This window comes from Chryseobacterium daeguense DSM 19388 (genome assembly GCF_000430825.1).
GTDB classification, from domain to species: Bacteria; Bacteroidota; Bacteroidia; order Flavobacteriales; family Weeksellaceae; genus Chryseobacterium; species Chryseobacterium daeguense.
In genome coordinates this window covers 57,672-115,342 of record NZ_AUMT01000012.1, presented here as the reverse complement: position 1 = coordinate 115,342, position 57,671 = coordinate 57,672, and the positions used below count along the sequence as shown (strand labels likewise).

The 57,671-nt window shown below is 35.3% G+C and carries 58 protein-coding genes, 1 tRNA gene and 2 pseudogenes (2 of these 61 cut by a window edge); 23 read left to right on the top strand and 38 right to left on the bottom strand.

Features of this window, described 5'->3' with window-relative positions:
• Window positions 1-1,962: the 5' portion of a SusC/RagA family TonB-linked outer membrane protein gene (locus H560_RS0114750; protein WP_027380756.1), read on the bottom strand. 861 nt of this gene lie to the left of the window's left edge; 1,962 of the gene's 2,823 nt are visible here — the first part of the coding sequence; the start codon lies at window positions 1,960-1,962; its stop codon lies beyond the left edge, outside the window.
• Between the two features lie 377 nt (window positions 1,963-2,339).
• Between H560_RS0114750 and H560_RS0114745 the strand changes: the two genes are divergently transcribed.
• On the top strand, window positions 2,340-3,017 hold the full coding sequence (locus H560_RS0114745) for a DUF4197 family protein (protein ID WP_027380755.1): 678 nt from the start codon (window positions 2,340-2,342) through the stop codon (window positions 3,015-3,017).
• A gap of 42 nt (window positions 3,018-3,059) precedes the next feature.
• A complete protein-coding gene (locus H560_RS0114740) occupies window positions 3,060-3,365 on the top strand; it encodes a DUF493 family protein (protein WP_027380754.1) in 306 nt (101 codons plus the stop codon).
• 59 nt (window positions 3,366-3,424) lie between these two features.
• Here the strand turns inward: H560_RS0114740 and H560_RS0114735 are convergent, their stop codons facing one another.
• The 17 genes and pseudogenes from H560_RS0114735 to H560_RS21720 all read right to left on the bottom strand — a co-directional run bounded on the left by H560_RS0114735 (window position 3,425) and on the right by H560_RS21720 (window position 21,415).
• Window positions 3,425-3,775 (bottom strand): ArsC/Spx/MgsR family protein, encoded by a 351-nt coding sequence (locus H560_RS0114735; RefSeq protein ID WP_027380753.1) that lies wholly within the window; start codon window positions 3,773-3,775, stop codon window positions 3,425-3,427.
• An 86-nt stretch (window positions 3,776-3,861) separates the two neighbouring features.
• Window positions 3,862-4,476 (bottom strand): deoxynucleoside kinase, encoded by a 615-nt coding sequence (locus tag H560_RS0114730; protein WP_027380752.1) that lies wholly within the window; start codon window positions 4,474-4,476, stop codon window positions 3,862-3,864.
• A gap of 33 nt (window positions 4,477-4,509) precedes the next feature.
• Window positions 4,510-5,487: a hypothetical protein gene (locus H560_RS0114725; protein ID WP_027380751.1), complete on the bottom strand. Its 978-nt coding sequence runs from the start codon at window positions 5,485-5,487 to the stop codon at window positions 4,510-4,512.
• A gap of 60 nt (window positions 5,488-5,547) precedes the next feature.
• A complete protein-coding gene (locus H560_RS0114720) occupies window positions 5,548-6,573 on the bottom strand; it encodes a glutaminyl-peptide cyclotransferase (protein ID WP_027380750.1) in 1,026 nt (341 codons plus the stop codon).
• 11 nt (window positions 6,574-6,584) lie between these two features.
• Window positions 6,585-7,607, bottom strand: a complete 1,023-nt coding sequence (locus H560_RS0114715) for a glutaminyl-peptide cyclotransferase (protein WP_027380749.1) — start codon at window positions 7,605-7,607, stop codon at window positions 6,585-6,587.
• Between the two features lie 162 nt (window positions 7,608-7,769).
• Window positions 7,770-8,195: an SRPBCC family protein gene (locus H560_RS0114710; RefSeq protein WP_027380748.1), complete on the bottom strand. Its 426-nt coding sequence runs from the start codon at window positions 8,193-8,195 to the stop codon at window positions 7,770-7,772.
• A gap of 243 nt (window positions 8,196-8,438) precedes the next feature.
• Complete coding sequence (locus tag H560_RS21730; RefSeq protein ID WP_228372487.1) at window positions 8,439-9,977, bottom strand: Na+/H+ antiporter; 1,539 nt, start codon at window positions 9,975-9,977, stop codon at window positions 8,439-8,441.
• Between the two features lie 40 nt (window positions 9,978-10,017).
• A complete protein-coding gene (locus tag H560_RS0114700; protein ID WP_027380747.1) occupies window positions 10,018-11,022 on the bottom strand; it encodes a bestrophin family protein in 1,005 nt (334 codons plus the stop codon).
• 103 nt (window positions 11,023-11,125) lie between these two features.
• Entirely contained in the window at window positions 11,126-11,800 is a 675-nt protein-coding gene (locus H560_RS0114695; RefSeq protein ID WP_027380746.1) for a DUF2490 domain-containing protein, read from the bottom strand.
• A gap of 200 nt (window positions 11,801-12,000) precedes the next feature.
• Window positions 12,001-12,450 (bottom strand): VOC family protein, encoded by a 450-nt coding sequence (locus tag H560_RS0114690; RefSeq protein WP_027380745.1) that lies wholly within the window; start codon window positions 12,448-12,450, stop codon window positions 12,001-12,003.
• 40 nt (window positions 12,451-12,490) lie between these two features.
• A complete protein-coding gene (locus H560_RS0114685; protein WP_027380744.1) occupies window positions 12,491-13,033 on the bottom strand; it encodes an SRPBCC family protein in 543 nt (180 codons plus the stop codon).
• Window positions 13,034-13,101: 68 nt separating this feature from the next.
• A complete protein-coding gene (locus H560_RS0114680) occupies window positions 13,102-13,473 on the bottom strand; it encodes a VOC family protein (RefSeq protein WP_027380743.1) in 372 nt (123 codons plus the stop codon).
• Complete coding sequence (locus tag H560_RS21725; protein ID WP_051289347.1) at window positions 13,470-13,874, bottom strand: hypothetical protein; 405 nt, start codon at window positions 13,872-13,874, stop codon at window positions 13,470-13,472. The genes H560_RS0114680 and H560_RS21725 overlap by 4 nt, the downstream gene beginning before the upstream one ends.
• A 2-nt stretch (window positions 13,875-13,876) precedes the next feature.
• Window positions 13,877-14,347 carry a hypothetical protein gene (locus tag H560_RS0114670; protein ID WP_027380742.1) on the bottom strand — a complete coding sequence of 157 codons (471 nt, stop codon included), beginning with the start codon at window positions 14,345-14,347 and terminating at the stop codon, window positions 13,877-13,879.
• 15 nt (window positions 14,348-14,362) lie between these two features.
• On the bottom strand, window positions 14,363-14,818 hold the full coding sequence (locus H560_RS0114665; RefSeq protein WP_027380741.1) for a DUF1569 domain-containing protein: 456 nt from the start codon (window positions 14,816-14,818) through the stop codon (window positions 14,363-14,365).
• A 166-nt stretch (window positions 14,819-14,984) separates the two neighbouring features.
• Window positions 14,985-15,473 (bottom strand): ecotin family protein, encoded by a 489-nt coding sequence (locus H560_RS0114660; protein WP_027380740.1) that lies wholly within the window; start codon window positions 15,471-15,473, stop codon window positions 14,985-14,987.
• A gap of 39 nt (window positions 15,474-15,512) precedes the next feature.
• A pseudogene (locus tag H560_RS21720) lies at window positions 15,513-21,415 on the bottom strand (alpha-2-macroglobulin family protein).
• A gap of 18 nt (window positions 21,416-21,433) precedes the next feature.
• Between H560_RS21720 and H560_RS0114650 the strand changes: the two are divergent.
• Genes H560_RS0114650 through H560_RS0114640 form a run of 3 tightly spaced genes read left to right on the top strand, consistent with a single transcriptional unit; the run spans window position 21,434 to window position 23,586 of the window.
• Window positions 21,434-22,189, top strand: coding sequence for a UbiA prenyltransferase family protein (locus tag H560_RS0114650; RefSeq protein ID WP_027380739.1), 756 nt, complete (start codon window positions 21,434-21,436; stop codon window positions 22,187-22,189).
• A 3-nt stretch (window positions 22,190-22,192) separates the two neighbouring features.
• Window positions 22,193-23,296 carry a DNA replication/repair protein RecF gene (gene recF, locus H560_RS0114645; protein WP_027380738.1) on the top strand — a complete coding sequence of 368 codons (1,104 nt, stop codon included), beginning with the start codon at window positions 22,193-22,195 and terminating at the stop codon, window positions 23,294-23,296.
• Window positions 23,293-23,586, top strand: a complete 294-nt coding sequence (locus H560_RS0114640; RefSeq protein ID WP_027380737.1) for a hypothetical protein — start codon at window positions 23,293-23,295, stop codon at window positions 23,584-23,586. The genes recF and H560_RS0114640 overlap by 4 nt, the downstream gene beginning before the upstream one ends.
• Here H560_RS0114640 and H560_RS0114635 read toward each other — a convergent pair.
• Genes H560_RS0114635 through H560_RS0114625 form a run of 3 tightly spaced genes read right to left on the bottom strand, consistent with a single transcriptional unit; the run spans window position 23,564 to window position 27,341 of the window.
• Window positions 23,564-25,594, bottom strand: coding sequence for a recombinase (locus tag H560_RS0114635; protein ID WP_027380736.1), 2,031 nt, complete (start codon window positions 25,592-25,594; stop codon window positions 23,564-23,566). The genes H560_RS0114640 and H560_RS0114635 overlap by 23 nt on opposite strands.
• Window positions 25,595-25,606: 12 nt before the next feature.
• Window positions 25,607-26,251: a monofunctional biosynthetic peptidoglycan transglycosylase gene (gene mtgA, locus H560_RS0114630; RefSeq protein WP_027380735.1), complete on the bottom strand. Its 645-nt coding sequence runs from the start codon at window positions 26,249-26,251 to the stop codon at window positions 25,607-25,609.
• Between the two features lie 43 nt (window positions 26,252-26,294).
• Complete coding sequence (locus H560_RS0114625) at window positions 26,295-27,341, bottom strand: ABC transporter substrate-binding protein (protein ID WP_051289346.1); 1,047 nt, start codon at window positions 27,339-27,341, stop codon at window positions 26,295-26,297.
• 47 nt (window positions 27,342-27,388) lie between these two features.
• On the opposite strand from H560_RS0114625, the gene H560_RS0114620 reads away from it, so the two are divergent.
• Window positions 27,389-27,462, top strand: a tRNA-Arg gene (locus H560_RS0114620).
• Here H560_RS0114620 and H560_RS22485 read toward each other — a convergent pair.
• Window positions 27,428-28,990, bottom strand: coding sequence for a recombinase family protein (locus H560_RS22485; RefSeq protein ID WP_081413986.1), 1,563 nt, complete (start codon window positions 28,988-28,990; stop codon window positions 27,428-27,430). The genes H560_RS0114620 and H560_RS22485 overlap by 35 nt on opposite strands.
• A gap of 101 nt (window positions 28,991-29,091) precedes the next feature.
• Window positions 29,092-29,307, bottom strand: coding sequence for a hypothetical protein (locus H560_RS21715; RefSeq protein ID WP_034752944.1), 216 nt, complete (start codon window positions 29,305-29,307; stop codon window positions 29,092-29,094).
• A gap of 158 nt (window positions 29,308-29,465) precedes the next feature.
• Between H560_RS21715 and H560_RS23795 the strand changes: the two are divergent.
• A pseudogene (locus H560_RS23795) lies at window positions 29,466-29,846 on the top strand (DUF1016 N-terminal domain-containing protein); the annotation flags it as partial.
• Here the strand turns inward: H560_RS23795 and H560_RS21710 are convergent.
• The 8 genes from H560_RS21710 to H560_RS0114570 all read right to left on the bottom strand — a co-directional run bounded on the left by H560_RS21710 (window position 29,797) and on the right by H560_RS0114570 (window position 38,034).
• Entirely contained in the window at window positions 29,797-30,900 is a 1,104-nt protein-coding gene (locus tag H560_RS21710; protein WP_051289345.1) for a ribonucleotide reductase N-terminal alpha domain-containing protein, read from the bottom strand. The pseudogene H560_RS23795 and the gene H560_RS21710 sit on opposite strands and share 50 nt — an antisense overlap.
• 41 nt (window positions 30,901-30,941) lie before the next feature.
• Window positions 30,942-32,309: an MBL fold metallo-hydrolase RNA specificity domain-containing protein gene (locus tag H560_RS21705; protein ID WP_034752942.1), complete on the bottom strand. Its 1,368-nt coding sequence runs from the start codon at window positions 32,307-32,309 to the stop codon at window positions 30,942-30,944.
• A gap of 105 nt (window positions 32,310-32,414) precedes the next feature.
• The gene (locus H560_RS0114595) at window positions 32,415-32,846 is read right to left on the bottom strand and encodes an Hsp20/alpha crystallin family protein (RefSeq protein ID WP_027380733.1); all 432 of its coding nucleotides are present in this window, start codon (window positions 32,844-32,846) and stop codon (window positions 32,415-32,417) included.
• A gap of 85 nt (window positions 32,847-32,931) precedes the next feature.
• The gene (locus tag H560_RS22480; protein WP_048503851.1) at window positions 32,932-33,288 is read right to left on the bottom strand and encodes a Rossmann-fold NAD(P)-binding domain-containing protein; all 357 of its coding nucleotides are present in this window, start codon (window positions 33,286-33,288) and stop codon (window positions 32,932-32,934) included.
• 79 nt (window positions 33,289-33,367) lie between these two features.
• Window positions 33,368-34,420 carry a response regulator gene (locus tag H560_RS0114585; RefSeq protein WP_027380732.1) on the bottom strand — a complete coding sequence of 351 codons (1,053 nt, stop codon included), beginning with the start codon at window positions 34,418-34,420 and terminating at the stop codon, window positions 33,368-33,370.
• A 5-nt stretch (window positions 34,421-34,425) separates the two neighbouring features.
• Window positions 34,426-35,634 carry a PAS domain-containing sensor histidine kinase gene (locus H560_RS0114580; RefSeq protein ID WP_034752940.1) on the bottom strand — a complete coding sequence of 403 codons (1,209 nt, stop codon included), beginning with the start codon at window positions 35,632-35,634 and terminating at the stop codon, window positions 34,426-34,428.
• 134 nt (window positions 35,635-35,768) lie between these two features.
• Window positions 35,769-36,644, bottom strand: coding sequence for a universal stress protein (locus H560_RS0114575; protein ID WP_027380730.1), 876 nt, complete (start codon window positions 36,642-36,644; stop codon window positions 35,769-35,771).
• Window positions 36,645-36,651: 7 nt separating this feature from the next.
• Window positions 36,652-38,034, bottom strand: coding sequence for a L,D-transpeptidase family protein (locus H560_RS0114570; protein WP_027380729.1), 1,383 nt, complete (start codon window positions 38,032-38,034; stop codon window positions 36,652-36,654).
• Between the two features lie 288 nt (window positions 38,035-38,322).
• Between H560_RS0114570 and H560_RS0114565 the strand changes: the two genes are divergently transcribed.
• The 4 genes from H560_RS0114565 (at window position 38,323) to H560_RS0114550 (ending at window position 41,016) form a co-directional block, all read left to right on the top strand.
• Window positions 38,323-38,952, top strand: coding sequence for a hypothetical protein (locus tag H560_RS0114565; protein WP_155845016.1), 630 nt, complete (start codon window positions 38,323-38,325; stop codon window positions 38,950-38,952).
• A 142-nt stretch (window positions 38,953-39,094) separates the two neighbouring features.
• On the top strand, window positions 39,095-39,583 hold the full coding sequence (locus tag H560_RS21695) for a BON domain-containing protein (RefSeq protein WP_081413984.1): 489 nt from the start codon (window positions 39,095-39,097) through the stop codon (window positions 39,581-39,583).
• Between the two features lie 158 nt (window positions 39,584-39,741).
• Window positions 39,742-40,503, top strand: a complete 762-nt coding sequence (locus H560_RS0114555) for an SDR family NAD(P)-dependent oxidoreductase (protein WP_027380727.1) — start codon at window positions 39,742-39,744, stop codon at window positions 40,501-40,503.
• Window positions 40,504-40,542: 39 nt separating this feature from the next.
• Window positions 40,543-41,016 (top strand): Dps family protein, encoded by a 474-nt coding sequence (locus H560_RS0114550; RefSeq protein WP_027380726.1) that lies wholly within the window; start codon window positions 40,543-40,545, stop codon window positions 41,014-41,016.
• Window positions 41,017-41,146: 130 nt separating this feature from the next.
• Here the strand turns inward: H560_RS0114550 and H560_RS0114545 are convergent, their stop codons facing one another.
• On the bottom strand, window positions 41,147-42,082 hold the full coding sequence (locus tag H560_RS0114545) for a 1-phosphofructokinase family hexose kinase (RefSeq protein WP_027380725.1): 936 nt from the start codon (window positions 42,080-42,082) through the stop codon (window positions 41,147-41,149).
• A 226-nt stretch (window positions 42,083-42,308) separates the two neighbouring features.
• Here H560_RS0114545 and H560_RS0114540 point away from each other — a divergent pair, with 226 nt between their 5' ends.
• The 4 genes from H560_RS0114540 (at window position 42,309) to H560_RS22475 (ending at window position 45,702) form a co-directional block, all read left to right on the top strand.
• Window positions 42,309-42,971: a BON domain-containing protein gene (locus H560_RS0114540; protein WP_027380724.1), complete on the top strand. Its 663-nt coding sequence runs from the start codon at window positions 42,309-42,311 to the stop codon at window positions 42,969-42,971.
• Window positions 42,972-43,088: 117 nt separating this feature from the next.
• Complete coding sequence (locus tag H560_RS0114535) at window positions 43,089-43,853, top strand: MlaE family ABC transporter permease (protein ID WP_027380723.1); 765 nt, start codon at window positions 43,089-43,091, stop codon at window positions 43,851-43,853.
• Complete coding sequence (locus H560_RS0114530) at window positions 43,853-44,632, top strand: ABC transporter ATP-binding protein (protein ID WP_027380722.1); 780 nt, start codon at window positions 43,853-43,855, stop codon at window positions 44,630-44,632. Before H560_RS0114535 ends, H560_RS0114530 begins: the two co-directional genes overlap by 1 nt.
• Before the next feature lie 11 nt (window positions 44,633-44,643).
• The gene (locus H560_RS22475) at window positions 44,644-45,702 is read left to right on the top strand and encodes an MlaD family protein (RefSeq protein ID WP_051289343.1); all 1,059 of its coding nucleotides are present in this window, start codon (window positions 44,644-44,646) and stop codon (window positions 45,700-45,702) included.
• An 83-nt stretch (window positions 45,703-45,785) separates the two neighbouring features.
• Here H560_RS22475 and H560_RS0114520 read toward each other — a convergent pair whose 3' ends face one another.
• On the bottom strand, window positions 45,786-46,343 hold the full coding sequence (locus tag H560_RS0114520; RefSeq protein ID WP_027380721.1) for an inorganic diphosphatase: 558 nt from the start codon (window positions 46,341-46,343) through the stop codon (window positions 45,786-45,788).
• A 77-nt stretch (window positions 46,344-46,420) separates the two neighbouring features.
• Complete coding sequence (locus H560_RS0114515) at window positions 46,421-48,931, bottom strand: cation-translocating P-type ATPase (RefSeq protein ID WP_027380720.1); 2,511 nt, start codon at window positions 48,929-48,931, stop codon at window positions 46,421-46,423.
• A 147-nt stretch (window positions 48,932-49,078) separates the two neighbouring features.
• On the opposite strand from H560_RS0114515, the gene H560_RS0114510 reads away from it, so the two are divergent.
• From H560_RS0114510 to H560_RS0114465, 8 genes are all read left to right on the top strand, one after another.
• The gene (locus H560_RS0114510; protein ID WP_027380719.1) at window positions 49,079-49,750 is read left to right on the top strand and encodes a BON domain-containing protein; all 672 of its coding nucleotides are present in this window, start codon (window positions 49,079-49,081) and stop codon (window positions 49,748-49,750) included.
• A gap of 151 nt (window positions 49,751-49,901) precedes the next feature.
• Entirely contained in the window at window positions 49,902-50,576 is a 675-nt protein-coding gene (locus tag H560_RS23130) for a DUF6629 family protein (protein ID WP_162143863.1), read from the top strand.
• 30 nt (window positions 50,577-50,606) lie between these two features.
• Entirely contained in the window at window positions 50,607-51,299 is a 693-nt protein-coding gene (locus tag H560_RS0114490) for a DUF1003 domain-containing protein (protein WP_027380716.1), read from the top strand.
• 63 nt (window positions 51,300-51,362) lie between these two features.
• On the top strand, window positions 51,363-51,752 hold the full coding sequence (locus tag H560_RS0114485; protein ID WP_027380715.1) for a hypothetical protein: 390 nt from the start codon (window positions 51,363-51,365) through the stop codon (window positions 51,750-51,752).
• A 69-nt stretch (window positions 51,753-51,821) separates the two neighbouring features.
• A complete protein-coding gene (locus H560_RS0114480) occupies window positions 51,822-52,265 on the top strand; it encodes a thioredoxin family protein (protein WP_027380714.1) in 444 nt (147 codons plus the stop codon).
• Window positions 52,266-52,275: 10 nt separating this feature from the next.
• Complete coding sequence (locus tag H560_RS0114475; protein ID WP_027380713.1) at window positions 52,276-53,202, top strand: FAD:protein FMN transferase; 927 nt, start codon at window positions 52,276-52,278, stop codon at window positions 53,200-53,202.
• A 43-nt stretch (window positions 53,203-53,245) separates the two neighbouring features.
• The gene (locus H560_RS0114470; RefSeq protein WP_027380712.1) at window positions 53,246-53,473 is read left to right on the top strand and encodes a DUF4266 domain-containing protein; all 228 of its coding nucleotides are present in this window, start codon (window positions 53,246-53,248) and stop codon (window positions 53,471-53,473) included.
• Window positions 53,474-53,509: 36 nt separating this feature from the next.
• A complete protein-coding gene (locus H560_RS0114465; RefSeq protein ID WP_027380711.1) occupies window positions 53,510-54,679 on the top strand; it encodes a DUF3570 domain-containing protein in 1,170 nt (389 codons plus the stop codon).
• 716 nt (window positions 54,680-55,395) lie between these two features.
• Here H560_RS0114465 and H560_RS0114460 read toward each other — a convergent pair.
• The 4 genes from H560_RS0114460 to H560_RS0114450 form a co-directional block, all read right to left on the bottom strand.
• On the bottom strand, window positions 55,396-56,616 hold the full coding sequence (locus tag H560_RS0114460; protein WP_027380710.1) for an aminotransferase class I/II-fold pyridoxal phosphate-dependent enzyme: 1,221 nt from the start codon (window positions 56,614-56,616) through the stop codon (window positions 55,396-55,398).
• 108 nt (window positions 56,617-56,724) lie between these two features.
• Complete coding sequence (locus H560_RS23405; protein ID WP_228372486.1) at window positions 56,725-57,087, bottom strand: hypothetical protein; 363 nt, start codon at window positions 57,085-57,087, stop codon at window positions 56,725-56,727.
• Window positions 57,066-57,320, bottom strand: a complete 255-nt coding sequence (locus tag H560_RS23400) for a DNA methyltransferase family protein (protein WP_228372485.1) — start codon at window positions 57,318-57,320, stop codon at window positions 57,066-57,068. The genes H560_RS23405 and H560_RS23400 overlap by 22 nt, the downstream gene beginning before the upstream one ends.
• On the bottom strand, window positions 57,317-57,671 hold the 3' portion of the coding sequence (locus tag H560_RS0114450) for a glycine cleavage system protein H (protein ID WP_027380709.1). The gene runs 14 nt beyond the window's last position; 355 of the gene's 369 nt are visible here — the last part of the coding sequence; its start codon lies beyond the right edge, outside the window; it ends in the stop codon at window positions 57,317-57,319. The genes H560_RS23400 and H560_RS0114450 overlap by 4 nt, the downstream gene beginning before the upstream one ends.

The window sequence follows — 57,671 nt, the reverse complement described above, 5'->3', positions numbered from 1 at the left end:
AGTTTCTACATAAACCAATAGATCTTTTGTTCTTTTGGTATAGTAATTTCCTTCAAAGCTTAACCTTCTATTCAAAGTCGACAATTCTAATCCTCCTTCGTAGGTATATACTTCTTCCCATTTCAGATTAGGATTTGCAACGTAAGCTAAAGTAGATGCAGGGTAAAAAATCTTAGGCACTCCTAAAATAGTGCCACTTCCCGCTACATAACCCGGATAATTGGGATATCGTACAGGCGCATATTCATTTCCTAATTTACCGGCAGATCCTTTAACTTTCAAATAATTAAAAATTTTCTGGTTGTCCATGAAATTTTCCTTAGAAATTTCCCAAGCACCACCAATAGCCCAGAAATTCTGATATTGATTTGGGTTGTCACTACTGAATGCGGAAGATCCATCTCTACGGAATGAAGCGTTTAACATATACTTCCCTGCGTAATTGTATAATACTCTTCCAAAATAAGAAACATTGGCCTTATCCCATGGATAAGTGACCGTTCTCTGCAATGTAGCAGGATCTGCAAAAGAATTGTTTACATACCAGAATCTTCTATCCCAAGGAATTGCCTGGCCTTTTGCTGATTGATTTACCCGTACTTCAAGCTCATTATTTCTTTCATCAATTGTTTCGAATCCTACCATTGCGGTTACATTATGACTTCCGAATTTATTATCATATGTAAGTAAATGATTCTGCTGAAGTCTTCTATAATCTGTATTTGATTCTCTTACGCTGGTAAGGTTTATACCTGAAAGTCTTGTTATCTGGCCAGTTTCCGGAACATAAACATCAAATACCGGGTAGTACTGTCTTTGTTTATTAAATTCAAAATTACCTAAAAATGTAGATCTGAACGTAAAGTTCTTTAAAAATCTTATTTCTCCATATACACTACCGATTAAATTATGTCTTTGGGAAATTAAAGTATTAGCCTTTCCTTGCGTTTCAACTAACAAATTCCCCAATTGGGCCGCACCCATTTCGTTAGGCAGCTGATTATAAATTCCAAGCTGCTCATTGTAAGGAGAAGCAATGGGTGCTGTGTTAATTGCTGCTGTATAAGATAAAGTTCTGGGAAGATTATATTGTAAGGCACTTAAGTTAACTCCTACTTTAATATTATCATTAATCTTAAATTCATCATTAATATTTAATGTAATTTTTCTTTGCTTTTCACTTTCTATTATACCTTCTTCATATAGATACCCTAATCCTAAATAAAATTTATTTTTTTCTGATCCTACATTAAAGCTGATATTATTGTTAGAAATCGGAGCGCCATTATTAGTAATAAGGTCTATCCAGTCTGTATTAGCATTAAATACATTATAATATTGATATGGCGCTATCCCCTGATTTTGTCTTTGCTCATCAAACAATGTTCTGAATTCTTGTCCATTCGTAAGTTCTGGCTTATTTCCTAAAAACTTTACCCCGTAAGAAGAATTAAAGTTGACCGTTGTTCCTGTTTTTCCTTTTTTTGTTGTAACTATGATAACTCCATTTGCACCCTTGTTACCGAATATAGCTAATGAAGAAGCATCTTTTAGTACTTCCATTGATTCGATATCATTTGGGTTCACAAAGTCCAGATTATCTGCAAATATTCCGTCTACAACATAAAGCGGCTTAGCATTATACCTACTAACTGTTCCCCTAATTCTCACATCGGGAGTACCTCCCAATTGACCCTGATTCACAACTGACAATCCCGCTACTTTTCCTTGCAGAGAAGCTACAGGGTTAGCATTTGGCTTATCCGCCACTTCTGAACCAGAAACTCTGGAAATAGAACCTGTTAAATCTCTTTTTTTAGCAGTACCATATCCAATCATTACTACTTCCTCAATCTTCTGTTCTTTCTGAACAGTATCTTGCGGAGTAGTCTGCGCATTGACATTCATACCGAAGTAGAGAACAGCAATGAGACATGAATACTTTAAATCACTTTGTTTCATATAGTTTAATTTTATTCGTACAATCAAATTTTTTATAAAAGATCCAATAAATCCTTTGGTAATCTGCATTTATGAAAATCCTTATTCTCAAAAAAAGACATTAGACCAAAATTATAAAATTATACGTAATATAGTTAATAATTCTTAAAAATTCTATAAAAAAATGGGTTTGCAAGTAAAATATTAAAGTAAAACAGATTTTAACAATATTTCACCAATGTTAACCATATTTTAAATAAAAAAAATACAATCGATTATTCTGAATATTTTAAGATAAAACCCCCGTTTTTGAGCTAAGACTTAATATTTTGTTAAACAGATAATAGTCTTTAACTTTGGTTCGCTATTTGAAAGTATAAAACGTTTAATTAATCGTAATGAAGAAATATATCATCGCTGCCGCTTTAGTTATCGGAACGGGAACGGTTATCAATACTACCGTGCAGTCGTGCACATCATTGGCAACTACTGATCTCGGGTTGTCCATTATTAAAAGATTCCTTTTAAACGGGATAGATAAAGGAGTGAATATTTACAGCAATAAAGAAGCATTCCTGCAAAACAATATGGTAGACAAAGCACTTCCAAAACAGCTTAGAGAAATCAACTCAATACTGGAAAAAGTGGCGCCGTCACTAGTGGCAAAAGAAAGAGAATATATTGCTGATGCTGCAGTATATACCGTAAATATTTCCAAGCCCATCCTTGTAAATGCGGTAAACAGCCTGAATTCACAGGATGTTACAAGAATTATCCAGGGAGAAAAAGGAACTGCCACAAAGATTTTAAAGGAAAAAACAGCCCAGCAGCTGGTGGCGGCTATCGCTCCGAAAGTAGATCAGCAGCTTAATCAGTACGGGATTGTGAAAAGCATCAATACCGCTTTATCAGGAAGTAATTTACTGGGAAGTCTTCTGGGCGGAAATAAAGCCACAGTGAATGCCGGCGGATTAAGCCAGCTTGCTTCTGAGCAGCTTGTAGACGGTATATTTAATATTATTGAAGATTACGAAATTCAAAACTCCAAGTCGCTACTGGGACCGCTTGGAAAATAGAAAAATTTTCGTTATTTTTATATATAAATTTAAAATTTGTAGATGGATATATTACAAGGAAATCAACATGCAAGCCCTGAAGATTTTTACAATTCTTTAAGGGAAAAACTGGAAGATCACCATGATTTTCCAGAGGACTATTTATTCAAATTCATCATTCCGACAGATCAGTCGAAGCTTACGGAAATATACAGGGTTTTTGACGGTATCAAATTTACATTGGGTAACCGTGAAAGCAAAAACGGAAAATATACAGCATGTAATATCAACGCATTTGTTCTGGATGCAGATCAGGTAGTGAGTATTTATAAAGAAGTCGCAAGAATAGAAGGCGTAATTCTTCTATAAGAAACAAAAAAGTCAGCTTTACCGCTGACTTTTTCAGTTTAAATTTTTAATATAATTTATTATTTTTCAATAAAGTATTTTACATTCTCTACCGGTCTTCCCAGCATAGCCACAGAGCCTTTTATAAGTATTGGTCTTTGGATTAATGAAGGATTTTCAGATAAGATTTTTATCCATTCTTCTTCGGATAAGTTTTTATTAGCAAAATTTTCGAGATATAATTTTTCTGTTTTCCTGATGATATGAAAAACACTTTGATTTAGTTTTTTTAAAACTGTTTTAATCTCCAAAGCACTTAAAGGATCTTCCACAATATTGATAATCTCAAACGGCACGCCGTTCTCGTCCAGATACTCCAAAACCGCATTGGATTTTGAGCAATTTCCATTATGTAAAACCTTTACCAACATTTTTGATTGTATTAAAAATTCCAACTTGCTAAACAAAATTAGAAAGAATTAAGAGAATCCTCCTTTTAATTTATGATAAATCTTTGTTAAAACAGCCCGTTCAGTTCTGCCTCTATTTTTTCTAAAATAAAACCAAAATCTTCCGGTTTTTCTACAAAATCTAGGTCATCCACCTCAATAATCAGCAATTTCCCTTCCGTATAATTAGAAATCCATTTTTCGTATTTCTGATTGAGTTTAGAAAGATATTCTATACTGATAGAAGCTTCATATTCCCTTCCTCTTTTGTAAATTTTCTTCACAAGATTCGGAACGTCAGATTTAAGATAAATCAATAAATCCGGCGCGGAAACGAAAGATTTCATCAGGCTGAATACAGCTGCATAATTATTAAAATCCCTGTCTGAAAGAAGGTTCATATCATTCAGGTTTTCAGCAAAAATATGGGCATCTTCATAGATAGTACGATCTTGGATAATGTTTTTCCCACTTTCCCTGATCTCCTTTACCTGACGGAATCTGCTTCCTAAAAAATAAATCTGTAAAGCAAAACTCCATTTGCTCATATCTGCGTAAAAATCTTCCAAGTAAGGATTGTGATCTACATCTTCAAACTGCGCATCCCAACCGTAGTGCTTTGCAAGCATTGTAGTAAGCGTAGTTTTTCCTGCTCCAATATTTCCTGTAACTGCAATATGCATATTTTCTTTACTATAATTATTGATTACCCATCACTAAATTCCGGCAGACTGAACTTCTGAGCTTTCCTCGATCAGCTTCTGCAAAGAGCTTTCCGCAGGATTTTTGCTTTCAATTTCCTGAGTCTTTTTTTCCAGTTTACCTTCCGGGCTGTCTGGTTCTGCAGGCTTCTCAGCTGATTTTTCTACATCCTGTTCCGTGTCCTTTTGTTTGGGATCCGGCTCTGTCTGCGGCTTAGTTTCTTTATTATTTTCGAGGTTGTAAAGATAGAGTTTGTTCGCTTTGATTTCAAAATAAGAAAGGGTGTTTTTATCCACAATTTGCGAGTCAGGATCCTGAAAAATTTTCACCATTTCTTTTTCGGGGATGTATTTTAAAATAGAATTATTGGTTATTACCAAAATAGATTCATTCTCTCTTCTGAAGCGTTTACCATTTTCGATGGGAGCTTCAAATATTTTTTCAAACTTAAAGCTAAACACACGGATATGCTGTCTTGTTAAAATATAAATTTTATTTTCATACACCAGAAGATCCATCAGATCATCAAAGCTGGCATCAAAAGGATAAGAATTGATGGTTGTTTCGTTCCTGAAATTATACTGGATCAGTCTCTTTGTGCTTTCATCCAGAAGCCACAGTTGCTGCAGATCTTCCGCATAAGCCATTTTAATAAACCCGAATTTCTGCTTAAAATCAACTTTCTGGATTTCGTTCAGATTCTGGTCTACAAACTTCATTTCCTGGGCATTTTCTGAAAAAAGAGGAACGCTTAAAGGATTCTGAACAGTCTGTACTTTATAAGGCACGGTAAGCATCATCTTCCCAATCTGCTTTCCGAGAGAATCATACTTTGTGAAGCTGAAATCTTTGTTTTTGTAGATGTACAAATTTCCGTAATCGTCGGCAAGCATATCCTTCGCTTCCTTAAGCTTCAATGTGTCTAAAGGAATAGGTTTCTGTGCATGTAATGAACAGAAAATCAGCGCAAATATTATTTGTAATAGTTTCAAATTTTTATACTAAAGAACATTCCGTAGAACGTGAACAATTTACGTATTATTTTTATAAAGTTATTTAATCACAACTTCATAGATTTTAGGCCAGTTCTTTCCTGTTACTAACATATTTTCACCTTTGAAAGCAATCCCATTTAAAACATGCTCCTTGCTATCTTTGGTATTTTCATCAGTAATTTTTGTAAAGTCAAGCCTTCCCACAACCTCTCCCGTCATTGGATTTATCTTTAAAATGTAAGGTTTATACCAGACATTGGCATAAATAAATCCTTTATGATATTCCAATTCATTAATTTGATTGTAAATATCTTTATTTCCTCCCACAGAAAGAGTTTTAATAACTTTTGAAGGATTATTAACATCTAAAAAATACAGATCATTTGATCCTGAATCAGCTATGAGATGCTGTCCATCGTAAGTTAATCCCCAACCTTCACCAAATTCATTAGGCAAAGGAAATTCCGAGATTTTTTTAAATGTATTTTTATCGTAAATAAAACCAATTTTATCCTTATAAGTCAGCTGATAAATTTTATCCCCAACAATAGCGCAGCCCTCTGAGAAGACTTTCGGAGGCTGCTTTTCAATTAAGCCTGGTGTTGTACTTCCTAATGTATATTTTATTAATTGTGATTTACCTTCAATACCGTCACTTTCATAGATTGTATTTCCCTCCATGAGAAAACCTTCCACAAAGTTCTTTGGATCATGAGGATATTCTGCCACGATTTCATAAGCAATATTCTGTTCAGGAATTTTTGAAAAAACATTAATGGTGGCGTCCTGAGTAAGGGTTTCGCCGCTTTTAGTTTTAATATTAAAAGTAACTTCATTACTTCCGAATCTGAAAAACTTCGGATCAACGGTTAAATTATATGTTTCTTTATCTCCAAAGCTGATTGAAATACTTTCCGAATTATCAGTCACATCTTGCGGAAGTATTATTTTATCCCCATAATGATATCCTTTTTCCTTCACCGAATTGTTATAATCCGCCAGAGAATCCAGAATTTTCCTGTCATTTTTACAAGAGACCAATAGCAGGACTACTGTAAAGTATGCAATCAGACTTTTCTTCACTTTAAAATAAATTACTTAATCGCAACCTCATAAATTTTCGTCCAGTTCTTCCCTGTTACCAGCATATTTTCACCTTTGAAAGTAATCCCGTTCAGTACGTCATCACTTCCTTTCGTATTTTGTTTTGCGATTTCCGTAAAGTCAAATGTTCCTACTACTTCTCCGTTAGCAGGATTTATTTTTAAAACTATAGGTTTCTGCCATACGTTTGCATAGATGAATCCGTTGTGGAATTCCAGTTCGTTCAGCTGGTCATAGGCTTGAGAGCTTCCGGCAACAGCAATATATTTTACCATTTTAGAAGGATCATTTACATCAAGGAAATATAATAATTTACTTCCGTCTGAAGCTATCAGATTCTTCCCGTCATACGTAAGTCCCCAACCTTCCCCAAGTACATTTGGATAGGCAAATTCTGATAATAATTTTAATGAATTTTTATCATAAACATACCCTTTTTTGCTCTGCCAGGTCAGCTGGTACACTTTATCCCCTACAATCGTGCTTCCTTCAGAAAAATCTTCCTGAGCCTGCTTTGTAGAGGCAAGCGGAGTGGTAGTTCCAAGGGTATATTTCAGGATTTGTGAAGAGCCGTTCTGGCCGTCACTTTCATAAATTGTGTTGCCTTCTATCTGGAATCCCTGCACGAAGTTTTTAGGGTCGTGAGGATATTCTGCTACAATCTGATAATTTATATTTTTTTCAGGACTTTTAGCAAAAACATTAATGGTTGCATCCTGTGTAAGTGTTTCTCCTCCTTTCGTTTTAATATTGAAAGTTACCGCATTGTCACCCAGCGTAAAAAATTTCGGATCTACTACAAGGCTTGAAGTTTCTTTGTCTCCAAAGCTTATGGTAACGCTTTCCGCTTCATCTGTAACCTCTTTCGGAAGCGCCAGCTTATCTCCGAAATGATATCCTTTCTGCTCCATAGAATTGTTGTAATCCGCCAGGGAATCAAGGATCTTTTTATCATCTTTACACGAAACCAACAACAAGACTGCTGCAAAACCAGCTATAATATTTTTTTTCATTGACTTTTTTAAATATTTTCCAAAATTAGCAAATTTTATTCCTCTTTGCTAATTTCGTTGATATGTTGACCAAATTGTAATATATATCCGTTATTATCATAGATAGCAAACTCCCTCATTCCCCGCTCTAATGTCTCAATTTCATAGTTTACTTTAATATTCCTAGCTCTCTAAATAAGGCTTCAGGCTCTGCCCGATAATTCCGTTCCATCCTTCTGTAAAAGAATCCCGTGAAAAGCTATCACCTAAATCTTTAAAATTATCAATATCATCATGAGTAAGCTTAATTATAGTCTGGTCTTCTTCCGGCTGAAGTTCCCAGGTGACTGTACTTTTCAGGTCTGAAAATTTGGGATAAGACCATGTATGCTTTAATTTCTGATTTGGAATAATTTCTAAAATTTCTGCCACATGATGAAATTTTTTCTCTTCGCCCGGCTCGTAAAAATTGAACATTTTCCCAACCCAAAGATCAAAGTCAGCGATATCAAAATACCAGGATTTCATTTCGTTTTTGTCGGTTAATGCTTTCCATACTTTTTCGGTTGGTGCATTTACTTTGTATTCTATGATAATTGGATTGCTCATATTTGATGTTTTTTACATTTAACTGAAAAATTAGCAATAATTATTTACAATGACAAAAGCTACAAAGGTTTTGTACTAAATTTAAGATAATTTAATTGATTATCCTTTTCAGCAAGCTCTTACACAAGCGTAAAAAGCTTTTAAGATAATTTTAATTCAATAAAAAGTTATCCGTGAGAAAAGCCGGTGATTTTTGCCTCATCGAAATCAAGCTGCATTTCTATGGTTCTCATTACATGATCATCAAAAATTTTCTCGCGTTTCATACGGTGAAGCTCCATTTCTCTGCGCCTGAATAATCTGCCTCATTACGTCCTTATTTTCATTCATAGCTGTTACATAATCTCCTGTGGAAGCCATACACTGGGCTTTGTCTGCCATCATCATCATTTCGTTTTCCAATTTATGCTTCTGATGCTGAACCAGGCTGTTTTTTTGTGCCAATTCCGAGAAATCATTTTCTAATTTTGACAAAGCGGTTTCTTTCAATTTCCTCATTAAAATCACTTCCTGCTTTTCTTCGGGAAGCTCACTTCCGGCGTCATCTATTTTTAAAAATTTCAAAATAGGTGTTAATAATAAACCCTGCCCTACCAAAGTAATTAATATAATAACAAAAGTTACGAATAAGATGATATTCCGGTGCGGAAACGCTTCTCCATTCGGCAAAAAGGCCGGTATGGACAATGCCGCCGCCAGAGAAACCACCCCTCTCATGGCTGCAAAGCTGATGATAAACGGTTCTCGCCAATCTGGTTTGGGAGATTTTAACCTCAATTCTTTAGAACAAAGCCTCGGAAAATACATTAAAGCATAACTGTAAAGAATTCTTGTTCCAATTATAGCTCCTCCAATGACGATGCTGTAAAAAATTCCTTCTGAAATGGTATAATCTTTCATTGCTGCAACTACAACCGGTAATTCCAGACCTATTAAAATGAAAATAATGGTATTCATTAAAAATATAAGGACGCTCCAAACATTTCCCGACTGGATTCTTGAGGTATGACTTAAATAACAATGTGAATTATAAGACATTAACAATCCACCCGCAACCACAGACAGCACTCCTGAAAAATGAAAATGTTCTGCCGCCACATACATTACGTAAGGAACGATAAGGGTGATAATGGTATCAATATTTGAGTTGGAAGGAATGATCCTTAGCAAAGTTCCGAAAAGGAAACCCAGCCCGACACCCATTGCGATACCTCCTACTGCCATTGAGAAAAAATCTTTTATAGCTTCTCCAAAAATAAACTGCCCCGAAATAACTGCTGCTAAAGCGAATTTAAATACAATTAAACTCGATGCATCGTTGATCAGGCTTTCTCCCTCCAGAATCGTGGTGATCTTTTTAGGAATTTTCATGTGCTTTAAAACAGAAGTTGCGGCTACGGCATCCGGCGGAGAATTTACACCTCCCAGCAAAAATCCCATCGCCACCGTAAGCCCCGGAATAATGGATGACGAAAGATAGGCCACCACAATAGATGTTAAAAATACCAATCCGAAAGCCATGGAAAAAATCTGCTTTCTCCATTTGTGAAAATCCTGCCATGACGTAAACCACGCCGCTTCAAATAAAATCGGCGGAAGGAAGATCAGGAAAACCAGATCCGGCTCTATCTCAATATGCGGCATTCCCGGGACAAGGCTCACTAAAAGCCCTGCAATAACTAGGAAAATGGGATATGCCACTTTCAGTTTTTGTCCAATCATTACCAATATCATCACAGAAAGCAGCACTGCAATAGATATTATTACATAATTATGAATCATTATATTGTTTGTTTATTTAATTTTAATGATATGTTCTGAATTAAAGAACAATATTATTCTTCGGGGCCAGTGCCGGCGGAAGATCTGCTTCATCCAGCATATCTCTCATATCAATCTCAATCGTGCGGCTGATCTGGGTAATCGGCACATCATTAGGGCTTCCTTCGAATGGGTTCACAGAAGCCTCCCCCACACTATCCAGCGTATGGAAACACCACGTTACCAGTAAAGAAAACGGAATATTGAACCATAAAGTATAGCCTTCGATGATCGTTCCTTCTCCCAGCTTATCAAATTCTTTCAACAGCCCGAAAGGCACAAAAATGATAAACAACAGCAAAAGATAAGTGGTAATGGAAGAAAAATTCCTGGGATACGGAAAGTTTTTAATTCTCTCCGCTTTTCCCTGATTGTCTGTGAATTTCACCAGCTGCTGATTGATCTGAGTCCATTGAAAATCATTAATTTCGCCATTTTTGTAGGCCTCCGACAATTCTTTACTCTGGCTTGCCATTAATTGGGTAGCCCTGTTTTTTTTCGATATGATATATTGAAATTCTTCCTCCGAAAGATAGCCTTTCAGTTCATCTTCCAGCTTGGAAAGCCTTTCAGGAATATCATATTTTTTTGCATATTCATCAAACTGTGCGGTTTTCATATTTTCCCAGGCTCTCGGCTCACGAAGCTGATAACGAAGCGCAGTAAGCCATGCATAATGCCTGAGAAACATTTCCTTCACTTTTGCCGGATTCCTTGCAGAAAGAGAATCTCTTACAATATATCCAAAGCTGCGGCTGTCATTGATAATGGCTCCGTAAATCTGGCGGGCCTCCCAAAGACGGCTGTAACTTGCATTGTTTTTAAATCCGACGATGAAAGCTACAGCAGTTCCCATGATGGCAATCGGCTGCCACGGAAATGAAAGAAACTTCCACCCGAAAAAGTACATCACGGTAGGAATAACCGCCAAAATAGCCAGGCAATAGATACTTCTTCTTGTCCAGACAATGAATTCTAAAGCTCCAAATTTTTTCCCTGAATGCATCCCGTTATTAGTTTTTAAATTTTAAACTTATTTTTTAATTTTAGTAAATATTTTACAGATATAAAATTAATCTAAATGAATAGACAATTCATCATTCATTATGTTAGTTTTTTGTGAAGGGGATATTGTTATAAAATCCGATCTGGATTTGCCCGCGATTCTTATTTTCCTGAATCTGGTTCATATACCCTGCTTCAATTCTCATATTTTTATTGATTACATACCCCAAAGCGCCATACACCCTGTTTCTGTCGAAAACCGGACTGTCAAAATGAAGAAAAATTTCATTATAAACTGATCCGTAAAAAGTTTTTGGAAGCATTTCCTTATTATTGATCGGTATATTCAAGCCAAGCAGGTAACGGAATCTCATCCTGAAATCGTCCTGCAGAAAACGCTCTTCCAATCTGTAACGATGCTGAATATTAAAACGTCCAAACTTCTGTTTTGTGATAAACTGCTGGAATATGCGATGTTCTATATTTTCGGTTTTTTCACCATTGACATAAGGTTTGCTTAAAATAAAACCGTAACCCAGCAATATATTGTTATTATTCTCCGTTAAATCATACCCGATTCCGGTACGGATCAACAGCTGCTCAAGATCTCCGCCTGCATTGAAATTCCTGTACTGAACCTCATTATGCCAGTTGAATTTTTTGCTTATCTTATTGTTCCCGAAATACATATACCATGCCCCCAGATCATTTTCCTGCGCAGATAATGAAACTGCAGAAAAAGCAAATGCACTAATAATCAATTTTTTAAAAAACTTCATCCTTATTTAAATTTATTATTAAAATCTATCAAATAATTGAATTCAATATTAATTATCAATAATAAGGAAAATTATTTTTTTATGAAAATTTATTATGCCTTAACCAATAGGCTATAAACCGTAAGCCTTAAAACTTAATTTATAAAAATAAAAAACCAACAGATAACTGCTGGTTTGATTTTTTATATTTGAATAAAATATTAAGGATGCTGCTGCATTTTTGCAGGATCATCATAGTTTACCATCCAGTTGATCCCGAATTTATCGGTGAACATTCCGAAATATGCGCCCCAGAAGGTATCTGCCATTGGCATTGTTACCATTCCTCCAGCTGAAAGTCCGTTGAATAGCTTTTCTGCTTCCTCCTTAGATTCTGCATTGATTGAAACTGAAAAATTATTTCCCTGCTTCAACTGAGGTGCCCAGTCACAACCCGCATCGCTGCCCATTAAAATTGTTTCCTTAGAAATAGGAAGAGATACGTGCATGATTTTGTTTTTATCTTCTTCTTTAGTTTCCTGGCCTTCCATTGGAGGCATTTCCCCGAAAGTTCCGATGTAAGGATATTCTCCCCCGAAAACAGACTTATAAAAATCAAATGCTTCTTTGCAATTTCCGTTGAACGTAAGGTAAACGTTTACTGTTGCCATAATTGTATTTTTTTTAGTTGAGTTAAATTCAGTTTTGAGTTTAAGGTTTTTCTGATAAATTTTTAAGATTAGTCAGTCCTTCCTGATAATCTTTCCCGATTGCCGCTTCCATGTCCATAAATAGTTTCATCACGGTAAAAGGGTAAGGAATTGTAGAAGTGAAACCCCATGTCGCTTTACTTCCACTGCCTTCCGGAACTACTGTTACAAAAGCATTTGCTTCACTTTCGTAAGGTGTCAGGAAACGGATTTCAGTATCAATTCTTTTATTGGCCTCGTCTATTTTTTTCACTTCCTGGCAGCCTTTTCCAGCTTCTTCTTTGGCGCTGCTCCAGCACATTTTTTCACCCGGCTGGCCTGTAGTACCGGTCCAGTCTTTTTTCATGTTTGGGTCAATATCATTCCATGGGCTCCACTGATCCATTGCTTTCAGGGTATTGGTATTTTGCCATACTTTATCCACAGGAGCATTGATGGAAATTGATTTTTCGTACTTACAGTCCCCTGAAATAAAAAACGCAACGATGAGCCAGAAGATTAATATTGATGCCAGGACAATAATGGTCCATTTTAAAATTTTCATATTGATGTTTTTTTTAAAATTAGTTTTTAAGCTATTCCTTTTAACCGTAGAAGATTAAATCAGTCATTTTATCGGTGCTGATCTATTAAAATCATATTTCCATCCGGGTCTTTCAGGTAGATATGTTCCGGACCGGAAGTGGATTCATCGGCTTCTCTTTCCAAAGCAACTCCCTGCTCCTTCAAATGCTTCTGAATATCACGTACATCATCAAATGTATCCAGATTCTGAGCATTCTGATCCCAACCCGGATTGAAGGTAAGCATATTGCCGTCAAACATCGCCTGAAAAAGACCAATGATATGATCTCCATTCTTCATGATCAGGTAATTCTGTTCCATGCCTCCGCCCATTGTACTGAATCCTAATTTTTCATAAAAGTCTTTTGATTTTTGGAGATCTTTTACACTTAAACTAATTGAAAATGCGCCTAATTTCATGCTTTATTTTTATTTAATGCTAATTTATATCCTGCTAAAACAAGCCCCCACACAGCAATTCCTAAAACCCAGAACCAGCCGGGAGTGGGTAAAACAACCATATTGTAAACAGTAGCCAGCAAAAAGAAAATACCACAGATTACGGCAGACCTCATCTTTCCGTCATTTGCTATTTTGGTGGAAACAAATCCTGAAACAAGGGCACCCACTGCGTAAGCTAAAATTACAAACAGTAAAGCCATAAACGGGGCTGTTGCCACATATTCTTTAAAGGCATCCACATCATCAGCCTTAATGCCTTCCGGAAGCGGATATAATTTGTGCCCGATCCATTCTATTGCGCCGATACACAGCGATCCAGCAACAAGACCACCGATCACGGCTGAGATTTTTCTTATCATGGTTATTGATTTTTAATACGTGTCCGGAAATCCAAAGTTCCGTCATAGCTTTTCCAGTTTCCGACTAATTCAATATACTGACCTTCGATTTTTTCGGTATCCTTATTCCATTTGAATGTATAGATGAACTTTCCTTTGAACATTCCGGAATGCTTCCCTTTGTTTTCTTCCGCCAGCTCATACTCGCCAAAGACAGTACCTTTTTTCTTAGCGTCTTTATATTTTGTAATCGTAAATTTCCCTTCAAACTTAGTATAGTTTTTATCAACAAGGCTGTATCCGGAAACGAAATATTCCTGATCATTTTTTTGATTCTGCTCAGATACGCTTATTTTAAGCCTGATTTCCTGCCTGTCATTTCCAATAGTCCCGATGTAAGGCTTGCTGTTATTCAGCCATACATTCGAAATATTCGGCATCTGTGCAAAGATAAAATTGGAAACAAGAATGAATAGTAATGCTAATTTTTTCATATGTGTAATAATATTTTAAACTCCAAATTGCGCCAGATGATGGTTCAGATGCTTTGCAAACATATTGTTCCATTCCTGTGCTTTCAGCTTTCCGAAAGAAAAAGATTCCTTACCATCAAAAGCGGAAGCTCCCAGCTGCTGTGTTTTCTGGATAAACCCTACAAGACGTTTCTTTTCTTCATCGAAGTTTTTTCTGTCTGTGATGATAAACTGTGGAGCGGTAGGCCCGTTTTGCGGATACGCTTTATCCCCTACTACTTTAGATTTCACAAAAGTTTTCAGGATAAATTTTGCAATTGATCCCGGTTTCTTGTGTTTTTCCGGTTCGTAAACCATTTCATAAGATACGTTGCAGTGCGCCAGCATCTGATCGACTGCCATTTTCCCCCATAATGCCTGAGTTTCCGGGGTAAGATTATTTATCCTATCAATGTAATTCTGAGCATCTTTTGCATCAAAAACGTTTTCCATAGTTTATTTAATTGTTAAAAAAACAAATATATCAGTTTTTATTATCATTTCCCACGATTTGCTTAAAAGAATACAATTTGTTGATTTTAAATAGTTTAAACACCCCTAAAAAAACAAAACCCTCCACCGAAATGAAGAGTTTATGTTATAAATAATCAATTTAAATTTATTTTTCGATCGCCTTTTTCATGGCAGAATCGGCGCATAAAATCCTGTAGCGGACCTCCAGATCTTTTGGAATGTAGAATACCAATGGTGCTTTGCTGTTGTATCTTACCAGCTGCGGCAGAAGTGAAACAAATTTCTTGGTCTTTTTCTGATCTCCACAGCCCATCAGTGTACCTATAGTTTCACCCTTTGATTCTACTTCATAATATTTGTACCCCCATCCCTGAAGATCCTGCTCCTTCATCTGTCCTGCCAGTGAATAGTTATTGCAATCCAGCATTTTTTCGGTTCCTACAAAAAATTCTACTTTCAGTGCATCTTCATTTTTCTCAACCGGAAGCTGAATGTATACCTGCTTATCTCCGGTTTTTGCTTTCGGGTACATGGATATATCAAGCTTCTCATATTTTTCAATTTTCTTTTGTGAAAATATATTAATCCCGATAAAAATAGCCGATCCGGCAAGCAATGTTCTTGAAATATTCATCTGTATTTTTTTAATTTAATGCTACTGCTCATTCAAAAACTATTCCGAAATCTGAACGTTGGTGCCTTTTGTATGGCTATTCATCTGCGGTGCATAGTAGTTCTGCATTGTGGTTATTCCGTTTGAGAATTTTCCTGATGCATTGGCTACATAATCATACTCAAAAACATACTTTCCTTTCGGCATGTATTCTATGTAGAAATTAGTGGATGCATCTTTTGTAGACTGATAATAGCCCAGGTTATTTTTCCACTGGTAGCCGGACATCACATCCAGAGGCTCAAATCCCGCTGCCCTCATATCTTTAATGTGGATGAATTCCATTGAACGGTCTGTGTTCAGGATCATTCTCACCGTTACCTTATCACCTATTTTAAGCGGGGTTTCCGGAGTAATCTTCTGCAATTCTTCACCATTCACCGTTTTGATCTTTTTGTACAGTTCTTTGGTGATTGAAATGTAATTTTCAGAAGATTTTATCTTATCCAAATCTTCATAATACTGCCAGAACAACCCTCCCTGAACAATTCCGGGACCTGGTTTTGTAACGGTAACTGTTGCTAAATTTTTGTCTACAACATCAGTTTTAACCGAGGATTTCACATATCCCGTCGCCTGAGTCTGCGGCTGCAGCTCTTTTCCGCCCCAAATAATGGTTGCTTTATCACTTTCAGCACTCGTCCATGATTTCCCTGAATTTAAAATGGTAAAGATCACTTCCGAAGTTCCTCTTGAGCTTCCCCATGAATTGACTTCTTTCTGTGTAATCAGCCAGATTTTCATTTCCTCGATGAAGTTTTGATCATTAGGCTTCAGCTTATTGAAGGCTTCCAGAGCTCCTGCATGATTTACCACTTTAGAATTAAACCAGCCCCAGTCGTTCAGGTTCTGTTTCCAGTAAACGCCCTGCGTTTTGGTATCTGTAGAGGTTTCTTTTAAATAATTCATTAATTTATCTGAAACATCTTTCATTCCGTAATCGTTCAGCAACAAGGCAGCACGGTGCAGCCCGAAGAATGTAAAGCTGGTAAGTTTTGCCGTTTTTGCTTTTTGCTTGATCAAAGTTTTTAAAGCCCCTCCTTTTCCTTTCAAAGGATATTCTTTCTCCCAGTAGTTTCTGGTGTCCAGGTAATCAAGGGCCCAGTTGGTCATGACCTGTTCTTTTTTAACATCTACATATTTATCAATTTCATTATCAAGATATGCTGTAAGCTTTTTCACCAGCTCTTTCTGTTCAGAACTCTGATATTCATTCACATTATCTTTAAGCCAGCTATTAATTTTACCTAGATTTTTAAGTATATATAAAGACGTTGAATAAGAGCTCTGATATCCCTGATACCATGAGAATCCTCCATCCGGGTTCTGCAGTTTTGCGAAATCGCTCCAATCCTGACTGATGGAATTTTTCATAGAATTAACATCAAATAAAAGCGCTAATTTCTGCATTTGTTCCTGCTCATTTTTACTTTCCAGCACCCATGGTGTTTCTTCCAGTAAAAGCTGTTTCAGTTCCTGATTTTTTTCAAGATTTGAGTTTAATAATCCTTTATCCTGATATTCTTCGAAGATGGTTTTCATTTTCGGATTGGCTTTAAAAATTTCTGAAGCCAGAACATCCGCAAACCATTTATTAAAGATAACATCGGCAGAATTATTCTGATCATTTTTAAGGCTTGGAAGCGCAAACATTATTTCCCAGATCGGGTTTGTAGTCAGCTCAAGGGTATTGGAAACATTGGAAACCGTATTAGAATTATTATTTTTAAGGTTATCCAACACAAAAGTTTTCGTTTCCCCTTCTTTCACAAAAACAGGAACGGCATCTGTTACCAGCATTCTGTTCGGAAGCACCGCAATCGCCTGCTGCTCGCCGTCAGAATATGCTCCGGCTTTAGCAACCACTTTTAAAATGATGGATGAAACATTATTCGGAACCTTTAATTTCCATGTCAACGCTGAGTTGCCGTTTTCATTGATATTAAAATCCTGATTGTTTATATTTAAACCAAACTGAGAAGAAAGATCTTCATTGGTAAAGGCATCCAAAATTTGTAAGCTTGCTGTACCATTCAGTTTTTTATTGGTAAGATTTGAAAGTTTTGACTGTAGATTCAGCTCATCTCCTTCTCTTAAAAATCTAGGATAATTAGGCGTTACGGAAAATTCTTTCTGTGTTACCACCTCTTTTTCCAAAGTTGCTGCCCTTGCATCTTTTGTGTGAGCAAGGAACATCAGCTTCCATTTTGTAAGAGCTTCCGGGGAGGTAAATTCAAAGCTCACATTGCCATCTGAATCTGTTTTTAAATCAGGATAGAAGAATGCAGTTTCATTGAGATTCTGGCGGACAGGGACTTTTTCCAAAGCTTCTGCTTCATCCATTTCGGAAGCGCCTGCTTTATCACTCTGGACATTTGCTGCTTTTTTTGCCATTGGAGCAGCCATAGCGTGAACTCTCATATTTTGACCTGGCATAGATGATTCCACTTCCATGGCTTCCATTTTCATAGGTCTAGGGCATCCATTATAATCCGATAATCCCGGTACAGTAGGACACACATCATTAGAATCCAAAACTCCGTCACCATCAGTATCCCCTTGACCAGAACCAATTTTTCCGTCAAACCAATTATACTGTGGAACTTCCACATGGCTTCCATTAAAATATTTAACTCTTTTCTGATAATATTCCGCTAAAAGATTCTTTCTTACATCATACGAAGAGAATAAAGCATAAGGAATATATAAATTCTGCCAGCTAAAGTTATTCGGAACAAATTGATCTAATGACATATCATACATATTGGCCAAAACTTCTGCATTGATTTTTTCCTTATCACCTCCCAAGACTTTTACCGACCATTTTTCTTTAGAATTCGGCTGCAATTTATCCCTGAAAGTGATGGTTTCAATCTTTAACGGCTGCTCGGAATCTTTTATTTTTAAATCTACAGATTTAGTCTGAACATCATTGAACGCAACCACCTGAAACTGAATATTCATAGTAGTTACCGCTTTATCTTTAGGAATTTCCAAGACATATTCCAGCAGCCCGCTTTTCATTTTACGAGCTTCCGAAATGGTTTTTCCGGAACCGTCCTGCACAAAAATGTTTACCAAAGCATCCGGAACCGCTGAATACACATATATTTTTGCTTTTTCACCTCTGGTAACCTCTTCTTTAGGCGATAATACCGTAAGGAAAGTTTTCTGGTTTGATTTTAAAGAATTTTTATCCCAAACACTGAAATACTGTGCTGTTTTTATGGTATCTTTTCCTTCAATATTATACAGCTCAAGCTGGTAATCTCCTGCTTCCAGTTTCCCTAAATCCAGGCTTTCAGATTGTTCTGTTTTTGTTGAAATAATCTGTGATTTCCAGTTTTTAATTTCGTCATTTTTGTCATACAGGTCATGCGGAAATTTACTGATAAACTCTTCTTTTGAAAACTCAGGAAGATCCTGAACACTTGCCTTAAAGTTATCCCTGAAAACACGTTCCGGGGCCTGCAGCTTTGAAAGCTTTACCTGATAAGATTTTTTAAGGTTCTGTTCATTATAATTTTTGGTTTCTACCTTTAATTTTACAGCTTCATCGGAGAAAGTATCTTTAATTTCATCTGCTTTGATATAATGGGAAACGGATGCTACTTTTAATTGCGTGTTGGCAGACTGGGTTTCCCCATTGATGTCGGTTGCAGAAGCATTGATCTCATAATTATCAATCTGAATTCCCTCTAAATTTTCATCTTTTTTAAGGTCTAATTTAATAACAAACTCTCCTTTTTCATTGGTTTTTGCTTCACCCAGCACAGAATTTTCGTTATCATAAACCTGTGGATACCACCCGAAATATTTCCAGCGGATATTGTGCTTTTTGATTTCATAATTAATCGTTGTATTGCTCAGCGCAACTCCCGAGAACATCATTGCTTTCCCTTTCAGCTCAATGGTTTGTCCGTACTTGTATTCACCTTTTACCGGCTCAAAGGTCACTTCAAACTTCGGCCTTTTATATTCTTCAACACTAATGTTTTTGTAACCTTGCGTTGCTTCGTCAGTGCTTAATAAAAATGAACCATTCAATTTACCTTTTGGAAGGATAAAACTGCCGTGGTAAGAACCGAATTCATTGGTTGTAAAGCTTTGTGAAGAAACTTCCTGTCCGTTGGCATCCAAAAGCTTAATCGTCTGTTTAATGCCTTTCGCAACGGATTCAACTTCCTTGTCAATGGTTACGTTAATTACTTTAAAATAAACCGTTTGTCCCGGTCTGTAAATGCCACGATCGGTAAAAATCTGGGCTTTTGTACGGGTTTGTTTGTTGGGGTTATATTCTCCATCATCACTGTCGCCGTAGACCTGCATCATTTGAAAATCATTGGTTTTAGGCTGATTTATCAAATAATATCTGTAATAATCATCATTTTTGGTTGCCGGAAGTCTGAAAACGCCTTTCTCATCAGTTTTTCCTTCAATTTTGTTTAAAGTAGTATTTTGTACGAACTCATACAACGTAAGATTTTCATTTGTTACGGGCTTTCCGGTTTCGCTGTTTACTAATTTTAATTCATTTGCTGAAAAATTTCTTTCATTTTTATTCTGATAAATAATGGTATTATTAGAAACGTAGAAATAAAAATTCTGTCGATTGTCATTGCTTCCGCCGGTTACAGCATATTCAGCCACATAAATTCCGGAAGGGAGCGGTTTGATTTCCAAAGAAGTGGAATGGATTCTATAATCTTTAAGATCCTGAAACTGATAGGTCTCTTTCCTTACCAGATTTTTTTTCATCTTACCAAACATATCAGCGTAAGAATTTCTTGCATATTGCATGAAAGATTTTATATCATCCTTTACTTCATAAATATTTAATGAAAATTCTGATACATTTTTAAACTCGGCCACCAAATGAATTGGCTTGTTGCTTTGAGTCTGCTGTTCATATTTAATATTTAAAGATGAAGCTTTAATCTGCTCTTCCTTATTTTTAATATTTTCTAAAAAAGCTGATTTTGGATATTGATTTTTGGCATTTTCCGCCATCTTTAATGCTTCAGTTTCTTTCTTTTTAGCAATAAGTTCAGACATGATCTCTTCCATGATCAATACTTTGTAATCGCCTTCTGTAGAAGAATTCAGTAAAGTTTTCAGCTGTTCAAGCTTATCTTTACAATGAGTAAAATTGCAATTCTCCTGCAATTTCTGATGCATAAAATACAGCTTGGAATTTCCACTGTTTTGTGCAATTAATTCATCAAAAATAATAATGATCTGCTTGCGGTTTTCTGTAAGCTCATTTTTTGTAAAAAGACCGTTGTTTGAGAGAAAATCCACCTTTTCAATGCATACCAGTCTGCCAGCGTAGGGAAATAGGAAATATTTTTCACATTACTGAAAAGATCCTGATATTTTGTAAGCGAAATTTTACCCATTGCCTGCTTTTGATTGTCAAGCTCCTGGAAATTTTTGGTGATATAATTTTTAAAATCAAGCTTGCTCCAGGTTTCAATTTGTGAAATATCCTGAGAATTAAGATTGGTTCTGCCGTTTATTTTCCATGAGTTCTGGTTATAATAATCCATGAAAAAACCATTCATTAAGACTTTGAAAAGAAGCTTTTCATCACCATTTATATTTTTCTCCGCATTTTGGATTTTACTAAAAAACTGTGATACCGTATCATTTTTTTCATCATCCCTGGTCATGTTTATAATACTGAATTCGCTTTTCAGGGCCTGAATCAGCTGCAGGGTATTATTTTCTTTCATAGCTTGTTTTTGTATGTCTAAAATGATGGGAATATTAGATTTATACGTGCCTTTCTGAAAATTGTCAGCCACTTTTTTCCATTGCTCGTCATAGTATTTCTGAGCAAAGACCACTGAAAAATTCAGCAGCAGAAGCAAAAGCACAAAAATCTTGGAAAATCTTTTCATATATGTTATTTTTGATAAATGAATTTCTTAAAAATACTCAAAAAAACTGTTATTGACAGCCAATTTTATGTATCCTTAACGGGAACTCTTTTTGCAGTATTTTTCATGGAGGAGCAAAACACGTTCCGTTTTCCTACCTTATTTTTAATTTTCATCACCTATTTCAGCGGATATCTTTACACAAAGTACCAGCACACAAAATATTTTTTCAGGATTCTGGTCCTGAATGTAGCTGCAAGCGTGGTCTGTGCTATTCTGATCATTGAAAACCATAATGAGATCCGTCTCATAAAATGGTTTATCATCGTTGTTTTAGGATTGCTTTACAATAGCTTTTTTCTTGATGTTTATATCCGTAAAATCCCTTTATTAAAGATTTTTTACGTTGGACTGGTGTGGGCTCTGGTCAATTGCTGGCTTACTCTCCCGGAATTTAATATTCCTATCTTTTTAATCAGTTTCTTTTTTATTACGGCACTGGTGCTGCCTTTTGATATTCGGGATATGAAAAGTGACACAGTGAAAACTTTTCCGAAAATGATTGGTGTTCAGAATACAAAATATATCGCTTATATCTTGGTTTTTGTGAGTAATATTCTTTCAATTTTTTATCTTGATTTAAAATATTCAGCTGCATTTTTTCTTGCAGGAATTGTGACTTATATTCTGATTTATTTCTCTGAAAACAAAAGGAAAGATGCCTACTTTTCGTTTGGTGTGGAAACTTGTTCTGCACTTCCCTTTTTATTTTTACTAATAATGAAGTATTTTTGACGAATGATAATTAAAAAGCTTTCCCTGTATAATTTCAAGAACCATTCTGAAAAAAAATTCGAATTTTCTCCGCAGATCAACTGTTTTGTGGGGAATAACGGCGTGGGAAAGACTAATATTCTGGATGCGCTTCATTACCTTTCCGTAGGGAAAAGCTTTTTGGGAAATACCGACCTGAATAACATTAAAAAAGATGAAGATTTCTTTACCATTGACGCTGAAATCCAGAATGATGACAGTGAGGACATTATTAAAATTTCCCAACCTAAAGAGGCAAAAAAAATCATCAAAAAAAATGATAAAAGCTACGACAGGTTAGCTGACCATATTGGATATCTGCCCAGTGTAATGATCTCTCCGTACGACTCCAACCTAATTTCGGATTCCGGGGAAAGCAGGAGAAAGTTTCTGGATTCCATGATTTCGCAGACAGACTCCGAATATCTTTTTGATTTGATCCAATATCAGAAAACGGTTCAGCAGAGAAATGCCCTGTTAAAATATTTCGCTAAAAACAGAGTTTGGGATAAAGATTCTTTAGAAATCTATGATGATCCCATCACAAAATTCGGAACAAAAATTTTCATTAAAAGAAGAGATTTTGTTGAAAAATTAAACCCCATTGTAAAAAACTTCTACCGTATCATTTCAGGTGGAAAAGAAGCCGTTTCCGTAATCTATGAATCTCATTTGCTGGAAGGGTTTGACTCTGCTCAGCCTGATAAAAAGTTTTATGTTCTTTTAAAAGAAAGCCTGGAAAAAGACCGGATGCTGACCTATACTTCAAAAGGAATTCACAAGGATGATCTCCTGTTTGAAATGGATTCTGTTCTCATAAAAAAAACAGGTTCGCAGGGCCAACAGAAATCTTTTCTGGTTTCTTTAAAACTTGCACAGATGAGCTTAGTAAAAGAACTTACCAATAAAACACCTATCCTTTTATTGGATGACATCTTTGATAAACTTGATGACCAAAGGGTTTCACAATTAATTGAACTGGTAAATCAGGAGAATTTCGGACAGATTTTCATCACGGATACCCACCGCGAAAGAACGGAAAGTGTTGTAAAAAAAATTAATGAGGAAAGCATAATCTTTGAGGTATGAAAAAGAAAAAACGAGAATTCCAATCCTCTGAACTTGTAAAATCTTTTGCAAGGATTCATGGTTTTGAATATAAATTAATTGCTTTTGAAATTAAAGATTTTCTTGAAGAATATCTTGATGAAAGCCTTTTTCAGGAAATTAAAAGTGTCAATATCGAAGGCCAGATTATTATCATCAAAATTAATTCTCCTTTATTAAAACATGATTTCCAGATGCGAAAAAGCTTTTTTTTAAAGAAATTTCAGGATAAGTTCGGGGAAGAAAAATTTAATGATCTTCAGATTTTGTAACAATGGTGCTGTTCATAAGTTCATCTGCTTTTTTATCCAGCCCGGATTGCAATGGAATGAAAAATTTCAAAGGATGCTTCACAAAATACCGGAAAATTTCTTTATAAATCTCACTTACCTGTCCAAAATTAAGTTTTCTCGATCTAAAGGCTAAAAACATAGATAAGGAAAAACTCACTAAAAAGTTGAAAAACCCAATAAGGAAAACCGTTACAAAAGAAATCCAGAAAGTATACAGATCAACTGAAAAATCTTTTCCATACAGGCCAATGGCAAAATTACCCGCCGCAAAAGTAATATGGCGGATATCCAGATCAAGCCCTAAAAACAGCCCTACCGGAGCCGTAGCCCCCAGAAAAACCCCGAACCAGAAATTTGAGACAATTCCTGCCCAGTTTTTAGCATAATATTTAGATAAACCTTTTGCGAATTTTTTCCCGAATAAATTTCTTATCGGAAGATTTTTTGCTATCCTTTCAGGAATCTGGTAAAAAACAGAATTATTACCGATATTCCCGGAAATAATCCCGGAAATAAAAAGGTAAAAACCTGCAATACTCGCATGCAGAATCGCTTTAGATTTAAACGGGTCTAAATCTTTTAACAGCTTGTCTGATTTATCAACAGCAAGATTTTGTGAAAAAAGAACATCCAGACCGTAAATTATTAACAAAGCAATAGGAAAAGATAGTAAAACATTCCCTACAAAAGCAATAAACTGGCTCCTGAATAATTTTGAAACCAAATGTGCAAATTCCGTATGATTGCTCTTATTATTTCCTTCCTCCGCCAGAACTTTAGTCATCGTGGCTGCGGTCATTGCCGGTTGTTTTGTAGCCAGCGTAAAACCCATCAGATAGATCATGATAAAGCCCATCGCATAGTTCATTGAATATAAAAATGCATGGGAAAAATCGCTTCCCGGTACATAGCCGTACAACAATTTCAAAACGCAAAGCGCACCTACAATAATCCCACCACCACTGGCTTTGTAGAACATAGTCATATATTGTTTGCCCGTGGAAGTAATGTAATGAGTCCCTGTTTCAGCAGTGTGATTGGTAATCAGATGCGAAATCATCCTTGTACTGTCGTTAATGAGATCTGAAATATTATTTTTATGGGATTTATATCGTAAAATATTAAAAATCAATTGTTTTGAATTGACTAAAACATCTTTTTCCTCATCAATTACCAATAGCTGGATAATTTCATAAATCCTCTGAACCTGCTGCCTGATTTTTAACAAAGACTGATTAATTTTCCCTGAAATTCCATATTTATAAGAATTTTTGAAGGCAATATTTACAAACTCCAAACATTGTTCAGCATAAATCTTTATCTGCTTATATCTGCTGTCTTTGGAATCCAGCTGAAGTTCAGGATTTTTTTCAAGCTCATCGGCAAGATCTTCCAACTCATTCTGAAGCGCCAAAAACGGATTATCAAAATTCCTGTATTCCGGGGCCATTCTTACAACCTCAACTTCCATTGCCGCTCCGGTTACCCGCCAGGAAAGGATATTCATGGCAAAAAGCATTTCTTTTTTTATTTGCGGCTTTGTGATAAAATCGGAAATACCAAGGATTTGGAAAAATTCATTGATATCATGTTCGGGAAGATTATGTAGGAATTCCAGGTCTTTTTTCGGTCTTAAGCTCACATTGTCAATCATATACCAAATGGTATTTTCATTAACGACAGGAGGTAAAACTTTATTAAGAATCCTTTTTTTAAGCTCAGGAATAAAAGCGTTTTCAGACAGAATATTAGCCTCTGTCAAGGATAAATTGAAAGGTTTTCCGTTGAAAATATTATGGATGTAATATTTAAAATTTTCGACTAATTCAGGATTATTCTTAAAGAAGGTGAGAACATCAGTAAATTCCGCTTTTTTTACGCTCTCCATAAACTCCGCAAACGGCTCAAGGGAAAGCGTTTCGTTCTTAAATGAGAAATATTTTTTAAGAACAGAATCGAAATTTGTACTATGATCAAAGAATTTCATGAGTCAAAGATACTATTTCAAACTCACATTCCTCATTTGTCTCATGATCCAGTTGTGTTTCTTTCTTAAATATGCCGACGGATTTTTGGGATCATATTTCTTGGGATTTGGCAAAACAGCTGCAATCCAGGCCGCTTCAGAAGCAGTAAGATTTTTAGAAGATTTTCCAAAATAGTATTCCGAAGCTGCTTCCACACCAAAGACACCCTGCCCCATTTCTATAGAATTAAGGTATCTTTCAAGAATAATATCTTTGCTCCAGACTTTCTCTATAATAAAAGTATAAACCGCTTCCAGACCTTTTCTGATCCAGCTTCTGCCCTGCCACAGAAATATATTTTTTGCCGTTTGCTGGGAAATGGTGCTTCCGCCTCTCAGCTTCTTGCCCTTTTCATTATTTTTCATGGCTTTTTCAATGGCTTTATAGTCGAAACCGTCATGAATAAAGAACTTCTGGTCTTCTGAGGCAATTACAGCCTTTTTAACATTATCTCCCATTTCATCATAAGAAATATAATCTCTCTGAAGTCTTCCGTATTCGAACAGACCCCCGATTTGCGTAATTGTGATAGGTGGATTGAAAAATCTTCCCCAAATAATAAATACTACATTCAGAATCAGAATGATGAATATAAATTGTTTAATTCTTTTCCACATAATTTTCTAAAAAGGAATGGCAAAAATACGGAAATAGTCTGAGTTATTGCAACTCTTTCAAGTAAGTAAGCTGATAATCCGGCAGTAGCTCCGGGTGAAAAATTTTAATGTAATCTTTTAAAACAAGATCTGCCCTTACAATTCCGCTTTCGAAAAAATCATTGGCCTGAAGCCTTTCTTTTCCTGTAATAACGTATATTTTACCATTATTATATACATCAAGCTTTGCATAAAAAGGATTCATGCTCAGCATTTCTTTTTTTGACGGATGGTTTCCGGCATTGATCCAATATTTCACGTCCGGCGATTTTGCAAAAACCTCCTCAAAGCTCATGGTAATGGCCTTTTCATCCGTATTATTTTGTAGAATATAATCTGCATTGGCATCTGAAATAAAGTTGGCCACGGAAGTTTTCCCGCCAGGAAGATACCAGACATCGCCATACATTTCATTAGCTAAAACCTTAGGCTTGTCTTTTGCTTTTAAAGCCAGTTGTTTTAGATCATTATAATTTTTCTCAACCTCAGTATATTTATCATTAGCTTCTTTTTCCTTTCCGAAAAGTTTTCCAAAAAGTTTGATATAAGCCGCTTTTTCCAGAGGTTTTTGTTCCATATATTCATCAAGGAAGATCACCTGGATTCCATTATTTTTTAATAACTGATACGTATTATCAAAGCTCGCGATATGATTAGTAAAAATAGCATCCGGCTTTAGAGAAAGGATTTTTTCAACATCGTACTTTTGATCGCTTCCCACATTCTGGATTTTCCCCTGCTTCAGCAAAGCCTGAATTTTTTCAGAATAAATATACTCCGGACTGGAAACGCCAATTACTTTATCCTCCACCCCAATTTCGGAAATATATCCTGCCATACTTGCATTTAGCAAAATAACTTTCTTAAAAGGAACTTGATTTTGTTTAAAATTATAAGTAAAATTTCCCGATTTGAATTGTAAAATACCATTTTGCTCATGATACTGTACAGAATTGGAGATAGAAGTGGCATCTGATGATGATTTTTTTTGCTCTCTTTTACAGGAGATTAGGCTTAAAAACGCGATTAACAGTAAAATTCTTGCTTTCATCTTTCAAAGAAAGCAAAAAAGTGTTATATTTGCAAACCTTTAATAACGGCCTCGTGGCGCAACTGAATAGCGCATCTGATTACGGCTCAGAAGGTTACAGGTTTGAATCCTGTCGAGGTCACAAGACCGACATTTGAAGATTTCACTCTTCGATGTCGGTTTTTTTTATTTCCTAATCCGTTGTTATACTGGTAGATACATTGAGCCACAATATTCATTTTAGGTGTTTGAAAACTTTTTCCGTCAAATTCGACTTTTTGGGGAAATATCAAACACCCAATCGTCCTTTTTGTTTGAAGATCTCCCTGCTGATAAAGGTTTGCAAGGTTTTCCATCCCGTCAAGTGCATTTTCTATTTTTGTTCTAATGTCAAGCTCTTTGCTATCCGAAACCATTTGCTGAAGCTCCTGTTCCAATTGTTCAATTTGTGATTTTGTGATCCTTTTGATATCTTTATAATCCTCTTCATCTAATTTATCAATAAGATATTTATCTCTTGCATTCGCAACCTTTTCATTAAGTAAATTGATCTCTTTTGAAATTGACTTTCTCTTAGCTTCTATATCGCAAGTGAATTGTTTATAGTTATCTAAAAGTATCTCCTTCATAAGTTCTTTGATGATCGGATTGTATTCCAGTTTAGAAATTTCAAGCTCAAAGAGTTCATTTAACTTGTCAGAGTCAAACCTAAATCCGCATTTATAATGGCAATGATAGTAATAATAGGTTTTAGACTTTCCTTTTGCACCACTTGCCGTAAGATTCTTTCCACACCTTGGACAGATTAGAAGGCCTCTAAGAGGAAAACGCTCGTTTCCAAGAACTCTTCCACCAGGCCCCTCTACTTTTCTTTTTTTGTCCATAATATGTTGAACCTGATTAAACAATCGTTCACTAATCAATGCCTCATGTTTTCCTTCAGTGTAATAAGCTTCCTCTTGTTTATAGTCTTCAATATAGATCTTCCCGCAGTAAACCGGATTTCTCATCGCTTTAGCGAAAGCACTTCTTGACATCGATACTCCCTCTCTTTTATTCATTTGCAACCTCACGTGGTCAGCGGGAATATGACCTTTGGAAATCTCATTAAATGCCCAGATAATATTGGAAGCCTCTGGATCCTTAATTGCAATATATTTTTTACCATCTTCATGGCTTCTGTTGATATACCCATAAGGAGCTATCCCCATCAATCGCCCCTCTTTTTTTGCCCTTCGCATTCCATGGAAAGTATTTAATGCTCTTCTGTCATTTTCCACTTCGGGAGTAGATAAATAAATAGCCAACATTAATTTATTTTCAGGAACTGACATATCCAAAGGCTGCTCAATAGCTTGGGGAATAACATGATTTTTTTGAAGCAAACTGATCATTTGATAGGCATCACCAGTATTACGACTAAATCGATCCCATTTTGTGAATAGAACCAAACTGCTTTTATGACTCTTTTTTTTGATTTCGAGAAGATACTTTTTCCACTCAGGACGTTCAAAGCTTTTAGCTGAATGGTCTTCATAGATTACTCTATTAATGAAAATATCATTGTTTGCACAATATCTGCGTAATCGCTCATCCTGATCTCTTTGCGAATAACCTTTTTCAGCTTGTTCATCGGTCGATACCCTTATATACAGATCTGCAATAACCATAGTTGTAATAATTTCGTTAAAACTGAGTTTTAGATTGGCATCAAGACAAAACTGATGCAGTAGAAATTCATCATTCCGATATATTGCTAAGATACAAATTATCAGTCAGATGTAAAAAATTCTTTTAAAGTGAGTTTTACAATAATATATATAAATTCCATTATTTCTTCGGATTGCTCTTCATTAATATCGTAGCCAGCTTTTCTTAGCAAATGCAATGCTTTTTCAGGAGGAATCTTTTTTAATTCAATAGATGGGATATATTTTTTACTCTCAGAATATGGAACTTTATTCTTTTCTTTATGATGATTTTTCATAATGATTGACTTAATGATTATAAATCACCATTAATTTAAAATCATCAATCCTGGAATGTTTTGAAGTGTCTTTGTAATGTACTTGATGGCCTTCTTTTACAATTATTTAACGATAGTATTTTTTATTAAAAACTTCTAATTTTTGTACCTTTGAGAATATGAAAGAACAACACCTGGAGCCTAAACAAGAACTTTATCATTCAATTGCCAAAATTATTGTCGATTCAAAATCAAGTCTTTACAGAACGACCAATACAATATTATTAAATATGTATTGGGAGATCGGTAAACTTATTGTTCAGGATGAGCAAAATGGCGAAAAACGTGCAGGCTATGGAAAACATATACTTAAAAACTTAGCGAACCAGCTATCTCTTGAGTTTGGCAAAGATTTCAATGAAAGAAATCTGAATAATATGAGGGCATTCTTTAGCTCTTTTCCAATTTGGAACGCAGTGCGTACCGAATTGAGTTGGACTCATTATAGAATTATAAGCAGAATTGACAACCCTGATCACAGAATTCAGTACGTAAATCATGCCATTGAAGGAAACTGGAACACAAGAACACTGCAACGAAATATTGACAGTCAGTATTTGGGCAGATTATTAAAATTTCCAGACAATAATGATTGAGTGTGATGACATTATCCAGAAAACGGATTCCAATATGAATAATCCGGGATAATTCATGCCAGTCTATTTCATATTTCCCATTTTTAAATATTGTTATTCTTGAAAGATTAACCGAACCCAGATTACAGCTTTCATTATCCAATAAGGGAACTTCTCCGCAAGGATTAGTAGCCTTTATTCTACCGAGGTCAGGTGTAGTATTGGAATTGTTAATGGCATCGAGAAAAACCAATCCAGGATCACCTGTTTTCCAAGCTTGCCCTACAATCAATTCCCAGAGTGATTTTGCAGATATGATTCGGGTTACTTTTTGAGTATGTGGATTAATGAGCTGCCAATCCAAATCATATTCTACTGCTTTCATAAAAGCATTGCTGATCCCTACCGAAAGGTTAAAGTTTTCTATAGATTTCTTATCCGATTTTGACATGATGAATTCTTCGATATCCGGATGGTCAACATTTAGGATTCCCATATTAGCTCCCCTTCTTTTACCTACCTGTTTTACATATTCAGTGGCAGCATCGTAAATTTTCATAAAAGAAACAGGACCGCAAGATTCTCCCTTGCTAGAACTTATCAGATCTCCTTTATGGCGAAGAGCTGAAAAATTAAACCCGGTACCTCCTCCACTTTGATGAATTAATGCCGCATTTTTAAGGGTTGTAAAAATACTTTCTAAACTATCTTCTATCGGTAATACAAAACAAGCGCTTAATTGTGCGTGATCACAGCCAGCATTCATAAGTGTGGGAGAATTAGGCAGAAATTTCAGTTCACTCATTACTTTATAGAAAGCTTGGCTCCATTTGGTGGTATCTTTTTTTTCGCAACCGGAAATATATTTTGCAACCCTTTTGAAGAGGGCATCTGGAGTTTCTATTACCAAACCTTCATCATTTTTCAAAAGATAACGGTCTTCCAGAATTTGTATAGCATTTTTGGTAAGAAGTTCCATAGAGTAAATTTTAAATCAATTAAATGATATCATCCTTTATCTCAACAGACCACTTCCATATCTTTTACCAAAATTTTAGCAGGTATCTTTAAATCTGTCTGAATTTTAACCCGCAATGCTTCCAATGCGGAGGGTTCACCATGAACCAGCATGATTTGTTGAGGAGGATTCTTATATTTTCTTATCCATTCTATCAATTCAGATTGATCAGCATGGGCGGATAACCCTGTTAATTCAACAACATTTGCGTTTACAGGATAGTATTTTCCGTGAATTTTCAGCTCATGAGATTCGTTAAGTAATGCTCTTCCACGAGTACCTTCTGCCTGAAATCCAACAATTAATACAGTATTCCGGCTGTTCCCTATATCATGTTTTAAATATTCAAGGACACGTCCTCCTGTCATCATACCACTGCCGGCAATTATTATTTTACTTTGCTTATCATGAACTATTTCTTCAGTATTTGCATATTCTCTATTAATATTGACATGCTCAATAATTTCCAACCATTTTTCCTGATCTACAGTAGTATACTCAGCATATTCAACCATAATATCGGTGGCTGAAGCTGCCATAGGACTATCCATTATTATTGGAAGGTTACGGGGTATTCTGTTCTGTTCCTTTAGCTGATAAAGAATATAAATGAGCTCCTGTGCTCTGCCTACAGCAAAACTGGGAATAATTATATTACCGTGGTTTTTAACCGTGAGATTGATCCAGTGTTCCAATTTATCATATAAATTGGCATTGTCATGAAGTCTGTCTCCGTATGTTGATTCCATCACTATAAAATCTGCTTTGGTGAAAAAATCAGGAGGAGGTAAAATCGCACTGTGGGTTCGTCCGATATCTCCTGAAAAAATGATCGTTTTCTCAAAACATGTGATCTCCACGGAACAGGCTCCAATGATATGTCCGCAGGGCTTGAACCTGCATTGAATATGATCACTAAGTTTGATCATGGTGTTTTCATTAACCGTAAAAAATTGTTTAAAAGATCTTTCAGCATCGTTTATCGTATACAACGGTTTTGCAGGATTATGTTTGGTATAATGATGAAAATTCGCTTTCTCCGCATCTTCTTCCTGCAGCTTTGCACTATCGAGTAAAATCAATTTTGCTAATTCTTTGGTAGGCTCAGTCATGTAAATTTTACCTTTAAATCCGTTTTTTACAAGAAGAGGAATATAACCGCAATGATCAAGATGAGCATGCGTAAGAATGACAATATCTATTTCAGCAATATTGATATTTAATGATTCCCAGTTTTGTTCACGCAAAGATTTAATACCCTGAAATAATCCACAATCTACTAATATAGTAAGTTCCGAGGTCTTTAATAAATGCTTGGATCCGGTAACTGTTCCGGCTCCTCCAAGAGATTTTAGAATAATAGTATCCATTTTTTTATTTTTATAAATCTGTTGCGCACCGGCCTATTTTGGTTCTGACACTTGAATAATCTCCTGAATGCGCAATAGGTTTTTATGAATTAATACTGAAAAATTTTAGCGTATTTTGATCTCTTTTACTTCTTTTTTATCCAGATTAGATTTATTAATGGTAATATTTAATAGTCCTCCTTTATAATTGGCTTTTATATGGCCCAAACTAATACTATCGGGTAAACGGAAACTGCGGACAAATGAGGAAGCTGAAAATTCTTTTCTAACATAATTTTCTTTTTCTTCTTTTTTCTCTGCACTGGTTGCAGCACTAATGATCAATGTTCCGTCCTCAACGGCTACTTTGAAATCTTTTTTCTTAAATCCCGGAGCTGAAACTTTTAGCTTATAAACGCCGTTTTTATCAATAATATTAACTGTTGGTTCCTCTTTAACCGACTGATTAACAAGATCATCATTTTTCCAAAAATCTTCTATCAGAGATTCTAATGATTGAGATCCATTTGTTGGATTGATTTTTTCTAAAGTTTTCATAATACAATTATTTTAAAGTTTATACACCAAAGGTATAATGGAAATAATTTTTAAATCATGACTACCGTTGCGTTTTGAAATGATGCTAATCACTTTTTTCCCAGGCATCAAGAATTTTAATTACTGATGAAATGTTCAATGTTGAATCTGTAATGGTAATGTATTTCAATCCGGCATCCTGAATTATTGATACATCCACAGGAGCCTGTTCCTGGAATCTGAATATAAAATATCTGATCCCAAAGGATATAAGTTTCAAAATAAGACTGTTTGAAACCGGGTTTTCCTGATCAATGATTATGGCAGTATCTTTTGCTTCTGCAAAATGAACGGTAGCTTCACTTAAAGGATCTACTATAATCGTAATTTTATGTTTTTTACGATTAGCCAAAGCCAGAATCTTTTTATCTTCCTGGCTGATATTGTAAACTATGACTTTCATACTGTCGGTTCAATCTTCAAATGTATTGAACAGCATAGAACTTACAAATGCATGAAATCATTATAAAAAGTGATAGTGATTAGTTTTTAAGCTTTTGAAGTCTTAAAACATCAAGTATGGTAATCTTTCCGGCACTTCGGTCTATTAAATTTTCTTCTTTAAAATCACTGAGAATTCTGCTTACCGTTTCAATAGCCATTCCAGCCATAGAAGCTAGGTTTTCTCTTGAAATTTCAAAATTTTGAGTTTTAGGATGTTTTGTATGGAGTTTAAGTAAGACTTCTGCCATTCTTTTTCTCACAGAAAAATACGCAAGCTGCAATAGCTGCTCTTCGTGGGTAATAACATTCTGGGCAAGAATTTTGATGAATTTTTCCGCTATGTCGGGATATTTATATAATAATTGATCAATAACTTCTCTGGGAACTGAGCATAAGGTAGCATCCTCCAATACTTCAGCTGTCTCTTTATATTCTTTTCCTGCAAATAATGAAGTGATTCCAAAATATTCTTCCGGACTGTAGACTCCTGTCATGAGTTCTTTCCCGTCTTCTGTCATTTTTGTTGTTTTCACTGAGCCTGATATAATAAGATAAACAGCGTTTGCAGTATCACCTTCGTAATATATAATCTGCTTCTTTTTAAAAGATTTGACTTTTCGTTCATCAAAAGCTTTCTTTAATTCATCAAGTCCGTGCGAACCATGAAATAAATTGGTCATTTGAGTAAGAATATTGCTGTAAAGGCTTTTCTGACGTTCCTTCTTTTTCAATCGGCTTTCAATAGCACTGAGAAGTTCTATATCATCAAATGGTTTGGTTAGATAGTCATCCGCACCCATTTCTATTCCTTTTCGGACTTCTACCCGATCCGTTTTTGCCGTTATAAAAATAAAAGGGATAAGTGCAGTATCTTCTCTTTTGCTTAAAAGATGTAATACTCCATACCCGTCAAGCTCCGGCATCATAATATCACATAATATCACATCCGGTATGTGTTTAATGGCCAGATCTACTCCCTGTTTACCATTAGAAGCCTGAAATACTTCATAACTGGCAAGCTGAAGAATCTCCGAAGTGCTTTCGCGGATATCGTCATTATCTTCGATAATCAATAGGCGTGTTTTTTCCATTGGAACTAAGTTGGAGTATTGTTAGCTAAATTTTTATGAAATGATAAGGTAAATTCGGTACCCTTGCCAGATTGACTCTCGAAATGGATCTTACCATCCATGAGATTTACATACCGCTGTACAATATTGAGACCCAAACCGGTCCCAGGAATATTCCCTATGTTATGAGCTCTAAAAAATGGCTGAAAAAGACCGGATTGGTCTTCCTCGGGTATTCCTATTCCATTATCTTTTACTGAAAACACATACTTATCTTCATTTATCTCTGTAGAGAATTCAATCAATGTATGCTCTCCCGAATATTTTATAGCATTGCTTATTAAATTCATTAAACAATTTCTTAATAAATTTTGATCCAGATTTACATCACCTTCTGATCCTGTATGCTGATAAATAATAATTTGATCTTCTTTGGTGATAAGTTGCATTTCTTCCGTAAGTTCTTCTGAGAATTTTACAATATCAAATAAGCCATAATGAGGTTTTACAATCCCGGTATCCAATTTTTCTAAAGAAAGAAAATCATTGAGAATGGAATTCAAACTGGCAATTGCATTTTTTATCTTATGAAGATGTTTTAATATCTGGATATTGTCTGAAGTTTGAAGATATTTTTCAATAAGTACGGCAGAAAGCTGCATAGAACTTAAAGGGGTTCGAAACTCGTGCGATGCCATTGATACGAACCGACTTTTCATTTTGTTAAGATTTTTTTCTTTTGCCAGCGATACATTGGCTTCCTCTTTTGCCATTTCCAATTCACGAAGCATCTTTTTAAGAGATTTTGTACGGTTTTCAACTAATTCCTCCAGTTCGCTAGCATATCTTTTAAGAGATTCTTCCGCTTCTTTTTCTTTAGAAAGATCATGGATAAAACCTGTGTAAATCACCCTATCCTGATATTGCACTTCACTTACAGCAAGCCTGAAGGGAAATTGTGTCCCATCTTTTCTCAAGCCCCTAACTTCCCTTCCTTTGCCTATTATTTTTTTTTCGCCGGTATTTTGATAATTAAGCAGATAACCATCGTGTCTGCTTTTATCGGGTTCCGGCATCAGTACTGAAATATTTTTACCTACCAACTCTTCTTCTTTATACCCAAATATTTTTAGCGCAGAGGGATTCAGACTTTCTATTCTCCCCCTGTTATCAATGGTTATAATCCCATCAATCGCTGTTTCTATAATAGCATGCAAAAGTTTAGCACTTTCCATAATCCATATCTTAAACTATTATTTAAAGGTATGAATTTTAGTATACTAAAGGTATCTGAATATGAAAAATGTTAAAATATTAAATTATTACTAATTATTATCAACAAACAAGATTAAAAAAAATGAAATCTAAATTAAAAAAACAGCTGATCAGTTTCCGGAATGATTAGTAGTGGAATTTCTAACCCGGCGGCCTGTCTTGCAGCATGGCTGCTCTTTGTAAATCTTTCGAGAAAATCCCGGTGATCATGACCCATTGCCAAGATATCAATATCTTTATTTTTTAATATATCTAAACCGTAATCTATATTTTCGCTGTAAATACAGTTATAACAAACTTTACCATCCAGAGCCTTTAAAAACACTTCTTTTTTATGCTCATAAGCAGCATCCTGAATCACATCATTATTGCTTTGAATAATATGGGTAATTAAAAGTTCGGCATCAAAGTATTGGGCAAATTTAATTAATGATTGAGCAATTTTTATATCTTTTTTCTTCAGATCTGTTGCAAAAGCAATCTTATTTATTTCCTTATATTTATGGTTTTGAGGAATTAACAGAAGCGGATGTTGTGTATTTTCAATCATTTTAAGACTGTTGCTTCCAAAAATAAACCGGGCAAGCATCCCGGCTCCCTGCATCCCCATTACAATAAGCAATGTTTTATTATTGGCTGCTGTATTATTTATTAACTGCACAGCATCACCTCCCTCACAAGAATAATATATCGACGGATGATAAGGGAAAGTCTCATCTCCCCATAAAGCTTTCTCTTTATCTTCAAGTACTTTTACCAATTTTTTCATCTCTTTACTGTTTTCATCCTGTAAAGCAGGATATTCATATAAAGCCCACGCAGTCTGCCCAAGCATAGGGCTTTCAACCGGCAATGCAAAGGCATGGCACAAATCAATATTACACTTTAGAGCATTAGCCAGATGAAGTGCATACAACGCTGCATTTTTTGCCGGCTTTGAATAGTCTGTAGGTACTACAATCGTTCTCATAAATCTATTATTTATTTTGGTTAATTTTATTTTCGAGTGAATCATCAAAATGATAAATGTCTTTATATAGTACAGGTTTTCCATCTTTTATTAAGCAAGTCAGATAAGTAATAATGATAGGAACCGGTTGCTTTAAAACAAAATCTTTTCTTTGGTAGTCGGCCATCGCTTTTTCTAAAATGGGAATCTTATGTTCAGAGTGGTCATATTTTAATAGGAGAGATGCGAGTTCTTTAGCATTTTCAACACGGATACACCCATGGCTCAAAGCTCTTTCATCTTTATTAAACAATTGTTTTTGAGAAGTATCATGGAGATATACTCCATAAGAGTTGTCAAATCTAAAAACCACTGCTCCCAGTGCATTATCACATCCGGATGATTGTCTTACACTATATCTATAAGGGTTTTGACGGATCTCTTTTAATTTTGAAGAAGTTATTTCGACTTCATGGCCTTGCTTATCGTAAACTGCATAATGATGATCTTCCAAATACCCACTGTTTTTTAAAATTTTTGGTAGCATTTCTTTGATGAATATGCTTTGGGGAACTTTCCAGTCAGGGGCTGTTGTAAAATAATTAATACTGCTTTCCAAAACCGGAGTTCTGGTAGCCGGTTTCCCTATAATTACTTTGAAATCAAATACACTGTCTTTCTGGTGAAATTCTAATGTATAGGAAGGTATATTGACTAATACATATGCTTGATCTCTTGTATTGATCCATCGCAGGCGTTCCATATTGATAACAATCTTTTCAATTTCCGTTTGAGGAGCCAGGCAATCGTTTTCTTCATAGAGTCCATTCAAATAATTTTGAAGATCTGTGTATGCTTTAATCTCAGGCTGAACATCAAGGATTGCTTTAAGAAAATCTGTTTGCTTTTTTGCATATATCAATGTATCCTCTGAGCGAAATCCATTAATGTCGTTGGCATCAATATATGCCGAATTATATGAAGGGTTGTATTTTCCAAAATGCAGATTATTAATAAACGTTATTAAAGCATCAGTCATCAGAATATCGAACACAGCCTTCTCTTTTTGATTTACTTCTACAGGAGAACCTCTCAATTTTCTTAATTTCTGAAGAGAAATAGCTTCCCAATGATAATCAGACAAAGAAAGTCCGAACCGGTAAGAATACTCCAGTAACAACATTGCTGCTTCAGGTTGATCTGACTTCTGCATAACATGTACCCAAGCATATTCAGAATCATTTTTGGTATAAAACTGAATGACAGATTTTGGGTAATGCAGCGTAGAGAGATTCACATTGTCTTTAAGAAGTATGGCTATCTCAGTATTCGTTTTTGCATTCTGACCAAATACAATAGTACTGCAAACAGTACAGAAAAAAATAATCGCGAAGTTCATAAAAGTTTTCATGAGTAATCATTTAGCAGTGTAAATTTCCAAATTACGGTCTTGCTAAATAATGACTACCGTCACTAAAAATCATGATAAAGCTATAATTTAATTTAAGTTTCATCGGGACTCCCTAAACACTTAATATAAAAGGATCAATCTAAATTGGTTTAAAGTCAATAATTGATTTAGCGCTTATAAAGGGCTGAACTAAAGAACTGACCAGCATCATTTTTCCCAGTGATGCGTATCATATAATTTCCTATGCAGTTTCAGGACCTTTGATAGGAATTAATATAAAACATGATCATGAAAAAATTATACTATCATAAAGTGATTCTTTTTACAGCATTGGTATGTACAGTACTCCTCAATTCCTGCAGCTCCACTCATATAGCAAGCAGTTGGCGGGATCCGGATAAACAGATTCACCCTACAGATTGGAAAAAAGTATTGGTGATGGCACTATTAAGAAATGAAACCAATCGCCGCAGTGCCGAAGATGAAATGGCGGAATACCTCGATGGAAAAGGCATTACCTCTTACAGTTATCTGGATGAAAATTTTAACAGAAAAGATGAACAGGCTTTACGGAGTAGAATAAAAAAAGACGGTTTTGACGCTGCGATAACGATGCGTTTGATTGATGTGGATAAAGAAAAAGTGTATACTCCCCAGCAATACTATATGTACCCAATGTACTATAATGATTTCATCACCTATTATTACAGAAACTGGATGTATTACAATATTCCCGGCAATTATACCATCACCAAAAAATTCATTATTGAAACTATAATTTATTCTATTAAGGATGATAAAATAATATGGTCAGGAATTACAGAAACGTATGATCCGAAGGGAGTAAAAAGACTAACGAACGAAATTGCCCGGGCTCTTCGTAATAAAATGCAGCAGGAGGGATTTATTGAAAAATAACGAATACAAAACCTATAGTAAATCATCATGATCAATGCAAAAGATAAAGGGCTGGTTGTTTAGCAATATTCCTGTAAAGAATTTAACTTTTTAAGTAGAAAATATCAGTAAAAAATACAATACAAAACCAATTTGATAAAAAATCAACCTTAAAATTTGGTTTAATTATATACGATTTCCAAGCTCTTGGAAAAAAACTGATGCTGAAGTTGCAAAAGAAGTATTAGATACTTTTAAATCAAACTACTCTATTCCCGATGACAATATCAAGATAAAAGTTGAAGACGGATGGGTTACTTTGGAAGGAGAATTACCTTGGCATTATCAAAAAGAAGAGGCAGCAAGTGTAGTAAAATATCTTAGCGGTGTAAAGGGTCTGATCAATAAAATTAAAATCAAATCAGAGGCAGATGATTCAATACAAAAAAAAGATATTGAAGACGCACTGAAAAGAAGTTCAATCTATGATAATGAAATTAAAGTATCTGTGTTAGGAACAACAGTAACTTTAACCGGAAGTGCAAATTCTTTGTATCAAAAAGAAGAAGCAGGCCGTATTGCCTGGAAAACTCCCGGCATATGGAACGTAAAAAATGAACTGGAAGTTAATTATGAGTATGATTTTTATTAATCTCCGATTAACCTCTGACCTGTGGAAGATCATATGGTTTTCCACAGGTTTTTATTCGCACATAGGGATCAATTTTAATTCTTTTGCATCACTGTGATACCATTAACCAGATTATTAAGAAAATAATAAATATAAATTCAATCTGCAAATCCGAAATTATGAAAAATTTAGAAAATAAAGTAGCCATTATAACAGGCGGCTCCGGAAGCATTGGAAAAATTACAGCTAAACTATTTTTAGAAGAAGGGGCAAAAGTAATGCTTGTCGACCTCTCTGAAAAAGCATTACAAGAAGCTGCCTACGAATTAAATAGTGAACATATAAGATATGCAGTTGCTGATGTTTCAAAAGCTGCTGAAGTTGAACACTACGTGAGTGAAACCGTAAAACTGTTTGGAAAAATAGATGTATTTTTCAACAATGCCGGTATTGAAGGAGTTGTGAAGCCAATTGAAAATTATCCTGAAGACGTTTTTGATACAGTCATATCCGTCAATATTAAAGGTGTATGGCTGGGAAATAAGTATGTTTTACCTCAGATGAACAATGGTGGAAGCATCATTATGACTTCATCTGTTGCCGGAATATTGGGATTTCCAGGGCTAAGCACCTATGTCACCAGTAAACATGCTGTAGTAGGCATTATGAGGGCCACAGCTCTTGAGGCAGCTTCACGAAAAATCAGAGTGAATACGGTTCACCCATCTCCCGTAAATAACAGAATGATGCGCTCTATAGAAGAAAATTCTGCTCCGGGACACGGCGATGATGCAAAAAAACAATTTGAAGCGGCAATACCATTAGGACGTTATGCTGAACCTATTGAAATAGCACAGCTGGTTTTATTTCTTGCCGGTGACGACAGTCAGTTCATTACAGGAACAACTCAGATCATTGATGGTGGAATGTCTACTGAATAATATAGGCATTTTTTACAATACTAAGAAAACTAATTAGTTATGAAAATACAAATAGGAATAACTGACAATCATCGACAGGCAGTTGCTGATGAACTGATAAAAATACTGGCAGATGAAAACGTTTTGCATATGAAAACAAAAAATGCCCAATGGAATATTGAAGGAGCTGATTTTTATGATAAACATACCTTTTTTGAAACCCAATCCGAACAACTGCAAAAAATAATAAACAATACCGCAGAAAGAATCCGCTCTATCGGGCATCTTGTACCGGCAACTTTACAATCATACCTCAACTTAACTCATCTTACCGAACAAGAAGGAGATAAAAACTACAGCCAGACTTTAATTGCAGAATTGTTGAAAGATCATGAAAGTCTTATCACCAAACTTCGTGAACATGTCAAGTGCTGTACAGATGATTTCCATGATATAGCAACGGGCCATTTTATTATTGGTCTCATAGAAACACATCAAAAAATGGCCTGGTATTTACGTTCTTATTTATTATGATGAAGTAATAATTAAAAATATAGCCACGATTGAAATATCTAATTTTAATAAAAAATATAATATCATGAAGCATCAATCGTTTCAGCAATTATAATTCACATTATCTTTGTAAATTCCAATGAAAATTTGTCTATTGCTTTTCAATTTCTTTATATAAACGATCTACATTTTCTTTTGTAAAAAGTCCTGTTCCTTCGGCCATTGTAGTGGCAGATCCACAAGCAATTCCCATGGAAAGGACTTCTTTATAATCACCTCCTTTCATCAAAACAGAAACCATTCCGGCAACCATGCTGTCTCCGGCACCAACCGTGCTTTTCACTTCTACATGAGGTGCCTTTATCTGGATTTTTTCAGTTGATGAAAATAAAACGGCTCCCTGAGAACCTAATGAGACTACCACAATCTCAGCTTTACCCTGCGAAATGATAAGTTGGGCGGCTTGATCTACATCACTTTCTTCCAGCTTGTCTTTTCCAACTAAAACCGCAAGCTCCCCTATATTGGGTTTTAATAAAAATACACCCTCTTCTACAGCTGTTTTCAGAGCTTCTCCTGAAGTGTCAATAATTACCTTACTCCCCTTTGACTTACACATATTAACAATCTGTTTTATAACATCCGGATCGGTTTCTGCCGGTAAACTGCCACTGATTACTACAAAATCAGGAAACGGATTTACTACCTCAACACTACTTAAAATTTCGTCTTGTATTTCTTCTGTTAACAGTTCTCCTGGAAATCCAAACCTATACTGCTTGTTATTAGAAGTATCTAAAACAGTAAAATTTTCCCGGGTTTCTGCAGCAATATGGAAAGGTAATATATTGAGTTGTTCGGCTTGAAGTAACTCTTCCAGCAATCTGCCGGTTCTTCCACCGGAAGTAAAAAAAGTATCTGATGAGATTCCCAATCTTTTTAACGCTCTGGATACATTTACTCCACCTCCTCCTGCCTCATATTTAGGGGAATTACAATGTAATTTTTTTTCAGGAATGATGTTTTCAACACTGCTGCTCTTGTCTACCGACGGATTCAATGTGATTGTTAAAATAGTTTTGTCCATTTTATTAAACTTTTTTATACTACTCAATTATTCAAAACAGTATCGTTATCAAATTATTACTGTCCTCTTATTAAAAAAAATAATATTGCCTATATTAATTCAAATTTCAACAATAAGGAACAGACTGCCAAATATTTGACCTGATCAACATCATGTTTCATAGTGATGCCGGTCATCTTATCTTCTGTAAAGTTTCGGGAACTTTGAAATATAAATTTATAATCAAATGAAAACAAATGCAGAATTACAAAAAGATGTTCAGGATGCCATTCAATGGGAACCTCTGCTGCATTCAGCAGAAATTGGTGTTATTGTAAAAAACGGAATTGTTTCCCTTACAGGTACTGTGGACAGTTATGCAAAAAAACTGCAGGCTGAACATGCTGCAAAAAATGTTTTTGGGGTAAAGGTTTTAGTAGAAGATATCGAAGTAAAATTACCCGATCCCCGGTCAAAAACTGATATCGAAATTGCCGGTGAAATTATAGCTGCTTTTAATGCAAACTCATTTATTCCACAAGAAAAAATAACAGTAAAAGTAGAAAGCGGCTGGGTAGATCTGGATGGTGAAGTGTCCTGGGAGTACATAAGGGATATTACAGAAAATGCTGTAAAGTATCTTCCCGGCGTTAAAGGCATTTATAATAACATTATTGTCAACCCGGAAATACGGAACACTGTTGAAAAGAGCGATATTGAAAAAGCCCTTGGCAGAAGCTCAATTGATAATAGTGAAATCAATGTATCAGTATCAGGAAGAACGGCCACATTAACAGGGACGGTACATACCTGGCATCAAAAGGAAGAAGCAGGACGCATTGTCTGGAAAACACTTGGTATACAAGATGTAAAAAATGAGTTAACAGTGGATTATGAGTACGATTTATAATTTATAAAGGCCTTATATATCCTAAACATTGTGGACGATCAATTTTTATCTATCAGCTAAAACTACTTTACAATAAAATAGTCCCATTGCATATAAAATATTCATAAACACAACATCATGGAAATCTATTTAAAAAAAAGCCTCAGTATTGTAGGTAATATAGCTTTATTCTCCGGCCGCTTTTTTAAAGAAATTTTCAAACCGGGTTTTGAGTTTAAAGAGTTTACCCGACAGTGTTTTGTTGTTGGTTATCAGTCATTAGCATTGGTAACCATAACAGGTTTCATCATGGGCCTGGTACTTACCATACAATCGCGCCCGGCTATGGCAAGGTTCGGAGCCGAGTCTATGATCCCCGGTATGGTTTCGCTATCATTAATAAGAGAGATTGCACCTGTCATTACGGCTTTGATTTGTGCTGGAAGGGTTTCATCAGGAATTGGAGCTGAATTAGGCTCTATGAAAGTAACGGAACAAATTGATGCCATGGAAGTTTCAGCGATCAACCCTTATCGGTATCTGGTGGTGACCAGAACCCTTGCTACGACATTAATGATTCCTATTTTAGTCCTATATGCTGATCTGATCGGAATCATGGGTGGTTTTATCGGGATCAATATGCACGGCGAAAGTAATATAGCGCATTATTTTTCTAACATATTTGAATCCCTGGAATACACAGATATTTTACCGGCTATCATTAAAACCTTTTTTTTCGGTTTTTTTATCGGGATTATTGGCTGTTATGAAGGGTTTAATGCTTCGGGGGGTACAAAAAGCGTGGGAAAAGCTGCAAATTCAGCCGTAGTTTTAGCCTCGCTGATGATTTTTATCATTGATTTGGTAGCAGTGCAGGTAACTGATCTATTTTTTGAATTATAATGGAAAATAATAAAAATTTACCTATCAGATATGACCAGTCAACAACCGGCACATCATTGATAAAATTTAAAAATGTTTACAAATCTTATGGCAGTAATAAGGTGTTGAACGGCATCAGTTTTACCGTTAAAAGAGGAGAAAATCTGATTATATTGGGAAAGTCAGGCTCAGGTAAGTCCGTTGCTGTTAAATGCCTTGTCGGTCTCACTAAAGTGGATAAAGGGGAAATATTTATATCAGGAAAGGATATAACAAAATTGAATGAGGAAGAGCTTAACCGGATCAGGATGAAAATTGGGTTTCTATTTCAAAATGGAGCTTTATATGACTCTATGACAGTCCGGGAGAATTTGATTTTTACATTACAGCACAATCATAAAAACCTTACTGAACAGGAAATTGAATCTGCTGTTAAAGAAGCATTACAAAACGTAGGTCTGGAAGGAGCTATTGACCAATTGCCGGCAGAACTGTCCGGAGGAATGAGAAAGAGAATAGGACTGGCAAGAGCATTAATCATTAAACCTGAAATTATAATTTATGATGAGCCAACCGGAGGTTTAGATACGATCACAGCCCGTGAAATTATCGAACTCATCCGAAATATCAAAATAAAATACAATACCTCATCCATTATCATAACCCATGATTTAACCTGTGCAAAATATACCGGTGACAGAATTATCGTCCTGAAGGACGGCCTAATTAAAGCTGAAGGCAACTATAAAGACATAGAAAATAATGCCGATGATTGGGTAAAATCTTTTTTTGAAAAATAAATAAAGCAGTCATGAGCAACGAGTCGTCAAACAATTGGAAATTGGGAGTTTTTGTAGCAGCAGGTATCCTTCTTTTCATAACAGCCATTTACTTTATTGGGGTCAACAGAAATCTGTTTGGCTCTAATTTCGTTCTGCGTTCAGAGTTTAAGAATGTCAGCGGATTAAAGCAGGGAAGTAATGTCCGTCTTTCAGGTATTAACATAGGAACAGTTAATAAAATAGATTTTATTTCAGATTCATTGGTTCTTGTAAAGTTAGTCATCAGAAAGGATGTTCAGAAATATATAAAAACTGACGCGGTTGCCAGTATAGCATCAGATGGATTAATGGGTGATAAAATTCTTATTATTTCGCCCGGCACCACCTCCACTACCATAGTGAAGGATAATGATGTGATTGCTTCTTATAAAACCATTGAAATAGATGATCTGTTCTCAAGTATAAAACAAAGTACAGACAACGCTAAAACAATTACTGATGAGCTGGTTAAATTCAGTAGTAAAATGAATAATAAGAATAGCTTGTTGACAAAAATAATGATCAATAAAGATTTTGCGTCGAGCATTGACAGAACCATAGAAAATTTACAGATAAGCTCTCGGGAACTGGCAAAATTCACCCCCTTACTGAATAATAAAAACGGAACTATTGCAAAAATATTTACCGATAAGAAATGGTCAGATAATATTGAAAGCAGCATTTCTAATTTACAGAACAGCTCTCGTGAAATCAGTATTTTCACTACAAAACTTAATGATAAAAATAATGTGCTTTCTCAGTTATCTTCCAGTGATACTTTAGCTATTTCAATAGAAAAGACAGTCCGCAATCTTGAAAAAAGCTCGGATGATTTAATAGAGTTTACTTCAAAAATAAACAATGATGAGAATGTTTTATCGAAGCTCACCAACAATCCTAAACTTGGAAACTCAGTTGACTCCACTATTATCAATATTGAGAAAGGCGTCGGTGAACTGAGAGAACTTGAAGCCGCCGCCAGGAATAATTTTTTATTAAGAGGCTATTTTAATAAAAAGAAAAAAGAAACCGGAAAACAAAAAAGATAATTAATCTTAATCCATTCAAAAGTGTGATTCATTTATTCTTCGCCATGCTAAGCTACCACAAGATCCGCAGAAAATAAACCTGGTCAGATATTTTTCATTTTAGGCTTGATTTCTTTGACATACATCATCAGACTTTCTTCAATACAATCGAAAGCTTCTTTCTTATTTTTAAAACCAAATACCTGTACAGCTTTTCCCTCCAATTTTTTATATTCTTCAAAAAAATTCTGAATCTCATTAACTGTATAAGCTGGCAGGTCTTCAATATCATGGATATGCAGGAGAGAAGAATCATTTTCAGCCACCGCTATTATTTTATGGTCTTTTTTATCTTCGTCCGTCATCTCCATTATTCCTATTACCCTTGCATTAACCAGAGTAAGCGGAACAAGACTTTCCGAACATAACACCAAAATATCTAACGGATCTCCGTCACTGTAGTAAGTCTGTGGTATTATCCCATAATTGGCAGGATAATACATGGAGGATAAAAGAATTCTATCCAATCTTATTAATCCTGAAGGCTTATCGATTTCGTATTTTGTGCGGCTACCAGTGGGGATTTCAATAACTGCCGTAACTATTTGTGGCAGATGCCCTCCTGGTGAAACGTCATGCCATGGGTGTTGGTTTCCTATCATTACCTTAGCCTTAATTGTTTTTAATTTATTATTGTAAATTTCAAGAATATAGTATTATAAAAAAATGATGATCGTCACTATGCCTTTGCTTTTCTTATCCTTTTTACATATTTATAGATCTCAAACCATAAAACAGAAACCGCTGCAATGAAAACAGCCATCCCCAATTCGTTTATATGGAGCGCTGTTACTTTAAAGAATAGAGAAATAGGTTTTACATATAATATGACTAAAAGCATCACCACGACTAAGGCAGAAATACCCATAAGTAAAGGATTACGGTTTCTGAAACTTTCCAGCATACTATAAAAGAATGATCTGTTAACAAAACTCAGCAATATATTGGCAAAAATTAATGTACTGAACACCATCGCCCTCGTCTTTTCTTCGTTACCACCGTGCTGAACTGTAAACTGATACACAAACAGAACTCCCAGGGTGATCACCACCCCCTGCACAATACTGATTCCCAATTCATTAAAACTTAAAAAAGTATCTCCCATCGCTCTTGGAGGCTGTTTCATTGTATTTCTTTCCATAGGTTCATTTTCATATACAATAGAACAGGTCGGTCCCATGACAAGCTCCAGGAAAATAACATGAACCGGAGTGAATATATGTGGGAATATCCATCCCAAAAACAGAGGTAAAGAAACCGTCAGTATTATAGGAATATGAATGGAAATAATATATTGAATCGCCTTTTTAATATTGGTATAAATTCTTCTTCCTGCGGCAATTCCAACAATAAGTTTTTCTAAATCATCATTCGTAATAACCAATGCAGCAGCAGATTTGGCAATTTCAGTTCCTTTATTCCCCATTGCTACGCCAATATGGGCAGCTTTTAACGCAGGACCATCGTTCACACCATCTCCAAGCATCGCTACCACTTCGCCATTCTTTTTCAGAGCGTTCACTACCGCGAGCTTTGCATCGGGAAACATTCTGGTAAACAGAACTGTGTTCTCTGAGATCTGCATCAGCTCTTCTTCAAAACGTCCTATAATATCACTGCCATTGATTGCCGGAGCATCATTTTTAATTCCTGCCTGAAGTGCAATTGCATTCGTTGTATCTGCATTATCGCCTGTAATGACTTTCACCTTGATCCCTGCATCATAAATACTTTGAAATACCTCTTTTATTCCTTTTTTGGGAGGATCATAAAAGACGGTCAGTCCTAAAAATTCAAATTCAAAATCCTGCTGTTTCTTTGGAAAGCTGTTTCCTTCAAAATGAGACTTAGCAACTCCCAATACACGATAACCTTGCTGTCCAAATGTTTTTACAATATTTCTTATCTTACTTTTTTCCGTCTCTGAAAGCCTGGAAACACTAAGAATAGCTTCGGGAGCTCCTTTCGCTGCAATAATTCTGTCTTTATTTGTGTTTTCAAAAAGATGGGTCATCATTGGAGGCTTCCCTTCAAGCGGATATTCGTGAAACATTTGATATTCTTTTCTTGCATCACTCTTTTGAGTTTCCTCATACGTTTTGTGTAAAGTTATTTCCATAGGGTCAAAAGGGACTGGCTCACTACTCCACATTGCATAATCAATCAGTTCTTTCAATTCGTCAGACTCAAATTCCTTTTCTTCATAAATCTTATCGGAAAGGTAATTATATAAATGTTGAAGTTTCATCGAATTCTCAGTAATGGTACCTGTTTTATCGGTACAGATAACCGTGGTACTTCCCAGGGTTTCTACAATACTGCTCCGCTTAATAATAATTCCTTCACGCATAAGCTTCCACGCTCCCAAGGCCATAAAAGTTGTAAATGCCACAGGAATTTCTTCTGGCAATACAGACATGGCTAGCGTTAATCCACTAAGCAGGCTCGTTACAAGATCTCCGGTTTTGATATAACTGAATATACAGACTATCAAAAAAATAACGATCCCGACAGCTGCCATCCATTTTACAAACTTCCGGATTTGAATCTGCAATGGCGAAATTTCTTCTTTTATATTCAGTATTGATTCTCCAATTTTACCAACACGTGTTTCTTTTCCTATCTTTTGTACTTTAAAAACGGCCAATCCTGAAACTGTAACTGTTCCGCTGTATACAAGATTATCCTCTGAGATGCTGTCCTTGAAAACCGAAAAGCTTTCTCCTGTAAGCGAGGATTCATTAACGGAAAAATCATTACTATGCAAAATCTTTCCATCAGCATTTATAATTCTACCCTCCTCGGTGATGCATAAATCACCTACCACAATCTCATGGGTCGGAATTTCTACAGCCTCTGAGTTTCTGATAACCGTACTTAAAGGTTCGTTGAGTTTTTCAAGTTCTTCCAACGCTTTTTTACTGCGGTTATCCTGATAAAAGGATATTGCAGTCACCGCCACAATTGCCACAAACATAAAAGCAGCCTCGCCATAATCTCCCACAATCACATAAATGAGGGAAATAATGATAAGCAAAATTAGCATGGGTTCTTTTAAAATACCAATAAGCAAATCAAACCATGTATTCTTACGGATATCCTCCAGGCGATTATATCCATATTGCAGTCTGGAAGCTTCCACTTCATCGTTTGTAAGACCTCTAAGACCTTCAGGTAAGTTGTAAGACATATCAAATTAAATCGGTTATCTAAAAATAAACAATTATTTATATACAAATTGAGTTTCCATGCCTGACCTGGATCAGGTTTTATCGTGATACTGATCATAGAATATTCTGGAATGTTTCTGGAATTTTGAATGATCAATTAAGATACAATGAAAACAAATGCCGAACTACAAAAGAATGTTCAGGATGCCATTAAATGGGAACCATTACTACACTCAGCAGAAATCGGAGTCACTGCAAAAGACGGTGTGGTTTCTCTTACAGGAGAAGTTGATCACTATGCTAAAAAAATAGAGGCAGAAAATGCTGCAAAAAAAGTTGTTGGAGTAAAAGTCTTAATAGAGAATATCATCGTAAAATCTCCGGATTCCTTATCAAAAACTGATAATGAGATTGCCCATGAAATTTTAGAAGCTTTTAAATCCAATGCATTTATTCCGGAGAATATGATCAAAGTAATTGTTGAAAACGGGCAGGTAACTTTAGAGGGTGAAGTGCAATGGGACTATGAAAGAGAAATTACAAAAAATGCAATACATTATCTTCCCGGTGTAAAGGCGATCATCAATCATATTAAAATCAAATCAGAAATAATAGACGCTATCAAACAAATGGATATTGAAAATGCTATGAAAATGAACTGGGTTGTATACAATAGTGATATTCATATAAAGGTAACTGGTACTACAGTGACATTAACAGGTACAGTAAATTCATGGCATCAAAAAGATGAAGCTGAACGTATTGCATGGAAAACTCCAGGGATACAACATGTAGATAACGGGCTATTTGTAGATTATGAATATTCAAAAAATAGTTGATCATCTGAAATGTAAGGCTTCAATTCAATCGGTGTACCGCAACATTGAAAAATTGCAACGAAAACTACTTTTAACAAAGAGCAAAGTAGCGATTAAATTTAACATTTCATTGTAAAAATATAAGGAAAATAATCTCTAAAATCCCAAGCACATGTGTTTTTCAGCAATTTCAAGTTTCTCAGCGGGTATAGGCCTAACGGCAATTGGTATAGCATGTGTAATAAAAACACGCCACTCTTCACAGCACCTTTTTGCATGCATTCCGCTCATTTTTGGAGTCCAACAACTAACAGAAGGAATATTATGGCTCACCCTTCCCCATCCGGAATATATCAATATACAAAAGACCACAACCTTCATATTTCTATTTTTCGCAGAAATTCTATGGCCCATTTGGGTACCCATTTCTCTCTTAATGCTTGAGGAAAATGAGACACGAAAGAAAATACAGAAGATATTATTGGGCGCAGGAATCATCGTAAGCATTTATTTGGCTTATTGTCTTTTATCATACCAGGTGGAAGCAAAAATCATTGGCCATCATATCACTTACATCCAAGACTATCCTGCTTCGCTGAGAAATTACAGTATGATATTGTATGGCTTGGCAACGATTATTCCTCCATTTTTTTCTCACGTAAAAAGAATGCACTTTTTTGGTATAGCCATTTTGGTTTCTTATATAATTTCAGCAATCTTTTACAATCATTATATACTCTCCGTTTGGTGCTTTTTCGCTGCAATCATAAGTCTGTCTATACATACAATAGTGACAGTAAAAACAAATGATAAACAAAGAGAACATCATGAAATATACTTTAAATAAAAATAATTTTAAATTTTGAAAAGATCAACAATGGAAACAAGCTATATCAGCAAAAAAAAAATCGGGAAAGGTGAAGAAATACTTGGTCAGGATATTAGAGATGGTATTTTTAATTTATTACGAATGGATTTCCCCGGCTTTTCAAAAGATCATTATATTTCTTTAATTGAATTGAATACCTATAGACGTCTTTATTTAACTTCTTTAATATCACAGGAAAAAGGTGAACTGGCCATCATAGACTTGGATGTGGTGGATGCCATTAAAAATAACTCCATTCTGTCAGAAAATATACAAGATGAAATTGAATCAGAATTAACTATTGGAGAAAAAGTTGCAGATAAAGTAGCACTGTTTGGAGGCAGCTGGGCATTTATTATTGTTTTTTTTTCATTTATATTACTATGGATGATGATTAATGTTTGGCTATTAACTAATTCATTTGATCCGTTTCCGTTTATTTTACTCAATCTCATTCTTTCCTGTTTAGCGGCCATTCAGGCTCCGATTATTATGATGAGTCAAAACAGACAAGAACAAAAAGATAGACTAAGAGGAGAACACGACTATAAAATCAATTTAAAAGCTGAATTAGAAATTAAATTGCTAAGTGAAAAAATAGACCATCTATTGGTAAACCAAAATAAAAAACTCTTGGAAATACAAGATGTACAAACTGACTATCTGGAGGATCTTATGAAGGAAATGAAGAGAAAAGATTAAAGGCTATCATTTAATTCTTAATTTAAAACCATTCTAACCAAAACATTTTATAATTTTGATTGAGTGAAAAAGTTAATTTCAATATTGCTTCTATGTTTGTATTTGGTTTCAACAACCGAACTGTATCAGCTGTTGAAAATCCCAGATTTAATAGAACATTATTGGGAGCATAAAGCTTTGAATCCGGAAATGTCTCTCACAGCATTTCTGAAAACGCATTATGATCATCCTGTAAAAGACAAAGATTACCGCAAAGATCAAAAATTACCGTTTATTATTCATTCTGCACCTCTTGCATTGGTTTTTACAATTAATCAAGGGTTCAGTTTTGAGCAAGCAATTCATAACTTCAGTCCATTAACATTTAATAAAATTCCTTCAAAAGATGAAGATCTTTGCTATAAAGGTTTTCTGGCTTCAGTTTGGGAACCCCCTAAATTTTCTTTTTCATAGTTTGGCAATTGATTTATAATCTTTAAATCAATATCATCATCTTTTTTATTATCATTAATCTTTAAAATAATGAAAACAATATTTTCAGCCCTATTGTTGGCTGTATTTGCTGTTGGTATTCATGCCCAAAACCGTTTTGAGAGCGCTAAAAAACATGCAGCAGAAAATAAAGAACTTATCTTGCTCAATTTTTCCGGTTCGGATTGGTGTATTCCGTGCATTAAGCTTCATAAAAATATTATCGAAACAGAAGATTTCAAAAAACTGGAAACCGAAAATGTAATTGTTTATATCAATGCAGATTTTCCAAGAAACAAAAAGAATCAGCTTTCTCCCGAATTGAAAAAAGAAAACAATTCACTCGCAAATCAGTATAATTCAAAAGGACTGTTTCCTTATACACTCTTATTGAATTCTGAAGGAAAAGTACTGAAAAGCTGGGAAGGTCTTCCTTCTGAAAACGCCTTGGCTTTCAGCAAAAAGATAAGAGAAATCAAAGAAAATCAAAAATAGCACGAGAATTATGTTAAAAGAATTCAAAAGACCTCAGAAATTAATGGGGAATGCTTTTGAAATTACCGTTGTTACTGATGATGAAAAGATAGCGCAACATCATATTGACGCTGCTATCGAAGAAATCCAGAGAATTGAAAAACTGCTGACAACTTTTAATGAAGAAAGCCAGACCAACCTCATCAACCAAAATGCAGGAATACAGTCTGTTGAAGTTGATTGGGAAGTTTTTGACCTTATCGAAAGAAGTCTGAGAATCAGCAATATCACAGACGGATATTTTGACATTTCATACGGCGGTATCGATAAAAGTTTCTGGAATTTCGACCAGGAAATGAAACAGCTTCCTGATCCTGAATTGATTAAAAAGCATTTAAAATTAGTCAATTATAAGAATATCCTGCTGAATCGCGAAAACCAGACCGTATTTCTGAAAGAAAAAGGAATGAGAATCGGGTTCGGAGGAATCGGAAAAGGTTATGCCGCTGAAATGGCAAAAAGACTTCTCCAGAAAAGAGGTGTTATATCGGGAATTGTAAATGCTTCCGGTGACCTGACAACTTGGGGAAATCAGGCTGACGGAAAACCCTGGACTATCGGAATTGCCGATCCGGAAAATGCAAAACAGCCATTTTCTTATATGAATATCACAGATATGGCCATTGCAACTTCAGGAAATTATGAAAAGTTTGTTCACATTAACGGTAAAAAATATTCTCATACCATCAACCCGAAAACCGGAATGCCGGTTTCGGGCGTAAAAAGTGTTACCATTTTTTGTCCGAACGCAGAAATTGCTGACGCAATGGCAACTCCCGTAAGTATTATGGGAATTGATTTTGCCCTCAATATGGTGAATCAGATCAACCATCTGGAATGTATCATCATTGATGACCAGGACAAAATTTATTCATCTCAAAACATTAATCTAAAATGAAATCTAAGATTCCATTTGTCCTTAAAAAACAAACTCAATTCAAATGAAAAATTTCATAAAAATAACAACAGCAATTTGCTTTTTAGTAACAATTGCTTCTGTACAATCCTGTACAATAGTAAAAGAATACGAAAAAAACAAATTAAACGATGCTGAAATGGTTCTCGGAAACAGAACAATAGAAAAAACAGAACTGAGCTTCCAGTCTTACAGGGAAGGCTCTTCGGGAGCCAATGCAGGAAAAGTGGGCGGCGGTTGCGGATGCAATTAAAAAAAGAGTAATTGTAGAATTTAATTGTGACCTAAAATGAAAAAATTGATAATAAGTATCGTTGCTCTTTTCGGAATTTTTAATATAAAAGCGCAGGAAAATACAAGCAGCGAACAGCCGAAAAAACTGACTTTTGATGAAGCCAATTTAGTTTCCAGCTATTATAAACAGGACGGAAACAATTCGGCAGTAACAGGAGGAACAGGCTCTGAAAAACTGACCGACGTTTCCAATACCATTGATGTAACAATGGTGAAATATGATAAAAAAGACAGAAAAAATAAATTCAACTTCAGTGTCGGGATCGATCATTATACATCGGCATCTTCCGATATGATTGATCTAAAAGCCAATTCATCAGCTTCCCATGCAGATAACAGAATTTATCCCGGATTAAGCTGGAGTCGTGAAAATGAAACCAAAGGCAGTACATTGATGGCAGGAGTTTCATTCTCCACAGAATTCGATTATCAGTCTTATGGGGCAAATATTGGCTTTTCTCAAAAAACAGCCAACAAAATGGGAGAATTTACAGCAAAATTTCAGGCTTATCTGGATCAGGTAAAATTGATTGCTCCGATAGAATTGCGCACTGCAGATAATGAAGGTACAAGTGGCAGGAATACATTTGCACTTTCTCTATCCTATTCTCAGATCATCAATCAGAATTTCCAAATAGAATTTTTAGCAGATGGTATTCAGCAGACGGGATATTTGAGTTTACCTTTTCACAGAGTTTATTTTACGGATCATTCGGTTCATCAGGAAGCGTTGCCGGATAAGCGTTTTAAAATTCCTTTGGGAGTAAGAGCGAATTATTTTCTTGGTGATAAAGTAATTTTAAAAGCATATTACCGCTATTATACTGATGATTGGGGACTAAAATCAAATACATTCAGTCTGGAAACTCCGGTGAAAATTTCTCCCTTTGTTTCGGTGAGTCCTTTTTACAGGTATTATTCTCAGACTGCTGCAAAATATTTTGCACCTTATCAAAAGCACACGGCTTTTGATGATTTTTACACCAGTAATTACGACCTATCGAAATTTGATAGTCATTTTTACGGAGCAGGAATCCGTTTCAGTCCGAAGAACGGTTTGTTTGGAATTGAGCGTCTCAATATGATCGAAATTCGATATGGTCATTACGCGAAGTCGATTGGAATGAAGTCTGACATTATTTCCTTGAATTTAAGGTTTAAATAAAATCATTTTGATTTATTAAATTAATGAAATTGCTCAAGCAAGACCTTATATTGTAGCGATCTGCTTTAAATATTTCGGTAATTTGATATTTGCCAGTATAAGACAAGCAAATTCAATTGAATACAAATAGTTCCATGTTTGAATGTTTCTAAATGCTTAAAAGTAAATTGTAAGAAGCATAGCGTAAGAAAATTATCAGATAAAAAATGAGTTTTGTAATTCTAGCTTAATTTAGCTCAAACGAACCAAATCATCTACAAAAGTGTTTCAAGATACGCTCGTCTTGGTCACACACAGCCAAATGGTGCCAACTAAAGACAGTTGGTGCCATTTTTTAAATGTAGTATTTGTAAATTTCTACGTCTTGAAATAATCAAACTCTGCATTACCTTATTACTCGCTTAAAAATGCTCGAATCGCAATTCTAATTTTGAATTCTTCTAATCTTTTTTCATATTCTTAAAGAGTATATAAATTTTGCCTCAAAAAAGATAGCAACTCCAAGTTTTTTTGTACAGCTAATGTGGTAGAAACATTTATCCAATTAACCGCAAAAAAGGTATTACTACAAAATGTAGTAATACCCCCAAAAAAAATATACATAATATTCAGACCATGTATTTCAGTTTATAAAATAATACTTTTAGTTAAGATTACAATATACAGACATTTACTTAAATTGTTTTCGCTTCTAATGTATTACTATTTCTGGATTGCTATTTATAATAACCAGAATTTAAGTTAGCCCTGATTTCTTTAAATACAGAAATTGTCATCTCTACATCTTCCAAAGTATGAACAGCAGTAGGAATCAATCGTAAAATGATCATTCCTTTCGGTACAACAGGATAAACCACCATAGAGCAAAACAGCTGGTGGGTTTCGCGTAAATCACTAACCAGCTCAGTCGCTTCTTCTATAGTTCCATAGAGATAAACTGGGGTTACCGGAGAATTTGTATTCCCAATATCAAAACCTGCTTCAGTTAAGCCTTTTTGTAAGCTGTGGGTTATTTCCCAAAGCTTTTCTCTAAGTTCTGGCATTGTACGCATTAATTCCAATCTTTTTAAAGCACCGAATACCATCGGCATTGGCAATGCTTTAGCAAATATTTGAGAACGCATATTATACTTCAGAAATGAGATTGTTTCTTTCGTACTGGCAATAAAAGCTCCAATACCGGCAAATGATTTTGCAAACGTTCCAAAATAAAAATCGATGCCATCTTGCACCTCTTGCTCTTCACCTGTGCCTGCTCCAGTCTTTCCTAAGCAACCAATACCATGGGCATCGTCTACCAATAAAGAAAAGTTAAACTTTTTCTTCAGGGCAACAATCTCTTTTAGTTTTCCCTGATCTCCACGCATTCCAAAAACACCTTCTGTTATCACCAATATGGCTCCTTTTGTTTCAGATACTATTTTTTTTGCGCGTTCCAATTGCTTCTCACAATTCTCTATATCATTGTGCTTAAAAACAAAATGTTTCCCCAAATGCAAACGTATTCCATCAATAATACAGGCGTGGGATTCAGCATCATAGACAATTACATCCTTTCGGTCTACCAAACTGTCAATAATTGATACCATTCCTTGATAACCGTAATTTAATAAAAAGGCATCTTCTTTCTGAACATAATCAGCTATTTTTTCTTCAAATTCTTCATGTAGTTTGGTATTTCCGCTCATCATCCTTGCTCCCATCGGATAGGCAAGACCATACTGCTTCGTTCCTTCAATATCTGCCAATCTTACTTCAGGATGATTAGCCAGACCTAAATAATTATTCAGACTCCAAACCAGTTTTTTCTTTCCATTAAAAAACATGGTATTACCAATCTCTCCTTCAAGCTTAGGATAGGCATAATATCCGTGTGCATAATGAGCATGATTTCCCAGAGGGCCAAGACGGGTTTTTATTTTATCTACTATATTCATTTCTTGAAAAAATGTTTTTATAATTATAATTACTTTGAATTAATAGTTTCAGATAGCTTTTTTAAGAGAGAAAATGGAGTTTGTGAATTTATCTTTTCCAAAACTGAGTTAAGATACCTTTTTCCAAAAACTTAAAAATCCATTGCAGGCAGAATCTACCAAGTCAAAGTTCCTTGGGATTTCGTCCCATTTACTCCAATACGTAACTAAGCGGGTTCCAACGGGAGTTTTATTTAATTGTTCTTTTACATAATCTGAATAAGAATGATATAATTCACTGTCAGGAAGTATTGCGTTATCAATCGGATGTGAGGTATCTATATTTTCAAAAAAGGAATTAAAAAAGTAGAAGGCTTCATAATCAGAAAAGCAAATTTCATTGATATTGGAATTGATGAATTTTACATTCTTGATATTATGCCTGTCTGCTATTTTCCTTGATATTTTAGTCAGGGAAGATCTCTGCTCCACTCCATAAAAAATCCTTCTGTAGAAGCAGCACCCACCAGACAAAACTTTCCGGCACCAGCACCAATATCAAGCACCTTCTTACCCGATTTTTCCGCCAGGTATTCTGCTGCCATTTTAGCAACGGCAACTGGAGTCCAGTGTTTTTCTGCTACTGCCTGTATATTCGGAGGATATATTTCATTAAAAACGGCATCCTTTACATCAATATTCTGTCTAAGCTGTTTAAAAATCATTTTGTTATTTCTATATAATCATTATACGTTAAAAATTCATCTGTTGAGATATTAGTTGAAAGAATAAAAAGCCAGCAGTTATAAGGATCTGTGTTAATATGCGAAGGCTTTATGGTTGCATTTTGATTTACTTCCATAATTTTACAATCACAGGGAGCTAAGAGCTGAAAAGTCTTATTAATTCCATAAACAGCTCCCCAAGGATCTTCTTTTCTTATGGTTTCTTGCGGGCTAAATTCAATCAGGTGAATTTCTCCTATCTCCTTTTGACCAAAATCTGTAATACCTATACAGAAATCATATAATCCTATTTTTCTTAACCACAAATGATTTTCAGTATAATAAAGGTTT

Excerpts from the sequence above, each read along its gene's own strand:
- H560_RS0114745 (WP_027380755.1), top strand. The coding sequence starts at position 2,340 with ATGAAGAAATATATCATCGCTGCCGCTTTAGTTATCGGAACGGGAACG.
- H560_RS0114740 (WP_027380754.1), top strand. The coding sequence starts at position 3,060 with ATGGATATATTACAAGGAAATCAACATGCAAGCCCTGAAGATTTTTAC.
- H560_RS0114735 (WP_027380753.1), bottom strand. The coding sequence starts at position 3,775 with ATGTTGGTAAAGGTTTTACATAATGGAAATTGCTCAAAATCCAATGCG.
- H560_RS0114730 (WP_027380752.1), bottom strand. The coding sequence starts at position 4,476 with ATGCATATTGCAGTTACAGGAAATATTGGAGCAGGAAAAACTACGCTT.
- H560_RS0114715 (WP_027380749.1), bottom strand. The coding sequence starts at position 7,607 with ATGAAAAAAAATATTATAGCTGGTTTTGCAGCAGTCTTGTTGTTGGTT.
- H560_RS0114710 (WP_027380748.1), bottom strand. The coding sequence starts at position 8,195 with ATGAGCAATCCAATTATCATAGAATACAAAGTAAATGCACCAACCGAA.
- H560_RS21730 (WP_228372487.1), bottom strand. The coding sequence starts at position 9,977 with ATGATTCATAATTATGTAATAATATCTATTGCAGTGCTGCTTTCTGTG.
- H560_RS0114700 (WP_027380747.1), bottom strand. The coding sequence starts at position 11,022 with ATGCATTCAGGGAAAAAATTTGGAGCTTTAGAATTCATTGTCTGGACA.
- H560_RS0114695 (WP_027380746.1), bottom strand. The coding sequence starts at position 11,800 with ATGAAGTTTTTTAAAAAATTGATTATTAGTGCATTTGCTTTTTCTGCA.
- H560_RS0114690 (WP_027380745.1), bottom strand. The coding sequence starts at position 12,450 with ATGGCAACAGTAAACGTTTACCTTACGTTCAACGGAAATTGCAAAGAA.
- H560_RS0114685 (WP_027380744.1), bottom strand. The coding sequence starts at position 13,033 with ATGAAAATTTTAAAATGGACCATTATTGTCCTGGCATCAATATTAATC.
- H560_RS0114680 (WP_027380743.1), bottom strand. The coding sequence starts at position 13,473 with ATGAAATTAGGCGCATTTTCAATTAGTTTAAGTGTAAAAGATCTCCAA.
- H560_RS21725 (WP_051289347.1), bottom strand. The coding sequence starts at position 13,874 with ATGATAAGAAAAATCTCAGCCGTGATCGGTGGTCTTGTTGCTGGATCG.
- H560_RS0114670 (WP_027380742.1), bottom strand. The coding sequence starts at position 14,347 with ATGAAAAAATTAGCATTACTATTCATTCTTGTTTCCAATTTTATCTTT.
- H560_RS0114665 (WP_027380741.1), bottom strand. The coding sequence starts at position 14,818 with ATGGAAAACGTTTTTGATGCAAAAGATGCTCAGAATTACATTGATAGG.
- H560_RS0114660 (WP_027380740.1), bottom strand. The coding sequence starts at position 15,473 with ATGAATATTTCAAGAACATTGCTTGCCGGATCGGCTATTTTTATCGGG.
- H560_RS0114650 (WP_027380739.1), top strand. The coding sequence starts at position 21,434 with ATGAATTTCTTAAAAATACTCAAAAAAACTGTTATTGACAGCCAATTT.
- recF (WP_027380738.1), top strand. The coding sequence starts at position 22,193 with ATGATAATTAAAAAGCTTTCCCTGTATAATTTCAAGAACCATTCTGAA.
- H560_RS0114640 (WP_027380737.1), top strand. The coding sequence starts at position 23,293 with ATGAAAAAGAAAAAACGAGAATTCCAATCCTCTGAACTTGTAAAATCT.
- H560_RS0114635 (WP_027380736.1), bottom strand. The coding sequence starts at position 25,594 with ATGAAATTCTTTGATCATAGTACAAATTTCGATTCTGTTCTTAAAAAA.
- mtgA (WP_027380735.1), bottom strand. The coding sequence starts at position 26,251 with ATGTGGAAAAGAATTAAACAATTTATATTCATCATTCTGATTCTGAAT.
- H560_RS0114625 (WP_051289346.1), bottom strand. The coding sequence starts at position 27,341 with ATGAAAGCAAGAATTTTACTGTTAATCGCGTTTTTAAGCCTAATCTCC.
- H560_RS22485 (WP_081413986.1), bottom strand. The coding sequence starts at position 28,990 with ATGGTTATTGCAGATCTGTATATAAGGGTATCGACCGATGAACAAGCT.
- H560_RS21715 (WP_034752944.1), bottom strand. The coding sequence starts at position 29,307 with ATGAAAAATCATCATAAAGAAAAGAATAAAGTTCCATATTCTGAGAGT.
- H560_RS21710 (WP_051289345.1), bottom strand. The coding sequence starts at position 30,900 with ATGGAACTTCTTACCAAAAATGCTATACAAATTCTGGAAGACCGTTAT.
- H560_RS21705 (WP_034752942.1), bottom strand. The coding sequence starts at position 32,309 with ATGGATACTATTATTCTAAAATCTCTTGGAGGAGCCGGAACAGTTACC.
- H560_RS0114595 (WP_027380733.1), bottom strand. The coding sequence starts at position 32,846 with ATGAAAACTTTAGAAAAAATCAATCCAACAAATGGATCTCAATCATTA.
- H560_RS22480 (WP_048503851.1), bottom strand. The coding sequence starts at position 33,288 with ATGAAAGTCATAGTTTACAATATCAGCCAGGAAGATAAAAAGATTCTG.
- H560_RS0114585 (WP_027380732.1), bottom strand. The coding sequence starts at position 34,420 with ATGGAAAAAACACGCCTATTGATTATCGAAGATAATGACGATATCCGC.
- H560_RS0114580 (WP_034752940.1), bottom strand. The coding sequence starts at position 35,634 with ATGGAAAGTGCTAAACTTTTGCATGCTATTATAGAAACAGCGATTGAT.
- H560_RS0114575 (WP_027380730.1), bottom strand. The coding sequence starts at position 36,644 with ATGAGAACGATTGTAGTACCTACAGACTATTCAAAGCCGGCAAAAAAT.
- H560_RS0114570 (WP_027380729.1), bottom strand. The coding sequence starts at position 38,034 with ATGAAAACTTTTATGAACTTCGCGATTATTTTTTTCTGTACTGTTTGC.
- H560_RS0114565 (WP_155845016.1), top strand. The coding sequence starts at position 38,323 with ATGAAAAAATTATACTATCATAAAGTGATTCTTTTTACAGCATTGGTA.
- H560_RS0114555 (WP_027380727.1), top strand. The coding sequence starts at position 39,742 with ATGAAAAATTTAGAAAATAAAGTAGCCATTATAACAGGCGGCTCCGGA.
- H560_RS0114550 (WP_027380726.1), top strand. The coding sequence starts at position 40,543 with ATGAAAATACAAATAGGAATAACTGACAATCATCGACAGGCAGTTGCT.
- H560_RS0114545 (WP_027380725.1), bottom strand. The coding sequence starts at position 42,082 with ATGGACAAAACTATTTTAACAATCACATTGAATCCGTCGGTAGACAAG.
- H560_RS0114540 (WP_027380724.1), top strand. The coding sequence starts at position 42,309 with ATGAAAACAAATGCAGAATTACAAAAAGATGTTCAGGATGCCATTCAA.
- H560_RS0114535 (WP_027380723.1), top strand. The coding sequence starts at position 43,089 with ATGGAAATCTATTTAAAAAAAAGCCTCAGTATTGTAGGTAATATAGCT.
- H560_RS0114530 (WP_027380722.1), top strand. The coding sequence starts at position 43,853 with ATGGAAAATAATAAAAATTTACCTATCAGATATGACCAGTCAACAACC.
- H560_RS22475 (WP_051289343.1), top strand. The coding sequence starts at position 44,644 with ATGAGCAACGAGTCGTCAAACAATTGGAAATTGGGAGTTTTTGTAGCA.
- H560_RS0114520 (WP_027380721.1), bottom strand. The coding sequence starts at position 46,343 with ATGATAGGAAACCAACACCCATGGCATGACGTTTCACCAGGAGGGCAT.
- H560_RS0114515 (WP_027380720.1), bottom strand. The coding sequence starts at position 48,931 with ATGTCTTACAACTTACCTGAAGGTCTTAGAGGTCTTACAAACGATGAA.
- H560_RS0114510 (WP_027380719.1), top strand. The coding sequence starts at position 49,079 with ATGAAAACAAATGCCGAACTACAAAAGAATGTTCAGGATGCCATTAAA.
- H560_RS23130 (WP_162143863.1), top strand. The coding sequence starts at position 49,902 with ATGTGTTTTTCAGCAATTTCAAGTTTCTCAGCGGGTATAGGCCTAACG.
- H560_RS0114490 (WP_027380716.1), top strand. The coding sequence starts at position 50,607 with ATGGAAACAAGCTATATCAGCAAAAAAAAAATCGGGAAAGGTGAAGAA.
- H560_RS0114480 (WP_027380714.1), top strand. The coding sequence starts at position 51,822 with ATGAAAACAATATTTTCAGCCCTATTGTTGGCTGTATTTGCTGTTGGT.
- H560_RS0114475 (WP_027380713.1), top strand. The coding sequence starts at position 52,276 with ATGTTAAAAGAATTCAAAAGACCTCAGAAATTAATGGGGAATGCTTTT.
- H560_RS0114470 (WP_027380712.1), top strand. The coding sequence starts at position 53,246 with ATGAAAAATTTCATAAAAATAACAACAGCAATTTGCTTTTTAGTAACA.
- H560_RS0114465 (WP_027380711.1), top strand. The coding sequence starts at position 53,510 with ATGAAAAAATTGATAATAAGTATCGTTGCTCTTTTCGGAATTTTTAAT.
- H560_RS0114460 (WP_027380710.1), bottom strand. The coding sequence starts at position 56,616 with ATGAATATAGTAGATAAAATAAAAACCCGTCTTGGCCCTCTGGGAAAT.
- H560_RS23400 (WP_228372485.1), bottom strand. The coding sequence starts at position 57,320 with ATGATTTTTAAACAGCTTAGACAGAATATTGATGTAAAGGATGCCGTT.